Source organism: Streptomyces sp. NPDC048196 (assembly GCF_040652715.1).
Lineage (GTDB): Bacteria > Actinomycetota > Actinomycetes > Streptomycetales > Streptomycetaceae > Streptomyces > Streptomyces siderophoricus.
On sequence record NZ_JBEZMM010000028.1, the window covers coordinates 1 to 55,050 of the forward strand.

Consider the following 55,050-nt stretch of genomic DNA (forward strand, 5'->3'; position numbering starts at 1 on the left):
CCGCCGCAGGCGCAACGGCGAACAACACCCGCGGCGCAGCAGACAGCAACGTGCGGCGGCGCCGCAAAGCGCAACGACGAGACGCCCCGCGACGGGACAGACAGGTACGTGGGAGGCGCCGCAAACGCAACGGCGAGACCACCCGCGGCGGGAGAGACGGGTACGTGCGGGGCGCCGCAAAGCGGCAACGGCGAGCGAGCCCCGCGGCGGGCCGGCCAGCTACGTGGGGCAGGGGGAGACAATGGTTTCGTGACGGACGACCAGGCCCTCGATGACTTCGCTGCTCTCCTGGCCCCGGAGGGGCAGGCCCTGCTGTGGGAGCTGCGGGACCACGATCCCGCCGACGAGCTGGCGGCAGCCACCCGGCTGCGGCGGGACCACGCCGCACCGCTCGTTTCCGCCGCGCTCACCCAGGCGCGGCTCCGGCAGCGGGCGGCCGTGAAGTTCGGGGCCGACGCACAGCGGATGTACTTCACGCCGAACGGGGTCGAGCAGTCCACCCGCGCCTCGGTCGCCGCGCACCGCGCGGCACGGCTGGCCGGGCTCGGCGTGCGGACGCTGGCCGATCTGTGCTGCGGGATCGGCGGGGACGCGCTGGCGCTGGCGCGGGCCGGGATCCGGGTGCTGGCCGTCGACCGGGACCCGCTGGCCTGCGCGGCGGCACGGGCGAACGCCGAGGCACTGGGGCTCGCGGAACTGATCGAGGTGCGCTGCGCGGACGTGACGGAGGTGGACACCACCGGGTACGACGCGGTGTTCGTCGACCCGGCGCGCCGCACCAAGGCCCGCGGAGGCCGGATCTTCGATCCGGAGGCGTACTCGCCGCCGCTGTCATGGGCCGTCGAGGCCGCCCGTACCGCCCCGTTCGCGGCGCTGAAGATCGCTCCAGGGGTGCCGCACGAGGCGCTGCCCGAGGACGCCGAGACGGAGTGGATCTCCTACGGGGGCGAGGTGAAGGAGGCGGTGGTGTGGTTCGCCCGGCCCGGCGGGGGCGGGGAGCCGGTGCCCGACGGGAGCGAGAAGCCGGCGCCCGGCGGGAGCGAGAAGCCGGTACCCAGCAGGAGCGAGAAGCCAGTGCCCGGCGGGAGCGACGAGTCGGTGCCCGCCCGCGAGGACGCGCCGGTGGTCGGTCAGGAGGACGCGCCGGTGGTCGGTGGGCGGCGGGCGACGCTGCTGCCCGGTGGGGACTCGCTGCTCGGGGCCGGTCTGCCGGATCCGGAGCCGGGGCCGGTGGGCCGCTATCTGTACGAGCCGGACGGTGCCGTCATCCGTGCCCATCTCGTCGCGGAGGTCGCCGCCGGGCTCGGCGGGCGGCTGATCGACCCGACGATCGCGTACGTCACCGCCGACGCGCTGCGCCCGACCCCCTTCGCGACCGCCTACGCGATCACCGATGTGCTGCCGTTCAACGTCAAACGGCTCAAGGCGCTGCTGCGGGAGCGCGGGGTCGGTGTCGCGGTGATCAAGAAGCGGGGTTCCGCGGTGGAGCCGGAGGAGCTGCGCAAGAAGCTGAAGCTGGGTGGCGGCGGCACTTCCTGCACGATCTTCCTCACCCGGGTGGCAGGGGCGCCGACGATGCTGCTGGGGCAGCCGGCGAACGGGGTCTGACCGGTGGTCAGGCCAGGTCGGTGAGGTCCTCGGCGTAGATCTGGGAGAGCGGCTGCGGGCCGACGTACTGCTGGCAGGTGCACTGGCCGGCCTCGTACTGGACCGGCTTGTGGTCGGCGTCCCAGGCGACCGGGATCTCCACCCGCTCATGACACTTGCCCTTTTTGTCATGCTTCGCGAGGTGGTGGGTGCAGCCGCACACCGGCTCCGGCGGCTTCTGGGAGGCCTCCAGCGCCTGCCGTTCCCGACGGGCGGACGCCAGCCGCTCCATCTTGCGCTCGTGGCGGGTGCGCAGCGCCGTACGGGCGGTGTCCGCGACCTTCGCGAAGCCGCCCGCCATGAAGAAGATGAACACCCACCAGAACCAGTCCACAGCCTGCCGCCTCCCCACACGCCCGGTGCTGCACCAGGGTAAGACCTCGCGGCGGTCGCGGAGTCCGGGGAGGCGGCGGTTGTCACCGATCCTCAGATGTCGCCGGTCCGGAGGCCGACATTCCGGACCGACGCCCCGTCACGAGGGGGAATCGAGGAGCAGTTACCAGGAGAGGACGAGCAGGCTCACGGGTAGAGGTTCTGCTTGCTCAGCTCGTGGACGTGGTCGTGGCTGTGACCGTCACCGTGGCTGTGACCATGGCCGTGGTCGTGACCGTGGTGGCCGTCGCCCTCGGGCGTCTCCGCCGGGACGTGCGGTTCGGTGACCGGGAGCGAGGAGTCCGCGGACAGGTCCCAGGCGGAGGCCGCGCGGCCGCGCGCCACCATCTCGGCGCCGAGGGCCGCGACCATCGCGCCGTTGTCCGTGCACAGCTTGGGCCGCGGCACCCGCAGCGTGATCCCGGCGTCCTCGCAGCGGCGCTGGGCCATCGCCCGCAGCCGGGAGTTGGCCGCGACCCCGCCGCCGATCATCAGGTGCTCGACGCCGTTGTCCTTGCAGGCGCGTACCGCCTTGCGGGTCAGCACATCCACCACGGCCTCCTGGAAGGACGCCGAGACGTCCGCCACCGGCACCTCCTCGCCGGCCGCCCGCTTGGCCTCGATCCAGCGGGCCACCGCCGTCTTCAGACCGGAGAAGGAGAAGTCGTAGGCGGGGTCGCGGGGGCCGGTGAGCCCGCGCGGGAAGCGGATCGCGTCCGGGTCGCCCTCGCGGGCGTAGCGGTCGATGACCGGGCCGCCGGGGAAGCCGAGGTTCAGCACCCGGGCGATCTTGTCGAACGCCTCGCCGGCCGCGTCGTCGATGGTCGAGCCCAGCGGGCGCACGTCGGAGGTGATGTCCGGGGCCAGCAGCAGCGAGGAGTGGCCGCCGCTCACCAGCAGCGCCATCGTCGGCTCCGGCAGCGGGCCGTGTTCGAGCTGGTCGACGCAGATGTGTGAGGCGAGGTGGTTGACGCCGTAGAGCGGCTTGCCGAGCGCGTAGGCGTACGCCTTGGCGGCCGAGACGCCGACCAGCAGGGCGCCGGCCAGGCCCGGGCCCGCGGTGACCGCGATGCCGTCGAGGTCGCTCGCCGCGACGCCGGCGTCCTTCAGGGCGCGCTGGATGGTGGGGACCATCGCCTCCAGATGGGCGCGGGAGGCCACCTCCGGCACCACGCCGCCGAAACGGGCGTGTTCGTCGACGCTGGAGGCGACCGCGTCGGCGAGGAGGGTGTGGCCGCGGACGATACCGACACCGGTCTCGTCGCAGGAGGTCTCGATGCCGAGGACGAGCGGTCCGCCGCGTGAGTCAGCCATGGTTGTCAGGTTCCTTGTACGGAGGGTGCTTCGGAGGAGGTCTGGGTGGTGCGGCGCATCACCAGGGCGTCGACGTTGCCGGGCTGGTAGTAGCCGCGCCGGAAGCCGATCGGCTCGAAGCCGAAGCGTTCGTAGAGGCGCTGGGCGCGGAGGTTGTCGACGCGCACCTCCAGCAGCACCTCGTGGCATTCGAAGTCCGTTGCGGCGCCGAGGAGTTCGGTCAGCAGCCGGGCGCCGAGGCCGGTGCCCCACTGGTCGCGGGCGGCGGCGATGGTCTGGACGTCGCCGGTGCCGTCGACGGCGGCGAGCCCGGCGTAGCCGACCAGCCGGCCCGCGAGTTCGGCGACCAGGTAGCGGCGGGTGGCCCGCGGGCCGCGGGCGTGTGCCAGCTCGGACCAGAACATGCCGCGCGACCAGGCGTCCTCGGGGAACAGCCGGTGCTCCAGCTCCAGCACCGGGGCTATGTCCCACCAGCGCATCTCGCGCAGCTCGGCGGCCGAACTCACTTCGGTGTGACCACCTTGTAGTTGGCGGGCACCTGGGCGTCCGGGCGGCGCAGGTACAGCGGCTGCGGCGGCAGCAGCTCCTCGCCCGCGGCCAGCTTGGCGGCGGCCAGTTCGGCGAGCGCGCCGGCGGACTGGTGCTCGGGGGCGTCGCGCCGTACGCCGGTGAAGACGGAGTCGTAGAGCAGCGCGCCCGCGCCGACGGCCGGGACGCCGGCCACCTGCTCGGCGATGTCGGCGGGGCGGTCCACGGCGGGCTCGGTCAGGCGCGTACGGGCGTCCGCATAGCGGGCCCAGTAGACCTCTTTGCGGCGGGCGTCGGTGGCGACCACGAACGGCTCGGTCAGGCCGGAGGCGTGGGCCAGGCCGTCGAGCGAGCACAGGCCGTGGACGGGGACGTCGAGCGCCGCACCGAACGTGGCGGCGGTCACCAGACCGACCCGCAGTCCGGTGTACGGCCCCGGGCCCACCCCGGCAACGATGGCGCTGACCTCGTCGAGCTTGCGGCCGGCCTCGGCCAGCACCCGGTCGACGGCGGGCAGCAGCAGCTCGCCGTGCCGGCGCGCGTCCACCTGGCGGGACTCGGCGAGGACCCGCTCACCGTCATGGAGCGCGACGGTGACGGCGGGGGTGGCGGTGTCAAGAGCTAGCAGCAGCACGTCTTTAAGACTACGGCGCGGCGGGTGGTGCCCGTCGCGGTGCTACCGTCGGCCCGTGGTCCAGGCCCGTACGGAAAGGTGGCACAGCGGTGCCCGCTAAGAGCAGCACGATCGTCACCGCACTGACCACGGCCGCCGTGGTCGTGGTCGGGGTGCTCGGCTACCAGGCCGCGGCCTCCGCCCCGGACTCCCTCGCGCCGGCCCGTAAGGGTCACCACGGCACCGCCAAGGGCCATGAGGACGGCTCCGGCAAGAAGCACCGCGCGCCCGCTCCGGCGCCGGTCCCGGCGGCCTCCGGCACGGGCAAGCGGGTGGTGTACTCGCTCGCCGCCAAGCGGGTCTGGCTGGTCGGCGCGAACGGCAAGGCGCTGCGGACGTACCAGGTCGCGCCCAGCACGGTGAGCCCGCCGCCCGGCGCGTACGCGGTGACCTCGCGGTCGGTGAGCATCACCGGCTCGGACGGGGTCGCGATCGAGCACGTGGTGCTGTTCGGCGGCGTCGGCGGCGTCCCGGTCGGCTTCAGCGCGGCCGTCGACGGTTCCCGGCCCGACCCCGCCGCCAAGAAGAAGACCGGCGGCATCCGGGAGTCCCGGGCCGACGGCAAGGCGATGTGGGATTTCGCACTCCAGGGCACCAAGGTCGTGGTGGTGGCCTAGTGGTGGCCTAGCGGCTTCCCCTGGGTGGACCCCAGCGGATTCTTAGCCCGTACGGGCTATGCCGCGGTGCGGCCCGGAGTGGACGCCGGATTGTCCTCGCCGTCCGCCGGCGACTCCTCCGCGGCGGCGGGCCGGTCCGCCGGCCGGTCCTTACGGGCTTTCGGGCGTTCCTTCCGGGACTCCTCGGGGGCGTCGGGGGGCGTGGAAACGGCGCTGGCCGCGGCGCACGCCGCCAGCAGTTCGTTCATCGTCGGCGTCTCGCGCGCGTCGTGCTGGTGGGCCGGCATGGACGCCTCCCGGGGCTCCTGGGGCAAGCGACAGAAGCTAGGCCGCCTCCGAACTCGGCGAGCTCGATACTTAGGCTGACCTAACTGGGGTCACATCCCATGTGACCACGCCCGGTACCGGGTACGCAACATCTTGCCGACGGCTTGTCGGAAACTACGGGACCCACGGCCGGATATCCGCCCGCCCAAGGGGACCACCGGCCCGATCGGGCCGGCCGGGATCGTCAGCCGGGCCGGAGCCCCAGGTCGGCCGGATCCTCAGCCGGGTCAGACCCCAGACCGGCCCGATCCTCAGCCGGGTCAGAGCCCCAGGTCGGCCAGGCCGGCGTCCGCCCAGCGCGCGCCGAAACCGCTGACCGTCACCTCACGGACGTCGTCGACGTCGTCCTCCGGGTGCCCGTGGGCGCCACCCGGGGCATCGGCACCCACGGCCCGCCCGATGACGACGTGCAGCCGGTCCTCGGAGAGCTCCTCGACCTTGCCCTCGCCCCACTCGACGACCACCACCGACTCCGGCAGCGAGACGTCGAGGTCCAGGTCCTCCATCTCGTCCAGCCCGCCGCCGAGCCGGTAGGCGTCGACGTGCACCAGCGCGGGCCCGCCGGTCAGGGAGGGGTGCACCCGGGCGATGACGAAGGTGGGCGAGGTCACGGCGCCGCGCACGCCCAGGCCCTCGCCCAGCCCGCGGGTCAGCGTGGTCTTGCCGGCGCCCAGCTCACCGGTGAGCAGCACCAGGTCGCCGGGGCGCAGCAGCGGGGCCAGTCTGCGGCCCAACTCCTGCATCTGATCGGGGGACTTGACAGTGACATGCGCAACGGGGGCGGTGGTGCTCATGCCGCAAATGGTACGGCCCGCCCGCCACCCGACCACCACCCCTGACCGACACCGCTGCGCCGCGGAAGCCTCTCGCGTCACCCGACCACCACCCCTGACCGACACCGCTGCGCCGCGGAAGCCTCTCGCGTCGCCCGGCCACCACGCCTGGCCGACACCGCCACGCCGTGGCAGGGACCCCCGCCGCCCCGGCCGGCACCGCTACGCCCCGGCAGGGCCTCGCCTCACGCCCGTGCGTGGCCGGAACTGCGGGCCGCTGCCGCCGCGCGTTCCACCAGCGCCACCAGATGCTCGTTGACCAGCTCGGGCCGCTCCAGCATCACCAGGTGGCCGGCGCCGGGCACGCACACCAGCTCCGCGTCCGGCAGCACCTCCGCGATCGTCCGGCTGTGGTCGGCGGGCGTGATCAGATCGCTCTCACCGGCCAGCACCAGCGCGGGCACCGCGTCGTACGCCACCAGCGCCTCGGTCTTGTCGTGCACCGCGAACGCCGGGAAGAACTCGGCGACCACATCGATCGGGGTGCCCTCGATCAGCCGCTCGCCGAACCGCGCGATACCCGGGTCGACGTCCTCCGGCGTGCCGAACGAATACCGCTTGACCAGCCCGGCGAACAGATCGGCGGTGGCCCGCCGGCCGCGTTCGACCAGGTCGGGCTGCCAACCCAGTGCCTTGAGCACGCCCGGGGCGAGCGCGTGGAACGCCTTCATCCCCATCGACGGCAGCCCGTAGGTGACCTCGCTGAGCCGGCCCGCGGACGTGCCGATCAGGGCCACGCCGATCACCCGTTCCGCGACGTACTCGGGGAACTGGTCGGCCAGCGCCATCACCGTCATCCCGCCCATCGAGTGCCCGACCAGCACGATCGGCCCCTCGGGCACCGCGGCGTCCAGCACCGCCTTCAGATCCCGGCCGAGCAGGTCGATGGTGACGTTCTCGGTGCCGTCGATCTGGCCGTGGCCGCGGGCCGAGCGGCCGTGGCTGCGCTGGTCCCAGTGGACGGTGCGCACGGTGCCGCGCAGCGCGGCCCGCTGGAAGTGCCAGGAGTCCTGGTTCAGGCAGTAACCGTGGCTGAAGACGACCGTCGGGGCGGCCGACGGGCGCCGGCCCAGCGCCGCCGTCAGCCGCTTGCGCAGTCCGCCCTGGGCCTCCTGGGCGGCACGGGCCTGCTTGCCGCGGACCGGCCGGGCCGACGGGTCGTTGCGGGCGTGTTTGCCGCCCCGGCGGTCGCCCCTCTCCAGGCGGGCGGGCTCCGCACCCACCTCGTCGATCTCGAAGTACAGCTCCGTGCCGTCCTCGGAGATCGCCGCGCCGGGCGTGCCGCGCAGCGTGCCGTACGGGCCGGCCGCGTCCAGGGCGAGCCGGGCCCGGCGGCGCATCCCGCGGCCGACCGTCAGCCGCTCTATGGCCACACCGGCCGCCGCCCCGGCCGCGACCACACCGATCGCGGCACCGGCGATGCCGGCGTGGCGGCCCGCCTTGGCCCAGTTGTTCGCGGCCTCGGCCGCCACCTCGGCGGCCGTCTCGACCGCCTGCACGGCGGCTTCAGTGCCGTCGGTCATGCCGTACCCCCCGTGAGCGCGGTGTCTCCATCGGCCGTTCCAGCTGTCGCGGTGTCGGTTGCGTGGGTCGGTGCGGTGGTCGGTGCGTTGTGTGCTGCGGTGGCCGGTGCGGTGGTCGTTACGGTGCTGGTTGCACTGTTCCCTGCGAGGTCCGTTGCACTGTTCGCTGCGCTCTCCGTTCCAGCTCGCGTGGCGGCTCCCGTTCCGACTGCCGTTCCGGCTGCCGTTCCGGCTGCCGTTCCGTTCCCGTCGTGTGGCGCCTGTGCCTCGTGTTCCTCTTCTGCCCCGTCTGCCCCGAACACCCCGCCATCCACCTCGCTGTCCACATAGACGCGCGGGACGCGGGTTCCGATCCGGGTGACGATTTCGTACCCGATGGTTCCGGCCGCCCGGCCCCAGTCCTCCGCGGTCGGTTCGCCGCGGTCGCCGGGGCCGAAGAGCACCGCGAGATCGCCCACGTCGGCGCTGTCGCCGCCCAGGTCGACGACGAACTGGTCCATGGCGATCCGCCCGGCCACCGTCCGCCACTTCCCGGCGACCAGCACCGGGCCGGTGCCGGAGGCGTGCCGCGGGATGCCGTCGGCGTAGCCGAGCGGGACCAGCGCGAGCGTCGTCTCGCCGGGGGTGAGGTATCGGTGCCCGTACGACACGCCGTGGCCGCCCGGGACCCGCTTGACCGACGCGAGCGCGGCCTCCAGGGTCATCGCGGGCCGCAGCCCGAAGTCCTCGGAGGTGCCGACTTCCGGGCTCGGCGAGATGCCGTAGATGCCGATACCGGTACGGACCAGGTCGAAGTGGGCTTCGGGGAGGGTGAGCGTCGCCGGGGTGTTGGCGATGTGCCGCACCTCGGGGCGCAGCCCGGCCGACTCCGCCGTCCCGAGCGCCTGGTGGAAGACGTCGAGCTGAGCGGCGATGGAGGGGTGGCCGGGCTCGTCGGCGCAGGCGAAGTGCGACCAGACACCGGTGACCCGCAGGGCGCCCGCGGCCTCGGCGGCGCGGGCCGCGGTGGTCAGCTCCGGCCAGTCGGCGGGCTGGCAGCCGTTGCGGCCGAGCCCTGTGTCGATCTTGAGCTGGACACGGGCGGTACGGCCGGCCGCCCGCGCCGCCTCGGTCACCTCGCGCAACGCCCACAGGCCGCTCACCGAGACATCGATGTCCTGCTCCACCGCTCGCCGCCAGGGCCCGCCCGGCGTCCACAGCCAGCACATCAGCCGCCCGGTGTCACCGGCCGCGCGCAGGGCGAGCGCCTCCTCGGGGAGCGCGGTGCCCAGCCAGGTCGCGCCGGCCGCCCGGGCCGCCCGGGCACACGGCACCGCGCCGTGTCCGTAGCCGTCGGACTTGACCACGGCCATCAGCTCTGCCCCGGGGGCGCGTTCCCGCAGGGCACGGACGTTCGCCCGCACGGCGGCGAGGTCGACGACGGCACGGGCACGGTTCGCTGTCTCGTTCATCCCCCTCAGTGTCGCAGGCGATCGCGCGGCGCCCCGGGGGACCGGCACGAAAAACGTGCTCACCCGCTGGGTTTCCGCCCCCAGACGTGCACGAGGTCGTGCTTCTTGAGCACGTACCACAGGTTGCGCGCGTCCGACCAGGTCAGATTGATGCACCCGTGCGAGCCGGGCCCCTCGTAGATGTCGTCCTCGACGCCGTGGAACGCCTCCCCGCGGTCGAAGAACTGCGCGAACGGCATCGGCGTGTGGTACAGGTTCGAAATGTGGTTCCTGCGCCGCAGATAGATCCGGTACGTCCCGGTACGGGTCTCCATCGTCGGCTGACCGGAACGGATCGGCACCGGATCGAAGATCACCCGTCCGGCCTGCTGCACCCACATCAGCTGCCGGTCCAGGTCGACGCACGCGGTCCGCTCCGCACGGACCGGGCAATGGCCGGCCCGGTTGGGGTCCTTCCTGGCCCGCAGCAGCCGCACCACGGCGCCGGTGACCGGCCCCGCGTAACCGGTCGCCGGGGCGATCCGGTGCGCCTGCTGGAACCGCCGGATCGCCCGGCAGTCCCCCGCGCTCTGCCGCCCGTCCGGCTTCCGCCGCAGATAGCGCTCGGCCTGCCGCTGGAACGGCCCGGTGAAGCGGGTGCAGCGCGCCGACCGGGCGGCGTGCCCCGCCTCGGGCCGGGGGACGTACTCGATGTGCAGCCGCCCACCGGGCGCCGGGCGCTGGGGACCGCGCGGGATCCCGGGGACGAGGTCGGCGGCCGCGGTCCGGGTGAGGGCCGGGTACCCGGGTGCGTATCCGGCGGAGGGCGCGTAACCGGCGGCGGAGTGCGCGTACCGGGCAGGGGCCGCGGGCCGGGCGGCTGACGGGGCGACGGCCACCGCGGGCGGCCCGGCGAGCGGGAACAGCGAGGCGCCGGCCAGCAGCGCCACAAGCGTGCGTTTCATGCCCTCACGCATGCCGTGACCGAACCCCCGTCCCGCTCGCCCGGCCACGAGGTTCGCCCTGCTGCCCGCGGCATTCCCCCGCGGGGCGTAACGCGTAACGGCGTAACGCGGGGCGGGAGGTGGGCGGCGACGGGAGACGGCTGGCGCGGGGCCACCGGGAGCGGGACGCGGGGGCGGGTGCCGGTGGCGGGTGCGGGGTAACGCTGGGCGGGGGTGGGCGGCTTGGGGCCCGGGGGGGCGCGGGGCGGCTTGGGCCCCTAGGGGGTGGTCGAACAGATCCCGTAAGGGTCACGAGCGCCCCCTGCGGGGCCACAACGCTGCGCGGAGTCGAGGTATTCCCGACAACCGCCCCGGACCGGACCACTCCGGACCGGACCGCCCCGGCCCCCCGGGCCGCCCCGCACCGAACCGGCCCGGTACCTGTTACCCCGTCACATCCCGCCAAGCCGCCCCCAGATGGTCCGCCACCTCCGTGGCGAGGATGGGGGCGCCCTCGGGGCCCGCGGCCCGGCGGGCCGCCAGGCCGTGGAGGTACGCGCCGACGGATGCCGCGTCGCGGGCGGGCAGGCCGGCGGCGAGGAGTGAGCCGGTGACGCCCGACAGGACGTCACCGCTGCCGGCCGTGGCCAGCCAGCCGGTGCCCGTGGGGTTCACCCGCACCGGCCCGCTCTCCCGCGCGACCAGCGTCGTCGAGCCCTTCAGCAGCACCGTTGCGGCATAGCGCGCCGCCAGTTCCCGTACGGACGCGAGCCGTTCCGCCTCGACCTCGTCGCGGCCGCGGCCCAGCAGCGCCGCCGCCTCCCCGGCGTGCGGCGTCAGCAGCGTCTCGGCGGTGCGCGCCCGGACCCGTTCCGGCGTCAGGAAGCGCAGCCCGTCGGCGTCCACCAGGACCGGTACGTCGGAGGCCAGCACGTCCTCCAGGGCGTCCGACTCGTCGCCGATGCCGGGGCCGATCACCCAGGACTGCACCCGGCCGGCCTTGTGCGGCGGTCCGGCGTGCACCAACGTCTCGGGGAAGCGGGCCAGCACCGCGTCCGCGGCCGGGCCGACGTACCGGACCGCCCCCGCGCCGCCGCGCAGCGCACCGGCCACCGCCAGCACCGCCGCCCCCGGATAGCGCGCCGACCCGGCGACCACACCGACCACGCCCCGCCGGTACTTGTCGCTCTCCGCCGCCGGGCGTGGCAGCAGTTCCGCCACGTCCGCGTGCTGCAGCGCCTCGAACTCGGCCTCCCCGGGCAGCGTCAGGCCGATGTCCACCAGCCGCAGCGCCCCCGCCCGCTCCCGGGCCGGATCGATCAGCAGGCCCGGCTTGTACGCCCCGAACGTCACCGTCGCATCGGCCCGTACCGCCTCGCCGGACACCTCGCCGCTGTCCGCATCCACCCCGCTGGGCAGGTCGACCGCCACGACGGGCGCCGACTCCCAGGCCGCGCGGGCGAGTTCGGCGGCATCCGGCCGCAGTCCGCCGCGGCCGCCGATGCCCACGATCCCGTCCACGACCAGATCGCACCGGGCGAGGTCCCGCAGCGCGTCGTCCGACACCCGGCCGCCGGCCGCCCGCAGGGCGCCGAGGCCGCCCGGGTGGGCCCGTTCCGGCGAGAGCAGGACGGCCACCACGCCGGCCCCGCGCCGGGCCAGCCGGGCCCCGGCGTACAGCGCGTCCCCGCCGTTGTCCCCGCTGCCCACCAGCAGCACGACCCGGCTGCCGTAGACCCGGCCCAGCAACTCCCGGCAGGCGGCGGCCAGTCCGGCCGCCGCCCGCTGCATCAGGGCCCCTTCCGGCAGACGGGCCATCAGGTCCCGCTCGGCGGCACGCACGGTCGACACGCTGTAGGCAGTCCTCATGGCCCCAGTGTCACCCCTCGGCGATCACCACGGCCGAAGCGACCCCCGCGTCATGGCTCAGCGAGAGGTGCCACGACCGTACGCCGAGCCGGGCCGCGCACGCCTCGACCGTGCCGCGCACCCGCAGCCGGGGCCGCCCGCTGTCCTCGACGTACACCTCGGCGTCGGTCCAGTGCAGCCCGGCCGGCGCGCCCAGCGCCTTGGCCACCGCCTCCTTGGCGGCGAACCGGGCCGCGAGCGACGCCGTGCCGCGCCGCTCCCCGCTCGGCAGCAGCAGTTCCGACGCGACGAACAACCGGTCGGCCAGCTCGGGCGTGCGGTCCAGCGCCGCGGCGAACCGGTCGATCTCGGCGACGTCGATCCCCACCCCGATGATCACTCCACCGTCACCGACTTGGCGAGGTTGCGCGGCTGGTCGACCTCGTTGCCGCGGGCGGTGGCAAGCTCGCAGGCGAAGACCTGCAGCGGGACGGTGGAGACCAGCGGCTGCAGCAGCACCGGTGTGTGCGGGATGCGCACCAGGTGGTCGGCGTACGGCACCACGGCCTCGTCGCCCTCCTCGGCGATCACGATCGTGCGGGCGCCGCGGGCCCGGATCTCCTGGATGTTGGAGACGATCTTGTCGTGCAGCACGGACCGGCCGCGCGGCGACGGGACCACGACGACGACCGGCAGATCGTCCTCGATCAGCGCGATCGGGCCGTGCTTGAGCTCACCGGCGGCGAAACCCTCGGCGTGCATGTACGCCAGCTCCTTGAGCTTGAGCGCGCCCTCCAGCGCCACCGGGTAGCCGACGTGCCGGCCGAGGAACAGCACGGTGTCCTTGTCGGCGAGGCTGCGGGCCAGCTCCCGTACCGGCTCCATCGTGGAGAGCACCTGATCGACCTGGGTGCCGATGGCGGCCAGTTCGCGCACCACCGCCCGGATCTCGTCGCCCCACTTCGTGCCCCGTACCTGCGCGACGTACAGCGCGACCAGGTAGCAGGCGACCAGCTGGGTCAGGAACGCCTTCGTGGACGCCACCGCGACCTCGGGACCGGCGTGCGTGTAGAGCACCGCGTCCGACTCGCGGGGGATCGTCGAGCCGTTGGTGTTGCAGATGGCGAGCACCTTCGCGCCCTGTTCGCGGGCGTGCCTGAGGGCCATCAGGGTGTCCATGGTCTCGCCGGACTGGCTGATCGCGATGACCAGCGTGCGCCGGTCCAGGATCGGGTCGCGGTAGCGGAACTCGCTGGCCAGCTCGGTCTCGCAGGGGATGCGGGTCCAGTGCTCGATCGCGTACTTGGCGATCATGCCGGCGTGGTACGCCGTCCCGCACGCCACGATGACGACCTTGTCGACCTCCCGCAGCACCTCCGGCGGGATCCGCACCTCGTCCAGGGACAGCACCCCGGAACCGTCGATCCGGCCCAGCAGGGTGTCCGCGACGGCCTTGGGCTGCTCGGCGATCTCCTTGAGCATGAAGTAGTCGTAGCCGCCCTTCTCGGCGGCCGAGGCGTCCCAGTCGACGTGGTACTCGCGGACGTCCGCGGGCGCCCCGTCGAAGTCGGTGACCGTCACCCCGTCCCGGCGGGCCTCGACGACCTGGTCCTGGCCCAGCTCGATCGCCTCGCGGGTGTGCGCGATGAACGCCGCGACGTCCGAGGCCAGGAAGGCCTCGCCGTCGCCAATGCCCACCACCAGCGGGGAGTTGCGGCGCGCGCCGACGACCACGTCGGGCTCGTCGGCGTGCACGGCGACCAGCGTGAACGCGCCCTCCAGCCGCCGGCACACCTGCCGCATCGCCTCGGCCAGCTCACCGCACGAGGAGTAGCACTCGGCGAGCAGATGCGCCACGACCTCGGTGTCCGTCTCGGACGTCAAGGTGTGGCCGCGCTCGGCGAGTTCGGTGCGCAGCGCGGCGAAGTTCTCGATGATGCCGTTGTGCACCACCGAGACGCGCCCGGCGTTGTCCAGGTGCGGATGGGCGTTCTCGTCGGTGGGCCCGCCGTGGGTGGCCCACCGGGTGTGCCCGATGGCGGTGGAGCCGGCCGGCAGCGGACGGTCCGCCAGCTCCTTCTCCAGGTTGGCGAGTTTGCCGGCCTTCTTGGCCGCGGCCAGCCCGCCGTCGGCCAGCACGGCGACGCCCGCCGAGTCGTAGCCGCGGTACTCCAGCCGCTTCAGCCCGGCCAGGACGACGTCCAGGGCGCTCTGCCCGCCCACATAACCCACGATTCCGCACATGGGGGCAGCCTACGACGCGGCCCCTCAATACCCGCGCGCTATCCGGTGGTGCGCCTCCCGCACCGTCTCCAGGAACTCCTCGTCGGCCTCCGCGTCGGCTCCGGGTCCGTCGGCCGGCTCGTACCGTTCCAGGAAGTCGGCGAGGTCCTCGCCCAGGTCCTCGTCCGGGAGTTCCTCGGCGAGTTCGGCGTGCACCCGGGCGACGAAGAGGTCCGTCGCCGTGCCGTCCGGTCCGTTCTTCCTGCGCCGGTACCGCAGTCCCGGCAATGCTGGCTTGCGCGTGCGCACAGCCACCCCCTGTGTCTTCTTCGCGGCCCGGATCGCGGGCCGCCCCCGCGCCGACCGTACCGGGCCGAATCCGTCCGGTACAGAGGTGCAGGTGGCGAAGGCCACATGCCGGGCCGGGGTGGCGTATGACACCCCGGCATGAACGGCGTGTGACGGCTGCGCACAATGGGCGCGTGGCCCTGACGACCGATCCGCCCGCGCGCCGCCGCGCCGACAGCTCCCCCTACGTCGATCTGACGCGCGCCCAGTGGAGCGCCCTCAGGGAGAAGACCCCGCTGCCGCTGACCGCCGACGAGGTGGAGCGGCTGCGCGGCCTGGGCGACGTCATCGACCTGGACGAGGTCCGCGACGTCTACCTGCCGCTGTCCCGGCTGCTGAACCTCTACGTCGGCGCGACCAGCAATCTGCGCGGCGCGCTGAACACCTTCCTGGGCGACGCCGGCGACGGCCACGGCTCGCAGCCCGGCACCCCGTTCGTCATAGGGGTCGCCGGCAGTGTGGCGGTCGGCAAGTCGACCACCGCCCGGCTGCTGCAGGCGCTGCTGGCCCGCTGGCCGGAGCACCCGCGCGTCGAGCTGGTCACCACCGACGGGTTCCTGTTCCCCAACGCCGAGCTGCACCGGCGCGGCCTGATGTCCCGCAAGGGCTTCCCGGAGTCCTACGACCGCCGCGCGCTGACCCGTTTCGTCGCGGACGTGAAGTCCGGGAAGGCGGAGGTGTCCGCGCCGGTCTACTCGCACCTGATCTACGACATCGTGCCCGGCGAGCGGCTCACCGTGCACCGCCCGGACATCCTCATCGTCGAGGGGCTCAACGTCCTGCAGCCGGCGCTGCCCGGCAAGGACGGCCGCACCCGCCTCGGTCTGGCCGACTTCTTCGACTTCTCCGTGTACGTCGACGCCCGCGCCGAGGACATCGAGCAGTGGTACCTCGGCCGGTTCCGCAAACTGCGCGAGACCGCCTTCCAGAACCCGTTCTCGTACTTCCGCAAGTACACCCAGGTCTCCGAGGACGAGGCCCTCGACTACGCCCGCATGATGTGGCGCACCATCAACAGGCCCAACCTGCAGCAGAACGTGGCCCCCACCCGCGGCCGCGCCAGCCTGGTGCTGCGCAAGGGGCCGGACCACAAGGTGCAGCGGTTGTCGCTGCGCAAGCTCTAGGAAGGGTGCGCGGACCGTGCTGCATCTGCGACTGATCGTGCCGGCGGACCGGACCGAAGCGGCCCTGGAGCTGCTGGAGACGACGGTCGGTACGGCCCATGTGGCGGTGCTGGCCGGGGCCGCCCGGGACCCGCGGGGCGACGTGGTGCTGTGCGACGTCGCCCGGGAGGCCGCCGACGGGCTGCTGGCCGGGCTGCGGGCGCTGGGCCTGCACAAGGAAGGCTCGATCGCGATCGAGAACATCGACCTGTCGCTGTCCGTACGGGCCGAACGGGCCGAGGACGAGGCGCCCGGCGAGGGGGCCGACGCGGTGCTGTGGGAGTCGCTGACCGACGCCACCCACGAGGAGTCCACGCTTTCCGCCACCTACCTGGCGTTCCTGACGGTCGCCACGATGATCGCGGCCTGCGGTGTGGTCCTCGACAACGCGATCCTGATCGTCGGCGCGATGGCGGTGGGTCCGGAGTTCGGCCCGCTGGCCGGTATCTGCACCGCGCTGGTGCAGCGGGCGCCGCGGCTGGCCTGGCGCTCGGTGACGGCGCTGGTCGTGGGCTTCGCCGCGGCCATGGTCCTGACGGTGGGCTTCAGCCTCTTCATGGACGCGATGGACCTGTTCCACGCCGGGGCGCTGGCGGCGGAGCGGCCCAACACCAACTTCATCTACCGGCCGGACTGGTTCTCGTTCGTCGTCGCCGTGCTGGCCGGGATCGCCGGAGTGCTCTCCTTGACGTCCGCGAAATCGGGCGCCCTGGTTGGTGTGGCGATCTCCGTGACGACCGTCCCGGCCGCCGCCAACGCCGCGGTCGCGCTCGCCTACGGGGCGTACGGCCAGGCCTGGCACTCCATGGAGCAGCTGCTGCTGAACCTGGCGGGCATCATCGTGGCCGGCACCCTGACCCTGGTCGCCCAGAAACTGCTGTGGGCCCGGCACGGAACAGGCCCCGCCCGCCGGCTGCGCCACTGACGGCGCGCCGGGCGGGCGGGGCCCAAGTGCCTTATCCCAGCGCGGACTTGACCACGTCCGCGAGCCGGCCGGCCACCGCCCGCGCCTGCTCCTCGTCCGCGGCCTCCACCATCACCCGGACCAGCGGCTCGGTGCCGGACGGCCGCAGCAGCACCCGCCCGGTGCCGCCGAGCTCCCGCTCGGCCTCGGCGACCGCCTGGGTCAGCTCCGGCGAGGTGGCCACCCGCGACCTGTCGACGTCGGGGACGTTGACCAGGACCTGCGGCAGCCGCTCCATGACGCCCGCCAGGTCCCCGAGCGGACGGCCGGTCGCCGCGACCCGGGCGGCCAGCATCAGCCCGGTCAGCGTGCCGTCGCCGGTGGTGGCGTGGTCCAGCACGATGACGTGCCCGGACTGCTCGCCGCCCAGCGCGAAGCCGTGCGCCTTCATCTCCTCCAGGACGTACCGGTCGCCGACCGCGGTCTGCACCAGGTCGATGCCCTCGCGCTCCATGGCCAGTTTGAAGCCCAGGTTGGACATGACGGTGGCGACCACGGTGTTCTTCCGCAGCGTCCCGGCCTCCCGCATGCCGAGCGCCAGCACGGACAGGATCTGGTCCCCGTCGACCTCGTTGCCCTCGCGGTCCACGGCCAGGCAGCGGTCCGCGTCCCCGTCGTGGGCGACGCCGAGGTCGGCGCCGTGCTCGACGACGGCCGTGCGCAGCTGCGCGAGGTGGGTGGAGCCGCAGCCGTCGTTGATGTTCAGGCCGTCGGGGTCGGTGCCGAGGGTGACGACCTCGGCACCGGCCCGGGCGAACGCCTCCGGCGAGACCCGCGCCGCCGCGCCGTGCGCACCGTCGATGACGACCTTCAGCCCGTCCAGGCGGTTCGGCAGGACGCCGACCAGGTGCGCGACGTAGTTGTCGAAGCCCGCGTCGTAGACGGTGACCCGGCCGACGCCGCCGCCGGTCGGCCGCTCCCACGGCTCGCCGGAGCTGTGCGCGCGGTAGGTCTCCTCGATCCGGTCCTCCAGCTCGTCGGCGAGCTTGTGACCGCCGCGGGCGAAGAACTTGATGCCGTTGTCGGGCATCGGGTTGTGGCTGGCGGAGAGCATCACACCCAGGCCCGCGCCCAGCGAGCCGGTCAGGTACGCCACCGCCGGGGTCGGCAGCACGCCCACCCGCAGCACGTCCACTCCGGCGCTGGCCAGCCCGGCCACCACCGCCGCCTCCAGGAACTCCCCCGACGCCCGCGGATCCCGCCCGACCACGGCCACCGGCCGGTGACCCTCGAATGTGCCGGCTTCCGCAAGCACATGCGCCGCAGCGACCGAGAGACCGAGCGCCAGCTCCGCCGTCAGGTCCGCATTGGCGACGCCGCGCACACCGTCCGTGCCGAAGAGTCGTCCCACTGGTGTCCTCCGAGTTTCTGAGCTTGGACCAGAGCGTCACGTCCAGGTATACGCCCCTGGACGTGGATCTACGCCGCCCGGTCCCGGATAGCCGAACGCCCCGGCAGCACGGGAAGTGCCACCGGGGCGTACGCCACGAGCTGCATGATGCAGCGCGTGATTAGCGCTTGCTGTACTGCGGCGCCTTGCGGGCCTTCTTCAGACCGGCCTTCTTGCGCTCGACCGCACGGTCGTCACGCTTGAGGAACCCGGCCTTCTTCAGCGCGGGGCGGTTGTTCTCGACGTCCGCCTCGTTCAGCGCACGGGCCACGCCCAGGCGCAGCGCACCGGCCTGGCCGGAGATGCCGCCGCCGGCGATGCGGGCGATGACGTCGTAGCGGTTGTCGAGCTCGAGCACCTTGAAGGGCTCGTTGACTTCCTGCTGGTGCACCTTGTTCGGGAAGTAGCCCTCAAGGGTGCGGCCGTTGATCTTCCACTGGCCGGAGCCCGGAACGATCCGGACGCGGGCGATGGCGTTCTTGCGACGGCCCAGGCCGGCTGCCGGCTGCGGGTCGCCGAAGCGGGACGCGAGGGACTCGGAGGTGTACTCCGACTCCACGACCTCGGTCTCGGTGGTGTACTCCTCGACCTCGTCCAGCGGGGTCTCGGGGGTGGTCTCAGCCACGATGCTCCTTAAGAATTCTCTGTCGTCTTAGGGGGTGGCCGGACTTACTGCGCGACCTGGGTGATCTCGAACGGCACCGGCTGCTGCGCAGCGTGCGGGTGCTCGGCGCCCGCGTAGACCTTCAGCTTCGAGAGCATCTGACGGCCGAGGGTGTTCTTGGGGAGCATGCCCTTGATGGCCTTCTCGACGGCCTTCTCGGGGTTCTTGTCGAGCAGCTCGTCGTAACGGACGGAGCGCAGACCACCCGGGAAGCCGGAGTGACGGTAGGCCATCTTCTGGGTCTTCTTGTTGCCGGACAGGTGCACCTTGTCGGCGTTGATGATGATGACGAAGTCACCGGTGTCAACGTGCGGTGCATACACCGGCTTGTGCTTACCCCGCAGGAGGGACGCGGCCTGGCTGGCCAGACGGCCCAGGACAACGTCCTGCGCGTCAATGATGTGCCACTGGCGCTGGACATCGCCGGGCTTGGGGCTGAACGTACGCACGGTCGTAGCCTTCGCTTCTTCAGTGATGGGACCCCCGGGCCGTGAGGACTCGGGGGTGGGTCCTGTACTGGTCACCACGATCGATCACGCAGCAGGGCGGCACTACGGGTGACGCAACCCGATCGTCTGCCGCTGGTGATCAGTCCGGTGGACCGGCGTAAGGGCCCCTCACGTGAGATAGAGCAAGCCAATACGCATAACGAACCAGCAGAATACCGGGCCGTCCCCGGCGGGGTCAAAACGCCCCCCGAACCGCCTCCCGGCGGCCCGCCCCGGCCCCGCTCCGGCTCCTCCCCCGGGCCTGCCGGCTACCGCTCCCGCTCCACCCTCCGCTCGTCCCACACCGGCTCCGCCGTCTCCCGCACCACCCCGTCCGACCCGAACACCAGGAACCGGTCGAAGGAGCGCGCGAACCACCGGTCGTGCGTCACCGCCAGCACCGTCCCCTCATACGCCTCCAGGCCCTCCTGCAGCGCCTCCGCCGACTCCAGGTCCAGGTTGTCGGTCGGCTCGTCCAGGAGGAGCGCCGTGGTGCCGGAGAGCTCCAGGAGGAGGATCTGGAAGCGGGCCTGCTGGCCGCCGGAGAGGCGGTCGAAGGGCTGCTCGGCCTGCTTCTCCAGTTCGTAGCGGCGCAGCGCGGACATCGCCTGGCCCTTGTCCTTGGCGTGTTCGGTCCACAGGATGTCGAGGAGGGGGCGGCCCACCAGCTCGGGGTGGGCGTGGGTCTGGGCGAAGTGGCCGGGCACGACACGGGCGCCCAGTTTCCAGCTGCCGGTGTGCGCCACCGGGTCGTCGGCGTCCCCGGCCAGCAGGCGCAGGAAGTGCGACTTGCCGGAGCCGTTGGAGCCCAGCACCGCGACCCGCTCGCCGTAGAAGACCTCCAGCGAGAACGGCTTCATCAGGCCGGTCAGCTCCAGGTTCTCGCAGGTCACCGCCCGGACGCCGGTACGGCCGCCGCGCAGCCGCATCGTGATGTCCTGCTCCCGCGGCGGCTCCGGCGGCGGCCCGGCCTCCTCGAACTTCCGCAGCCGGGTCTGCGCCGCCGCGTACCGCGAGGCCATCTCATGGCTCACCGCGGCCGCCTGCCGCAACGTGACCACCAGCTTCTTGAGCTGGGCGTGCTTCTCGTCCCAGCGCCGCCGCAGCTCCTCGAAGCGGGCGAAACGCTCCCGGCGCGCCTCGTGGTACGTGTCGAAGCCGCCGCCGTGCACCCAGACGTCCGAGCCCGCCGGGCCCGGCTCGACGCTGACGATCTTCTCCGCGGCGCGGGCCAGCAGCTCCCGGTCGTGCGAGACGAACAGCACCGTCTTACGGGTCTGCCGCAGCTGCTCCTCCAGCCAGCGCTTGCCCGGCACGTCCAGATAGTTGTCCGGCTCGTCCAGCAGCAGCACCTCGTCCGTGCCGCGCAGCAGCGACTCCAGCACCAGCCGCTTCTGCTCGCCCCCGCTGAGCGTGCGCGCCTGGCGCCACTGCGCCTTCTCGTACGGGACGCCGAGCGCGGCCGTGGTGCAGATGTCCCAGACCGTCTCGGCCTCGTAGCCCCGGGCCTCGGCCCAGTCGCTGAGCGCCTGCGCGTACGCCATCTGCGCGGCCTCGTCGTCCTCGGTCATCAGCGCCAGCTCCGCGGCGTCCACCGCCGCGGCCGCCTCCCGGATCCGCGGCTGGGCCACCGACACCAGCAGGTCCCGCACCGTCCGGTCGTCCCGCACCGAGCCGACGAACTGCGGCATCACGCCCAGCCCGCCGCTGACCGTCACCGCTCCGCCGTGCGGCGCCAGCTCACCGGCGAGCAGCCGCAGCAGCGTCGTCTTGCCCGCGCCGTTGGCCCCCACCAGCGCGACCGTCGCGCCCTCCGCCACCCGGAAGGACACGTCCCCCAGGAGGACCCTCCCGTCCGGCAGGTAGTACTCCAGGTGCCCGGCTTCCAGATGTCCCATGAGCGGGATTGTGACCGGCCTATAAGCGTTCCACCAACCGCATTAGGATGCGCGCCATGAGTTTTGGGCAAGGCGGGCCCTTCGACGGCCCCGGGGGATCTTTCTCGTCCACGCCGGACTGGGACGCGCTCGCGGAGGAAGGCGAGGCGCAGTCCCGCCGCAAGCGGTGGATGTGGATCGGCGGCGGAGCACTGGCGACCGTCGCGGTGGCCGGCATCGTCGCCGCCGCGGTGATGGCCGGCGGCGACTCCCCCGGCGGCAACCCGACCGCCGCGCCCACCTCGTCCGGCCAGGCCGCGGCCCCGGACGACAAGCCGTCCTTCCCGGACGTCTCCGTACCGCCGCCGCCGAACCCGCAGGACTACATCTCCGACCCCAAGAAGGACACCGCGCCGCTCACCCCGGCCACGCTCTTCCCTCAGAAGACCATGGTCATCGGCGAGCACAGCTACCCGCGCACCAGCACCGCCTCGACAAAGGACTGCACCGCCGCCGCCCAGGGGGCGTTGGTCTCCTCGCTGTCCCACAACGGCTGCAAGCAGCTGCTGCGCGCCACGTACGCCAAGGGCGGAGTGGCGGTCACCATCGGCATCGCGGTCTTCGACTCGCCCGCCAAGGCGGCCAAGGTCATGAACGAGAACCGGACCAACCTCATGCCGCTGCCCGGCGGCGGGGTCCCCTCGGACTTCTGCCAGGGCCACAAGTGCCGGATGGCCACCAACGCCACCGGCCGCTACGCCTACTTCACGATCGCCGGCTACCTCAACGGCAAGGACGTCGTCACCTCGGAGACCAAGGCCCGGCAGATCGCCCGGGACGGCGGCTCCTACGCGTTCACGCAGATCACCCAGCGGGGCAAGGACCAGGCCGCCAAGGCCGCCGAACGCCAGCTGGAGGAAGCCCGGAAGAAGGCCGGCCGGTCGTCCTGACCGGCCGGCTCCCCGGCGGGCGGCTCAGCAGCAGCCGCCCGCCGGCAGCGCCCGCTTGTTCCGGGCCTCCTTGTTGCGGGCCGCCAGCAGCTCGTCCGCCGGATACCCGACCTCTTCGAGCGTCAGCCCGTGCGGCCGGACCACGTGCACGGCCGAGTCGCGTATGCCGGCCGCGAGCACCTTCCCCGGCCAGTCGGCCGGCCGGTGCCCGTCCCCCACGAACAGCAGCGCCCCGATCAGCGAGCGCACCATGTTGTGGCAGAAGGCGTCGGCCCGCACCGTGGCGGTGACGATCCCGTCCTCGCCCCGCACCAGGCTCAGCTCCTGGAGCGTGCGGATGGTCGTCGCGCCCTCGCGCTTCTTGCAGTACGCCGCGAAGTCGTGCTCCCCGAGCAGCCGCCGGGCCGCCTCGTTCATGGCGTCCACGTCGAGCGGCCAGTCGTGCCACAGGACGTGCCCGCGCAGCAGCGGGTCGACCCCGCCGGGGTTGTCGGTGACGCGGTAGGCGTAGCGCCGCCAGATCGCCGAGAAACGCGCGTTGAAGCCCTCGGGGGCCTCGCTGAGGCGCCAGATCCGCACGTCCTTGGAAAGCCGCCCGGCGAGCCGCTTCAGCAGCTTCTCCCGGTGCTCAGCCCACAGCTCCCCGGGCAGGTCCACGTGCGCCACCTGGCCCCGCGCGTGCACCCCGGCGTCGGTCCGCCCGGCCACCGTCAGCTCGTACGTCGTCTCCCCCGACCGCGTCACGGTGCGCAGGGCGTCCTCGATCTCGGCCTGCACGGTGCGCCGGCCGCCGGCCTGCTTGGCCCAGCCGTGGAAGGCGGAGCCGTCGTACGACAGGTCCAGGCGGATCCGGACGTGTCCGGGCCGTACTTCGTCACTCACGGGGAGATCCTCTCCGGGCAGATCCCTTGGGAAAGACACGAAAGCGGGCCCGCCCTCTCGGACGGACCCGCTTCACGCGAGGTCAACCTCAGGCGTCCTTGGACTCCTCGGCGGGCGCCTCGGCCGGAGCCTCGGTCGCCGCGGCCTCATCGGCTTCCTTCACCGCGCGCTTGGTCGCGGCCTCGGCCTCGGCGACGGTCGCCTTCTTGGCGATCTCGCCCTCGACCAGCTCGATCACGGCCATCGGGGCGTTGTCGCCACGACGGTTGCCGATCTTGGTGATACGGGTGTAGCCACCCGGACGCTCCGCGAACCGCGGCGCGATCTCCGTGAAGAGCGTGTGCACGACGCCCTTGTCCGAGATCAGCTGCATGACCTGACGGCGGTTGTGAAGGTCGCCCTTCTTCGCCTTGGTCACCAGACGCTCCGCGTACGGACGCAGACGACGGGCCTTGGCCTCGGTCGTCGTGATGCGGCCGTGCTCGAAGAGCGCGGTGGCCAGGTTGCGCAGCATGAGACGCTCGTGCGCAGCGCTGCCGCCCAGACGGGCACCCTTGGTGGGCTTCGGCATGGTGTATCTCCTTCATTGCTGCACCGGCCGTATCAGGTACCGGTGTCAGTTCCCACGAGGCGGCCGCCCCGCGGAAGATGCACACGGCAAGGGCCCGGGAAAGGCTCCCGGACCCCTGCCGGTCGAATTCAGTACTGCTCGGTCTCCACGAACCCGGCGTCCGCGTCGTCGTCGGCGCCGAAGGCGTCGGCAGCGGCGGTCGGGTCGAATCCGGGCGGGCTGTCCTTGAGGGCCAGGCCCATGCCGGCCAGCTTCGCCTTGACCTCGTCGATGGACTTCGCACCGAAGTTGCGGATGTCCAGCAGGTCCGCCTCGGAGCGGGCGACGAGCTCACCCACGGAGTGGATGCCCTCGCGCTTGAGGCAGTTGTAGGAGCGGACGGTGAGCTCCAGCTCCTCGATCGGCAGCGCCAGGTCGGCGGCCAGGGCGGCGTCCGTGGGGGACGGGCCCATGTCGATGCCCTCGGCGTCGATGTTCAGCTCGCGGGCGAGACCGAACAGCTCGACCAGGGTCTTACCGGCGGAGGCCATGGCGTCACGCGGACGCATCGCCTGCTTGGTCTCGACGTCGACGATCAGCTTGTCGAAGTCGGTGCGCTGCTCGACACGGGTCGCCTCGACCTTGTACGTGACCTTGAGCACCGGCGAGTAGATGGAGTCGACCGGGATACGGCCGATCTCCTGGCCCACCTGCTTGTTCTGCACGGCGGAGACGTAGCCGCGACCGCGCTCGACGGTCAGCTCCATCTCCAGCTTGCCCTTGCCGTTGAGCGTGGCGAGGACCAGGTCGGGGTTGTGCACCTCGACACCGGCCGGCGGCGCGATGTCCGCGGCGGTCACGAGGCCCGGGCCCTGCTTGCGCAGGTACATCACGACCGGCTCGTCGTGCTCCGAGGAGACGACCAGCTGCTTGATGTTGAGGATGAGGTCGGTGACGTCCTCCTTGACGCCCGGCACGGTGGTGAACTCGTGCAGAACGCCGTCGATGCGGATGGACGTGACCGCCGCACCCGGGATCGAGGAGAGGAGCGTACGACGCAGGGAGTTGCCGAGGGTGTAGCCGAAGCCCGGCTCCAGCGGCTCGATCACGAACCGGGAGCGGTATTCGTCCACGACCTCTTCGGTCAGGGAGGGACGCTGAGCAATCAGCATGTTTTTCGGTCCTTCAGTCGTGGGCGCCCGCTATTTGACGCCCGCTGTACCGACAAGGGTACGGGCGGTACGACGCCGAAGCTCCGTACCGCCCACACCCACCGGCCCCCGACGTGCCGGGGGCCGACAAGCCTTACTTCGAGTAAAGCTCGACGATCAGCTGCTCCTGCACCTGGGTGTCGATCACCTGGCGCTCGGGCAGGCTGTGCACGAGGATCCGCAGCTGCGAGGGGATCGCCTCCAGCCACGCCGGAACGGTCTTCTCGCCGGCCTCGGCCTTGGCCACCTCGAAGGGGGTCAGGTTCCGAGAGCCCTCGCGGACCTCGACGATGTCGTTCACTGCCACACGAGCCGACGGGATGTCGGTCTTGCGGCCGTTCACGGTGATGTGTCCGTGACGGACCAGCTGACGGGCGTGGTCGCGGGACTTGGCAAAGCCGGCCCGGTAGACCACGTTGTCGAGGCGGGTCTCAAGGATGCGCAGAAGGTTCTCACCGGTCTTGCCGGTCTTCTGGTTCGCTTCCTTGTAGTAGTTCACGAACTGCTTCTCAAGGACACCGTAGATGCGGCTGCACTTCTGCTTCTCACGAAGCTGGAGCAGGTACTCGCTGTCCTTGGTGCGCCCGCGACCGTGCTCACCCGGGGGGTAAGGACGGATCTCGATCGGGCACTTCGCGCTCTCGCACTTGCTCCCCTTGAGGAAGAGCTTCTGCTTCTCCCGACGGCAACGCTTGCAGTCGGCCCCGGTGTAACGCGCCATTGTCTAGTTGTCTCCTACTTCAGATGGTCAGACGCGGCGGCGCTTGGGCGGGCGGCATCCGTTGTGCGGGGTGGGGGTGACGTCCTGGATCGAGCCGACCTCGAGGCCGGTGGCCTGGAGGGAGCGGATCGCGGTCTCACGGCCGGAGCCGGGACCCTTGACGAAGACGTCGACCTTGCGCATGCCGTGCTCCTGCGCGCGGCGGGCGGCCGACTCGGCGGCCATCTGCGCGGCGAAGGGGGTGGACTTGCGCGAGCCCTTGAAGCCGACGTGGCCGGCAGAGGCCCAAGAGATCACGTTCCCGGTCGGGTCGGTGATCGAGACGATCGTGTTGTTGAACGTGCTCTTGATGTGAGCGTGCCCGTGGGCGACGTTCTTCTTCTCCTTGCGGCGCACCTTCTTGGCGCCGGCCGTACGGCCCTTCGGAGGCATGAATTTCTCCCGTGGAGGTGGTCGGTCCTACAGCGAAGACCGCTGGTGAGCGTCCTGCTGAGGACTACTTCTTGCCCGGCTTCTTCTTGCCGGCGATCGCGCGACGCGGACCCTTGCGGGTACGGGCGTTCGTGCTGGTGCGCTGACCGTGCACCGGCAGACCGCGACGGTGACGCAGACCCTGGTAGCAGCCGATCTCGACCTTGCGGCGGATGTCGGCCTGGATCTCGCGACGGAGGTCACCCTCGGTCTTGAGGTTGTTGTCGACGTACTCGCGGATCTTGACGAGGTCTTCCTCGGCCAGGTCGCGGACCCGGGTGTTCGGGTTCACGCCGGTGGCGGCGAGGGTCTGCTGCGAGAGCGTCCGCCCGATACCGAAGACGTAGGTGAGGGCGACCTCCACACGCTTTTCGCGCGGGAGATCAACGCCTGCGAGGCGTGCCATTGATGTGGCTCCTGATGGCTATTCGGAGGTCTTCCGCAGCACCGTTCCCGTAAGACTCTGCAGAATTACGAGCCGGGTCCCCGGCCTCCGAGCCGGGGGTGTCGTCCCCACGCCGCTGGTGCGGGGGGGTCGGGTGACTGCGTATGAACGTGTGGTGCTTGCGTCGCGCGAACTGCGAAATGCAGGTGGTCGGCGTGCGTCAGCCCTGGCGCTGCTTGTGGCGCAGGTTGTCGCAGATGACCATGACCCGGCCGTGGCGGCGGATCACCTTGCACTTGTCGCAGATCTTCTTGACGCTCGGCTTGACCTTCATGGGATGTGAGGTTCTCCGGGTCAGTGCCGTCACCCCACGGGAGCGGGGTGCCGACAAGATCTACTTGTAGCGGTAGACGATCCGCCCACGCGTCAGGTCGTAGGGAGAGAGCTCCACGACGACCCGGTCATCCGGAAGGATACGGATGTAGTGCATCCGCATCTTGCCGCTGATGTGCGCGAGGACCTTGTGACCGTTCTGAAGCTCCACCTTGAACATCGCGTTCGGGAGGGACTCGATCACGGTGCCCTCGATCTCGATGGCACCTTGCTTCTTGGCCACGCTTCGCCCTTCGAATCGGCTACCTTTTGGCGGCTGTCATTCGCAGGTGAATCACCTGCGATGCGTCCGACCCTTTAACAGGCATACGGATGCACGAGAGCCGACGCGTCAGTCTACGTCAGGGTCCGGGAAAAGACGAATCCAGGATTATTGCCCATGGTGGGTGATCCTTACGCCAGCGGGTCCGGCGCCGCGGTGATCCCGAGCTCCGCGAGCCGGGCCTTGCCACCGTCCGGCGCGGTCAGCACCAGCGGGCCCTGCTCGGTCAGCGCGACCGAGTGTTCCCAGTGCGAGGACCAGCTGCCGTCGTTCGACTTCACGGTCCAGTCGTCCTCGAGCACATGGGTCTTCGGGGTGCCGAGGTTCACCATCGGCTCGATCGCGATGCAGAAACCGGGCACCAGCTTGGGGCCGCGGCCGCGCTTGCGGTCGACGTAGTTCAGCAGGTGCGGGTCCATGTGCATCTGCGAGCCGATGCCGTGGCCGCCGTAGTCCTCGACGATGCCGTACTTGCCGCTGGCCGGGCGGGGCTGGCGGCGGATGTAGCCCTCGATCGCCTTGGAGATGTCGACCAGTCGGTTGCCCTTGGCGACCGCGGCGATGCCCGCCCACATCGAGCCCTCGGTGACCCGGCTGAGCTCGACCAGCTCCGCGGAATGACCCGAGCCGACGAAGGCGGTGTACGCGGCGTCGCCGTGCCAGCCGTCGACGATCGCGCCGCAGTCGATGGAGATGATGTCGCCGTCCGCCAGCACGGTGTCGGTGTCCGGGATGCCGTGGACCACGACGTCGTTCACCGAGGTGCAGATCGTCGCGGGGAAGCCGCCGTAGCCGAGGAAGTTCGACTTCGCGCCGTGCTCGGCGAGCACCTTGCGCGCCGCGTCGTCCAGGTCCTTGGTCGTGGCGCCCGGCACCGCGACCTCCCGGGTCGCGGCGTGGATGGCGGCGACCACCAGCCCCGCCTCGCGCATCTTCGCGATCTGCTCGGGGGTCTTGATCTCCACCATCGCGGCTTACGCCCTTCCGTCCGTGCTGTCTGACGTCGTACCCGACCAACAGTACGGCCGCGGTGCCCGTGCTGGACACCGCGGCCGTACGGAGCTGTCCGCTACTTACCGCCCTGGAGCGCGGCCATCGCGCGCTCCGTGACCTCTTCGACCTTCCCGAGTGCCGGGATGGTCACGACCAGGTCCTGGGCCTTGTAGTAGTCGATGATCGGCTCGGTCTGCGTGTGGTAGACCTCCAGCCGCTTGCGGACGGTCTCCTCGCTGTCGTCGTCACGCTGGTACAGGTCGCCGCCGCAGACGTCACAGACGCCCTCCAGCTTCGGCGCGCTGTAGGTCACGTGGAAGACGTGGCTGGAGTCGTTGCGGCAGATGCGGCGGCCGGCGATGCGCTTGACCACCTCTTCCTCGGGGACCTCCAGGTCCAGGACCGCGTCGAGCGTGACGCCGTCCTCCTTGAGGGCCTCGTCGAGCGCCTCGGCCTGCGAGACGTTGCGGGGGAAGCCGTCCAGCAGGAAGCCGCCGGCGGCGTCCGGCTGGTTCATCCGGTCGCGGGCCATGCCGATGGTGACCTCGTCGGGAACGAGTTCACCGGCGTCCATGAACGCCTTGGCCTGCTTGCCGAGGTCGGTGCCCTGGCTGATGTTGGCCCGGAACAGGTCCCCCGTGGAGATGTGCGGGATCACGAGGTTCTTGGCAAGGTACGCAGCCTGCGTACCCTTGCCGGCCCCCGGGGGCCCGACGAGGACGATTCGCATCAGCGGAGGAACCCTTCGTAGTTGCGCTGCTGAAGCTGGCTCTCAATCTGCTTCACGGTCTCCAGACCCACACCCACGATGATGAGGATGCTCGTCCCGCCGAACGGGAAGTTCTGGTTCGCGTTGAACAGCACCAACGCCACTGTTGGTACGAGCGCGATCAGCCCCAGGTACAGCGAGCCCGGCCACGTGATCCGGTTGAGCACGTAGCTGAGGTACTCGGCCGTCGGGCGACCAGCCCGGATACCCGGGATGAAGCCACCATACTTCTTCATGTTGTCGGCAACTTCTTCGGGGTTGAAGCTGATGGCGACGTAGAAGAAGGCGAAGAAGACGATCAGCAGGAAGTACGTAACGATGTAAACCGGGTGATTTCCCTTGGTGAAGTTGGTGGCGATCCAGGTCGCCCATCCCGCCTTCGACCCGCTGAACTGTGCAACCAGGGCTGGAATGTAGAGCAACGACGACGCGAAGATGACCGGAATCACACCCGCCTGATTCACCTTGAGCGGGATGTACGTGGACGTACCGCCATAGGACCGGCGGCCGATCATCCGCTTCGCGTACTGCACCGGGATGCGCCGCTGGGCCTGCTCGACGAAGACCACCAGGGCGACCATCGCCAGACCCACCGCGATCACCGAGAAGAACTCGATCCAGCCGTCCGCGAGCTTGCCGGTGAGCTTGATCTGCCACAGGGCGCCCGGGAAGCCGGCGGCGATCGAGATGAACATCAGGATGGACATGCCGTTGCCGATGCCGCGGTCGGTGACGAGCTCACCGAGCCACATGATCAGGCAGGTGCCGGCGGTCATGCAGATGACCATCGTGATGGTGGTGAAGATCGAGTCGCTGGGCACGATCTCGCTGGCGACCGGGCAGCTCTGGAAGAGCGCGCCGCTGCGGGCGGTGGCCACCAGGCCGGTGCCCTGCAGGACCGCGAGCGCCACGGTCAGATAGCGGGTGTACTGGGTGATCTTCCCCTGGCCCGACTGCCCCTCTTTCTTGAGGGCCTCCAGCCGGGGGATGACCACGGTGAGCAGCTGGAGGATGATGCTCGCCGTGATGTACGGCATGATCCCCAGCGCGAAGATCGTGATCTGCAGCAGCGCACCACCGCTGAACATGTTCACCAGGGCGAACAACCCGCTGTTGCCGCCGGCCTGCTTCATGCAGGTCTCGACGTTCGCGTAGTTCACCCCAGGGACCGGGACGTGCGCTCCGATCCGGTAGAGCACGATGATGCCCAACGTGAACAGCAGCTTCTTGCGCAGGTCGGGCGTCTTGAACGCTCGGGCGAACGCGGTGAGCACGGTGCCTCCTGCGCCCCCCGCCCCGAGGGCGAGAGGTAACGGTCTTGAGGATCGACGAATACGTAACGGCCGGAAACCGCACGGGCGCGGCCCATGCGGCGGGGGCCCGGGGCATTGGCCCCGGAAAACAACAGTGCATGCCACCTTACCGGCGACCGTACCCCCGTGGAACGACCAACCGGGGATGCCCCAATCGATGGGCATCCCCGGTCAGTTGAACCAACGAACTCAGATGAGCTCGGTGACGGTGCCGCCGGCGGCGGCGATCTTCTCCTTGGCGGAGCCGGAGACGGCGTCAACCGAAACCTGCAGCGCCACGGAGACCTCGCCCTGGCCCAGGACCTTGACGAGCTCGTTCTTGCGCACCGCGCCCTTGGCAACCAGGTCGGCCACCGTGACCTCGCCACCCTGCGGGTAGAGCTCGGCCAGCTTGGCCAGGTTCACGACCTGGAACTGCTTGTGGGCGGGGTTCTTGAAGCCCTTCAGCTTCGGGAGGCGCATGTGGAGGGGCATCTGCCCACCCTCGAAGCGCTCCGGAACCTGGTAACGGGCCTTGGTGCCCTTGGTACCACGACCGGCGGTCTTACCCTTGGACGCCTCACCACGACCGACACGGGTCTTGGCGGTCTTGGCGCCCGGGGCGGGCCGGAGGTTGTGGACCTTCAGCGGGTTCTGCTCCGCCATGTCAGTCGACCTCCTTGACCGACACGAGGTGGCGGACGGTGTGCACCATGCCGCGGAACTCGGGGCGGTCCTCCTTGACAACCACGTCACCCAGCCGCTTCAGGCCGAGCGAACGCAGCGTGTCGCGGTGGTTCTGCTTGCTGCCGATGTAGGACTTGGTCTGCGTGATCTCCAGGCGAGCCATTACGCGCTCACCCCTGCACGCGCCCGCAGCAGAGCAGCGGGAGCCACGTCCTCCAGCGGCAGGCCACGACGGGCCGCGATCTCCTCGGGGCGCTGCAGGCCCTGAAGCGCGGTCACCGTGGCATGCACGATGTTGATCGGGTTCGACGAACCGAGCGACTTGCTCAGCACGTCGTGGATGCCCGCGCACTCCAGGACGGCGCGCACCGGGCCACCGGCGATCACACCGGTACCGGGGGAAGCCGGCTTGAGCAGGACGACGCCCGCAGCCTTCTCGCCCTGGATGGGGTGCGGGATGGTGCCCTGGATACGGGGGACCTTGAAGAAGTTCTTCTTGGCCTCTTCCACGCCCTTGGCGATGGCAGCCGGAACTTCCTTGGCCTTGCCGTAACCGACACCCACGGTGCCGTCACCGTCGCCCACCACGACCAGCGCGGTGAAGCTGAAACGACGACCACCCTTGACAACCTTGGCGACGCGGTTGATCGCGACTACGCGCTCAACGTACGCGGTCTTCTCGGCGGCAGCGCCACCGTCGCGACCCTTCCGGTCCCGCCGCTCGCCGCCACCGGCACCGCTGCCGCGGCGCTGGGGTCCAGCCATTGGATTTACCTCTCTCTGTTACGTCCGCTAGCTCCGGAACCGGGGCTTAGAACTTCAGCCCGGCTTCGCGGGCGGCGTCGGCCAGAGCGGCAATCCGCCCGGCGTACTGCTTGCCACCGCGGTCGAACACGACGGCCTCGACACCGGCGGCCTTGGCACGCTCGGCAACCAGGGCGCCGACCTTCTGGGCCTGGGCGCTCTTGTCGCCCTCGCCACCACGGATGGACGCGTCCAGGGTCGACGCCGAGGCCAGGGTGTGGCCCTGGATGTCGTCGATGACCTGAGCGGTGATGCCGCGGTTGGACCGCGTCACGACCAGACGCGGACGCTCCGGGGTACCCGAAATCCGCTTACGGATGCGGATGTGGCGACGCTTGGCAGCGGCGCGCTTGTACGCGTTGCCCTTAGCGATCTTCACACCGTATGCCATGGCTTACTTACCAGCCTTTCCGACCTTGCGGCGGATGACCTCGCCGGCGTACTTGACGCCCTTGGCCTTGTACGGGTCAGGCTTGCGCAGCTTGCGGATGTTCGCCGCCACCTCGCCGACCTTCTGCTTGTCGATGCCCTCGACGCTGAGCTTGGTCGGGGACTCGACCTTGAACGAGATGCCCTCGGGGGCCTCGATCAGGATCGGGTGGCTGTAGCCCAGGGAGAACTCCAGGTTGGAGCCCTTCGCCTGGACGCGGTAACCGACACCGCTGATCTCGAGCGCCTTGCTGTATCCCTGGGTCACGCCGGTGATCATGTTCGCCACCAGCGTGCGGGACAGGCCGTGCAGGGCCTTGTTCTGACGCTCGTCGTTCGGGCGGGTGACGTTGATGACGCCGTCCTCACCCTTGGCGACCTCGATGGGAGCCGCGACGGTGTGCGAAAGGGAGCCCTTGGGACCCTTCACGTTGACCGTGCGGCCCTCGATGGTGACGTCCACGCCAGCGGGAACCTGGATGGGCAGCTTGCCAATGCGCGACATTAGCTCTTCCTCCGTTCCCGGGTTACCAGACGTAGGCGAGGACTTCCCCACCCACGCCCTTCTTCTGCGCCTGCTGGCCGGTGAGGAGACCGTGCGACGTGGAGATGATCGCCACGCCCAGGCCGCCGAGCACCTTCGGCAGGTTGGTGGACTTTGCGTAGACCCGCAGGCCCGGCTTCGAGATCCGCTTGATGCCGGCGATCGAGCGCTCGCGGTTCGGGCCGAACTTCAGCTCGAGGACGAGGTTCTTGCCGACCTCGGCGTCCTCGACGCGCCAGCCGGTGATGTAACCCTCCTGCTGGAGGATTTCCGCGATGTGCGACTTGATCTTGCTGTGCGGCATCACGACGGTGTCGTGGTACGCCGAGTTCGCGTTCCGCAGACGGGTCAGCATGTCTGCGATGGGGTCAGTCATGGTCATGAATTGGCCTTCGGCCTCTCTCGCCGGGGTTTCCTATGTGCGCCATCCCTCTCCCCGATCAGAGTCGGGACGGGTGCGGCGCGGGGACCTACGGCGTAGTAAGCGACGTTATGCGGGCTCGGCCCGCGGTCGGTCTCGGGCGGCGGGACACCCAAACCCCTCCACCCTACGGGAAAAGGGGGCAGGTGCCCGCCGACCGACTGCTTACCGAGAGTCTCCGGGTTATCCCAACTGGGGGATTACCAGGAGCTCTTGGTCACGCCCGGCAGCTCGCCACGGTGAGCCATCTCACGAAGGCACACGCGGCACAGGCCGAACTTGCGGTACACGGAGTGCGGGCGGCCGCAGCGCTGGCAGCGGGTGTACGCACGCACACCGAACTTGGGCTTGCGAGCAGCCTTGGCAATCAGAGCCTTCTTCGCCATCTCGCTCACGCCTCCTTGAACGGGAAGCCGAGGTGACGAAGGAGAGCGCGGCCCTCATCGTCGTTGGTCGCCGTGGTGACCACGGTGATGTCCATACCCCGGGTACGGTCGATCTTGTCCTGGTCGATCTCGTGGAACATGACCTGCTCCGTGAGACCGAAGGTGTAGTTGCCCCGACCGTCGAACTGCTTCGGGGACAGACCACGGAAGTCGCGGATGCGCGGGAGCGCGAGCGACAGCAGACGGTCCAGGAACTCCCACATGCGGTCACCGCGGAGGGTGACGTGGGCACCGATCGGCTGGCCCTCACGCAGCTTGAACTGCGCGATGGACTTACGGGCCTTGGTGACGGCCGGCTTCTGGCCGGTGATCGTGGTGAGGTCGCGGATGGCGCCCTCGATCAGCTTGGAGTCGCGGGCGGCGTCGCCCACACCCATGTTGACCACGATCTTGGTCAGACCGGGGATCTGCATGACGTTCTCGAAGGAGAACTCGTCCTTCAGCTTCCCGGCGATCTCTTCGCGGTAGCGCGTCTTGAGACGCGGCGCGTTGGTGGTGGCAGTCATCAGATGTCCTCACCGGTCCGCTTGGCAACGCGGATCTTGTTGCCCTCGTCGTCGAAGCGGTATCCGACGCGGGTGACAACCTTCTGGCCGTCCTTCTCCACCACGAGCTGAACGTTGCTCACGTGGATCGGGGCCTCGGTCGTCACGATGCCGCCGGTCTTCGAACCACGAGCGGTCTGGCCGGCCTTGGTGTGCTTCTTGACCCGGTTGACACCCTCGACCAGGACGCGGTCCTCGCGGGGGAAGGCCTGGATGACCTTGCCCTGCTTGCCCTTGTCCTTACCGGTGATGACCTGGACCAGGTCGCCCTTCTTGATCTTCATCGGTTACAGCACCTCCGGCGCGAGCGAGATGATCTTCATGAACTTCTTCTCGCGCAGTTCCCGGCCCACGGGGCCGAAGATGCGGGTGCCGCGGGGGTCGCCATCGTTCTTGAGGATGACGGCCGCGTTCTCGTCGAAGCGGATGTACGAGCCGTCCGGACGGCGGCGCTCCTTGACGGTGCGAACGATGACGGCCTTGACGACGTCACCCTTCTTCACGTTGCCACCGGGGATCGCATCCTTGACGGTGGCGACGATGACGTCACCGATGCCCGCGTAGCGGCGACCGGAACCACCGAGAACACGGATGCAAAGGATCTCCTTCGCACCAGTGTTGTCGGCGACACGCAGTCGCGACTCCTGCTGGATCACGTCTATCTCCTGAATGTCTGCCGGTTCCCGGCGAGAAGCGCGAGTGCTTCGCGCTTCTCGCCGAGCCTGGCGGAACTGTTCCTAGGGGGTCCCCCTAGGAGGGATTACTTGGCCTTCTCGAGGATCTCGACGATGCGCCAGCGCTTGGTGGCGGACAGCGGCCGGGTCTCCATCAGGAGGACGCGGTCGCCGACACCGGCAGCGTTCTGCTCGTCGTGCGCCTTGAGCTTGTTGGTACGGCGGATGACCTTGCCGTACAGCGCGTGCTTGACACGGTCCTCGACGGCGACGACGACGGTCTTGTCCATCTTGTCGCTGACGACCAGACCCTCACGGGTCTTGCGGAAACCGCGCTCGTTCGTCTCAGTCACATTCTTCTCGCTCATCAGGCGCTCTCCACCGTCTCGATGCCGAGCTCGCGCTCCCGCATCAGGGTGTAGATCCGGGCGATGTCCTTACGGACGGACTTGAGCCGACCGTGGTTCTCAAGCTGTCCGGTCGCCGCCTGGAAGCGGAGGTTGAACAGCTCCTCCTTGGCCTCACGAAGCTTGGCAACGAGGTCCTCGTTGTTCAGCTCGCGCAGCTCGGTCGCCGTGGTACCGGCCGCCATCACGACTCACCTGCCTCGCGCCGCACGATGCGGCACTTCATCGGAAGCTTGTGGGCGGCGCGGGTCAGCGCCTCCTTGGCAACCTTTTCGTTCGGGAAGGACAGCTCGAACATCACCCGACCGGGCTTGACGTTCGCGACCCACCACTCCGGAGAACCCTTACCGGAACCCATGCGGGTCTCGGCCGGCTTCTTCGTCAGCGGACGGTCGGGGTAGATGTTGATCCACACCTTGCCGCCACGCTTGATGTGACGGGTCATGGCAATACGAGCGGACTCGATCTGCCGGTTCGTCACGTAGGCCGGGGTGACGGCCTGGATTCCGTACTCACCGAAGGCCAGCTCGGTGCCACCCTTGGCCATGCCGTTGCGCTTCGGGTGGTGCTGCTTGCGGTGCTTGACCCTGCGAGGGATCAGCATGTCGGTCAGGCCTCCGTTCCGGGGGTCTCCGCCGGAGCAGCGGCAGCAGCCTCGGCCTTGGGGGCCTCGGCAGCGGCGCTCTGCTGCTGCGGCTTGCGGCCGCGGCCGCCACGCTCGCCACCGCGGCGCGGACGGTCGTTGCCGCCACCGCGGGCCGGGCGGTTACCCGCACGGGCGGCGGCGTTCTCGGCACGCACCTCGGCGATGTTCTTGACGTCGCCCTTGTAGATCCAGACCTTCACGCCGATGCGGCCGAAGGTGGTCTTGGCCTCGAAGAAGCCGTAGTCGACGTTCGCGCGGAGCGTGTGCAGGGGCACACGGCCCTCACGGTAGAACTCCGAGCGGGACATCTCGGCGCCGCCGAGACGGCCACCACACTGGATCTTGATGCCCTTGGCGCCGGCCTTCATCGTCGACTGCATGCTCTTACGCATGGCGCGACGGAAGGAGACGCGGGAGGACAGCTGCTCGGCGACGGCCTGGGCCACCAGCTGAGCGTCGGTCTCGGGGTTCTTGACCTCGAGGATGTTCAGCTGGACCTGCTTGCCGGTCAGCTTCTCCAGCTCACCGCGGATGCGGTCCGCCTCGGCGCCGCGGCGGCCGATGACGATGCCCGGGCGAGCGGTGTGGATGTCAACGCGGACGCGCTCACGGGTGCGCTCGATCTCAACCTTCGAGATACCGGCGCGCTCCATGCCCTTCGTCATCATGCGACGAATGGCGACGTCTTCCTTGACGTAGTCCTTGTACAGCTTGTCGGCGTACCAGCGGGACTTGAAGTCCGTCGTCACGCCGAGGCGGAACCCGTGCGGGTTTACCTTCTGGCCCATTACCGGGTTCCTTCCTTGCTGCTGACGACCACGGTGATGTGGCTGGTCCGCTTGCGGATCCGGTAGGCACGGCCCTGGGCACGCGGACGGAACCGCTTCAGGGTCGGGCCCTCGTCGACGTACGCCTCGCTGATGACCAGCGTAGAGGCGTCCGTGTGGTCGTAGTTGTGCGCGGCGTTGGCAATGGCGCTGTCCAGCACCTTGCCCACCGGCACGCTCGCGGCCTGCGGGGCGAAACGCAGGACCGCCTGAGCCTCCGTGGCATCCATGCCACGGATAAGGTCCACCACGCGGCGGGCCTTCATGGGCGTGACGCGGATGTACCGCGCCTGGGCCCTGGCTTCCATGGTTGTCCCTTCGGTGTCAGTCATAGTCTTCGCACTCCGGTCGATCAGCGACGACGCGACTTGCGGTCGTCCTTCTCGTGGCCGCGGAAGGTGCGGGTCGGCGCAAACTCGCCGAGCTTGTGGCCGACCATCGACTCGGTGACGAACACCGGGACGTGCTTGCGGCCGTCATGCACCGCGATCGTGTGGCCGAGCATGGCCGGGACGATCATGGAGCGGCGGGACCAGGTCTTGATGACGTTCTTGGTGCCGGCTTCGTTCTGCGTGTCCACCTTCTTGGAGAGGTGGTCGTCGACGAAGGGCCCCTTCTTGAGACTGCGCGGCATCTAAACCCGCTCCTAGCGCTTCTTGTTCGTCTTGCGGCGGCGGACGATGTACTTGTTGCTGGCCTTCTTCGGCGAGCGAGTACGACCCTCCTTCTGGCCCCAGGGCGAGACCGGGTGGCGACCACCGGAGGTCTTGCCCTCACCACCACCGTGCGGGTGGTCGACCGGGTTCATCACGACACCACGCACGGTCGGGCGGACGCCCTTCCAGCGCATGCGGCCGGCCTTGCCCCAGTTGATGTTCGACTGCTCGGCGTTGCCGACCTCGCCGACGGTGGCGCGGCAGCGCACGTCGACCAGGCGGATCTCACCGGACGGCATACGAAGGTGGGCCATCGCGCCCTCCTTCGCCAGCAGCTGCACGGAGGCACCGGCCGAGCGGGCGAACTTCGCACCGCCGCCCGGACGCAGCTCGATCGCGTGGATCGTCGTACCCACGGGGATGTGACGCAGCGGCAGGTTGTTGCCCGGCTTGATGTCGGCGCCAGGGCCGTTCTCAATCCGAGCACCCTGGACCAGGCCACGGGGCGCGATGATGTAGCGCTTCTCGCCGTCTGCGTAGTGCAGCAGCGCGATGCGCGCGGTGCGGTTCGGGTCGTACTCGATGTGCGCGACCTTGGCCGGCACGCCGTCCTTGTCGTGACGACGGAAGTCGATCACGCGGTAGGCGCGCTTGTGGCCACCGCCCTGGTGGCGAACGGTCACACGACCGGCGTTGTTACGGCCGCCCTTGCTGTGCAGCGGGCGGACCAGCGACTTCTCCGGCGTGGACCGCGTGATCTCGACAAAGTCGGCGACGCTGGAGCCACGACGGCCCGGGGTCGTCGGCTTGTACTTGCGGATACCCATTTCTCAGTCCTCGTCCGATTCCGGACGACTCGGACTCCGTTAGGAGACCGGGCCGCCGAAGATGTCGATACGGTCGCCCTCGGCGAGGGTCACGATGGCGCGCTTGGTGTTGGCGCGCTTGCCGTAACCGGTGCGGGTGCGCTTGCGCTTGCCCTGCCGGTTGATCGTGTTGACCCCGGTGACCTTGACCGAGAAGACCGCCTCGACGGCCTGCTTGATCTGGGTCTTGTTGGCACGCGGGTCGACGACGAACGTGTACTTGTTCTCGTCCAGCAGCGCGTAGCTCTTCTCGGAAACCACCGGCTTGACGAGAATGTCACGCGGGTCCGTGAAGGTCTTGCTGGTGACGACGGCCTCAGTCATCAGGCGTCGCTCCCTTCGGTCTCAGCGTTGGCCTTGGGGCCGGACACGAAGGACTCGAAGGCGGCCTTGGTGAAGACCACGTCGTCGGAGACGAGCACGTCGTACGTGTTCAGCTGGCCCGGCTCCAGGATGTGAACCTGGGGCAGGTTGCGGGCGGACAGCCACGCGGCCTCGTCGCTGCGCTCGGCGACCAGGAGCACGTTCTTGCGCTCGCTGACCTTGCCGAGGAGAGCCTTGGCGGCCTTGGTGGAGATGTCGCCCTCGACCACGCCGGAAACGACGTGGATGCGGCTGTTGCGGGCCCGGTCGGTGAGGGCACCGCGCAGGGCGGCGGCCTTCATCTTCTTCGGGGTCCGCTGGCTGTAGTCACGCGGCACGGGGCCGTGGACGACGCCACCGCCGGCGAACTGCGGCGCACGGGTCGAACCCTGGCGCGCGCGGCCGGTGCCCTTCTGGCGGTAAGGCTTCTTGCCACCGCCGCGGACCTCGCCGCGGGTCTTGGTCTTGTGCGTGCCCTGACGGGCCGCGGCCAGCTGCGCAACAACGACCTGGTGGATCAGCGGGATGCTGACCTTGGCGTCGAAGATCTCCGCGGGGAGCTCGACGGACCCGGCCTTGTCGCCAGCAGGCGAAAGGATGTCAATGGTGCTCATCGGTTACCTCAGGCCCCCTTGGCCGCGGTACGGACCAGGACGAGGCCGCCGTTCGGACCAGGAACTGCGCCCTTGATGAGCAGCAGACCCTTCTCCGCGTCAACGGCGTGGACGGTCAGGTTCTGGGTGGTGACCCGCTCATTGCCCATACGGCCGGCCATCCGCATGCCCTTGAACACGCGGCCCGGGGTGGCACAGCCACCGATGGAGCCCGGCTTGCGGTGCACGCGGTGGGCACCGTGCGAGGCCTTGCCGCCGCCGAAGCCGTGACGCTTCATGACACCGGCGAAGCCCTTGCCCTTGCTCTTGCCGGTCACGTCCACCTTGACGCCGGACTCGAAGGTCTCAGCGGTCAGCTCCTGGCCGAGGGTGTACTCACCGGCGTCGGGAGTACGGACCTCGACGAGGTGACGGCGGGGGGTGACGTCGGCCTTCGCGAAGTGGCCCTTGAGGGGCTTGTTCACCTTGCGCGGGTCGATCTCGCCGAAGGCGATCTGGACGGAGTCGTAGCCGTCCTGGTCATTGGTGCGCACCTGGGTAACGACACAGGGCCCGGCCTTGACGACGGTGACCGGAACAACGCGGTTGTTCTCGTCCCACACCTGCGTCATACCGAGCTTCTCGCCCAGGATGCCCTTGATCTGCTTAGCCATCTCTCAGATCACCGACCCTCAGAGCTTGATCTCGATGTCGACACCGGCCGGGAGGTCGAGTCGCATCAGGGAGTCAACGGTCTTCGGCGTCGGGTCGAGGATGTCGATCAGGCGCTTGTGCGTGCGCATCTCGAAGTGCTCGCGCGAGTCCTTGTACTTGTGCGGCGACTTGATGACGCAGTACACGTTCTTTTCAGTGGGCAGCGGCACCGGGCCCGCGACCGACGCACCAGTCCGGGTCACCGTCTCGACGATCTTCTTCGCCGAAGAGTCGATGACCTCGTGGTCGTAGGCCTTGAGCCGGATGCGGATCTTCTGTCCCGCCATGGCTACTTCGTAGTCCTGTCTCTCGTAACGCTCTGGGACCCGGGAGGTTCGCGTCCTTCTCCGACCCACGCGGTCGGGCGTGTCGCACCCCTTCTCGTAAATCTCCGCACGGAAGATCCCTCAAGAAGGAGGAGGCGGGGGAAGGACACCCACCGGGCGCCTGGCCGAGGCACCCCGCTGACGCTTCCCGGAAGATTCCCGTACTTCCGCCCCTGAAGAGGGGCGACGAATACCTGGGACTCGCTTCCGGTCCTCCCGGCGGGAGGCGCGCAGCATCGGCACTCAACCGAGCAACCTGGACAGTGTGCCATACGCCCGGCACCCAAGGCCAATCGATCCCCAACTGTCAAGGAGCCCCGCCCACCTTGCGGTGTGCGGGGCTCCTTGGGGCGCTCCGGGGAGCTACCAGGTCGAGCGGACCGTCTTACTTGACGATCTTGGTGACCTGGCCGGCGCCGACGGTCCGGCCACCCTCACGGATGGCGAACTTCAGGCCCTCCTCCATGGCGACCGGCTGGATCAGGCTGACCGACATCTCGGTGTTGTCGCCCGGCATGACCATCTCGGTGCCCTCGGGAAGGGTCACAACGCCCGTCACGTCCGTGGTACGGAAGTAGAACTGCGGACGGTAGTTGTTGAAGAACGGCGTGTGGCGGCCACCCTCGTCCTTGGAGAGGATGTAGGCCTGCGCCTCGAACTCGGTGTGCGGGGTGACCGAGCCCGGCTTGATGATGACCTGGCCGCGCTCGACGTCCTCGCGCTTGATGCCGCGGAGCAGCAGACCGACGTTCTCACCGGCCTGGCCCTCGTCGAGCAGCTTGCGGAACATCTCGATACCGGTGACCGTGGTGGTGGTCTTCTCGGTCTTGATGCCGATGATGTCGACGGTCTCGTTGACCTTCAGGACACCGCGCTCGATACGACCGGTGACGACGGTGCCACGACCGGTGATCGTGAAGACGTCCTCGATCGGCATCAGGAACGGCTTGTCGACGTCACGCTCGGGCTGCGGGATCGACTCGTCGACGGCCTTCATCAGGTCGAGGACGGACTTGCCCCACTCGGCGTCGCCCTCGAGCGCCTTGAGCGCCGAGACCTTGACGACCGGAACGTCGTCGCCGGGGAACTCGTACTCGGAGAGGAGCTCACGGACCTCGAGCTCGACGAGCTCCAGGATCTCCTCGTCGTCCACCATGTCGGCCTTGTTCAGGGCGACAACGATGTACGGAACGCCGACCTGGCGGGCCAGGAGCACGTGCTCCTTGGTCTGCGGCATCGGGCCGTCGGTCGCGGCGACCACGAGGATGGCGCCGTCCATCTGCGCCGCACCGGTGATCATGTTCTTGATGTAGTCCGCGTGACCGGGGCAGTCGACGTGCGCGTAGTGACGCGACTCGGTCTGGTACTCGACGTGCGCGATGGAGATGGTGATACCGCGCTGGCGCTCCTCAGGAGCCTTGTCGATCTGGTCGAAGGCCGAGGCCTCGTTCAGGTCCGGGTACGCGTCGTGCAGCACCTTGGTAATGGCGGCCGTGAGGGTCGTCTTACCGTGGTCAATGTGACCGATGGTGCCGATGTTGACGTGCGGCTTAGTCCGCTCGAACTTCGCCTTCGCCACTGGGGTCCTCCTGTGGAGTGGTTCTGTACGCCTTACTCATCGGCGCCAGGTGATCTTTGCTGGGGTGCCGGCTGACGGGGGCAATCCTCACGGTTTGCGGGGATTACCCCCATCAGACGGTGTCAAGCCTAAAGCGTGTTGCGCTCCGGTTCTTACGGGACCGGAGTTACTCGCCCTTGGCCTTCGCGATGATCTCCTCGGCGACGTTCCGCGGAACCTCGGCGTAGGAGTCGAACTGCATCGAGTAGCTCGCGCGACCCGACGTCTTGCTGCGGAGGTCTCCGACGTAGCCGAACATCTCCGAGAGGGGAACCAGGCCCGTGACGAGCTTGGCCCCGCTGCGGTCCTCCATGGACTGGATCTGACCACGGCGGGAGTTGATGTCGCCGATCACATCGCCCATGTAGTCCTCGGGCGTGGTGACCTCGACCTTCATCATCGGCTCGAGCAGGGCCGGGGAGGCCTTGCGGGCGGCCTCCTTGAAGGCCATCGAACCGGCGATCTTGAAGGCCATCTCGGAGGAGTCGACCTCGTGGAACGCGCCGTCGAGCAGCGTGACCTTGACGCCGGTCAGCGGGTAGCCGGCGAGAACACCGAACTCCATGGCCTCCTGGCAGCCCGCGTCCACGGACGGGATGTACTCCCGCGGGATGCGGCCACCGGTGACCTTGTTCTCGAACTCGTACCCGTCGCCCTCGAGGGGCTCCAGCGCGATCTGGACCTTCGCGAACTGACCGGAACCACCGGTCTGCTTCTTGTGCGTGTAGTCCAGGCGCTCGACCGCCTTGCGCAGGGTCTCGCGGTAGGCGACCTGCGGCTTGCCGACGTTGGCCTCGACCCGGAACTCACGCTTCATACGGTCGACCAGCACGTCGAGGTGCAGCTCGCCCATACCCGCGATGATGGTCTGGCCGGTCTCCTCGTCGGTGTGCACCTGGAACGAGGGGTCCTCTTCGGCGAGACGCTGGATGGCGACACCCAGCTTCTCCTGGTCGCCCTTGGACTTGGGCTCGATGGCGACCTGGATGACCGGGGCCGGGAACTCCATCGACTCCAGGATGACCTGGTTGGCGGAGTCACAGAGGGTCTCACCGGTGGTGGTCTGCTTCAGACCCATGACGGCGACGATGTCACCGGCACCCACCGAGTCGATCTCCTCACGCTTGTTCGCGTGCATCCGGTAGATCTTGCCGATGCGCTCCTTCTTGCCCTTCACCGAGTTCTGCACCTGCGAGCCGGCCTCAAGGCGGCCCGAGTACACCCGGATGAAGGTGAGCTTGCCCAGGTGGGGGTCGCTCGCAATCTTGAACGCAAGGGCGGACAGCGGCTCGTCCTCGGACGGCTTGCGCTTGACGACCTCCTCCGGGTCGTTGACGGCGTGGCCCTCGATGGCCTCGACGTCAAGCGGGGAGGGGAGGTAGCGCACGACCGCGTCGAGCAGGGGCTGGACGCCCTTGTTCTTGAACGCGGTACCGCAGAACACCGGGGTGACGGTGGTGTTCTCCGCCTTGCCGGAGGCGATGGTGATCCGGCGGATCGCCGCGTAGAGCTGCTCCTCGGTGGGCTCCTGGCCCTCCAGGTAGAGCTCCATGATCTCTTCGTCGTTCTCGGCGACGACCTCGAGGAGCTTGCCGCGCCATTCGTCGGCGGCCTCGATGTGCGTGTCCGGGATGTCGACGGTGTCGTACATCTCGCCCTTGGCGGCCTCGGCCGACCAGACGAGAGCCTTCATCTTGACGAGGTCGACGACACCCTTGAAGTCCATCTCGGTACCGATGGGCAGCTGCATCACGATCGGGGTCGCGCCGAGGCGGTCCGTGATCATGTCGACGCAGCGGTGGAACTCGGCACCCGTACGGTCGAGCTTGTTGACGAAGCAGATGCGCGGAACGCCGTAGCGGTCCGCCTGACGCCAAACGGTCTCGGACTGGGGCTCCACACCGGCAACACCGTCGAACACCGTCACCGCACCGTCGAGCACGCGCAGCGAGCGCTCCACCTCGACGGTGAAGTCGACGTGGCCCGGGGTGTCGATGATGTTGATGGTGTTGTCGACGTTGTCCAGCGGCCAGTGGCAGGTCGTCGCGGCAGACGTGATCGTGATGCCGCGCTCCTGCTCCTGCTCCATCCAGTCCATCGTGGCAGCGCCGTCGTGGACCTCACCGATCTTGTAAGAAACACCGGTGTAGAACAGGATCCGCTCGGTGGTGGTCGTCTTGCCCGCGTCGATGTGGGCCATGATCCCGATGTTGCGGACCTTGGCCAGGTCAAGCGAAGTGGTAGCCATAGTGGCTCAATCTTCTCTCGGTCTCGATGTGGGTTGCGACTACCAGCGGTAGTGCGCGAAGGCCTTGTTGGACTCGGCCATCTTGTGCGTGTCCTCACGCTTCTTGACCGAAGCGCCGAGGCCGTTGGAGGCGTCGAGCAGTTCGTTCATGAGGCGCTCGGTCATGGTCTTCTCGCGACGGGCGCGCGAGTAGCCCACGAGCCAGCGGAGCGAGAGGGTGGCGGCACGGCCGGGCTTGACCTCGACCGGGACCTGGTAGGTCGCGCCACCGACGCGGCGGGACTTGACCTCGAGGGTCGGCTTGATGTTCTCGAGCGCGCGCTTGAGGGTGATGACCGGGTCGTTGCCGGTCTTCTCGCGCAGCCCCTCCATGGCGCCGTAAACGATGCGCTCAGCGGTGGAGCGCTTTCCGTTCAGCAGCACCTTGTTGATGAGGGAGGTCACCAGAGGAGAACCGTAGACCGGGTCGATGATGACCGGGCGCTTCGGGGCGGGGCCCTTACGAGGCATTCTTACTTCTCCTTCTTGGCGCCGTAGCGGCTGCGAGCCTGCTTGCGGTTCTTGACGCCCTGCGTGTCGAGGGAGCCGCGGATGATCTTGTACCGAACACCCGGCAGGTCCTTCACACGGCCGCCACGCACGAGCACGATCGAGTGCTCCTGGAGGTTGTGGCCCTCACCCGGAATGTAAGCGGTGACCTCGATCCCGCTGGTCAGACGCACACGCGCGACCTTACGCAGGGCCGAGTTCGGCTTCTTCGGGGTGGTGGTGAAAACACGCGTGCAGACGCCGCGGCGCTGGGGGGAACCCTCGAGTGCGGGCGTCTTGTTCTTCTCGACCTTGTCCTGCCGGCCCTTGCGGACCAGCTGCTGGATCGTAGGCACCGTTTCTCCGGTTTCTGTGTGCCAGTCTCGGTAAAGCTAACCTGGAACGCTCCCGACCCACGCGGTCGGGTGTGTCGAATACTGCAGTCCGGTCCCCGCTGGAACGAGAAGGCGGCAGATTGCGGTGTCGAGACCCGGCTTCCGTGCTGGTGGCCTCCCGGCCGGTGGCTTGGGGAGATTGCGCGCACGGCAGCCCAGGGACACCCCAGGCACAAGGTCAGAGCGTACCTACCGCATTGGCTGCGGTCAAAACAAATGCACACGCGAAGGACACGCCGGACTCGTCACGGCGCTGCGGCCACCGTAGTGCGCGAGCGGCCCGTACGGAAGAAGGCGCGGGCTCCCCCGCGGCACGGTCAGAGGTTGACCGCCGCGAGCAGGATCCACACCAGGAACATCAGCGCCCAGCCACCGATCGCCAGCCAGCCCAGGATCAGTCCGGTGAGCGCCTGCCCGTCCCCGCGCTCCCCGGTGCGGCGGATCTCGGCGCGCGCCTTGTGGCCCAGGATCACCGCCGGGATCGCGGTCAGCCCCCAGGTCACCGGCGTCATCAGCCCACAGACCAGCGCACCGGTCGCCGAGCCGTTGGTCGCCTGCGGCGGCGGCATCTGCATCGGCATGAACGTCGCCGGCACCGGCCGCTGCGGTACGAACTGGGCCTGCGGCACCGGCCCCATCGGCAGGTCCGAGACCAGCATCTGCAACTCGGCGTGGGTCTGCGCCTTGTACGCCCGGGTCAGCCGCTGCTCGTACTCCGGCTGCGACAGCCGCCCCTCGGCGAACCCCGCCTTGAGCACATCGACCGTCCGCTCACGATCGGCGTGCGAGGCACGCATGGCAGGCACCTGATTCCACGGCTGAGCGGGCTGCCCGCCCTGCCACGGCTGGAATGCCACGTCGCGACCCTCCCCCCGCTCGACAGTTCTCCCCATCTTCTCATCACAGACGCAGGGATGGGAGGACAAGTTCCCCCGCGCGGCCCCCAATGCCGCAGGGCGGCCACCCCGGAGGGTGGCCGCCCTGTGGACGGTGTACGGACCAGGGTTACTGGTTGTACGGGCCGTAGTCGTAGTCCTCCAGCGGGACCGCCTGGCCGGAGCCGGTGCCGAAGGGCGAGTAGTCGATGTCGTCGTAACCGACGGCCGAGTACATCGCGGCCTTGGCCTCCTCGGTGGGCTCGACCCGGATGTTGCGGTAGCGGGACAGGCCCGTACCGGCCGGGATGAGCTTACCGATGATGACGTTCTCCTTGAGGCCGATGAGGCTGTCGGACTTGGCGTTGATCGCCGCGTCCGTCAGGACTCGGGTCGTCTCCTGGAAGGAGGCGGCCGACAGCCAGGATTCCGTCGCCAGCGAAGCCTTGGTGATACCCATCAGCTGCGGACGGCCGGAGGCCGGGTGGCCGCCTTCCGCCACGACGCGACGGTTCTCGCTCTCGAACTTCGTGCGCTCCACCAGCTCGCCCGGCAGCAGCTCCGCGTCGCCGGACTCGATGATCGTCACGCGGCGCAGCATCTGCCGGATGATGATCTCGATGTGCTTGTCGTGGATCGCCACGCCCTGGCTGTTGTAGACCTTCTGGACCTCGCCGACCAGGTGGACCTGGACGGCACGCTGGCCGAGGATCCGCAGCACGTCGTGCGGGTTGATCGCACCCACGGTCAGCGGCTGGCCGACCTGGACGTGGTCGCCCTCGCCCACCAGCAGACGGGCGCGCTTGGAGACGCCGTAGGCCGTCTCGTCGCTGCCGTCGTCCGGCGTGACGATGACCTTCTTGGTCTTCTCGGTCTCCTCGATCCGGACGCGGCCGGCCGCCTCCGAGATCGGGGCGACACCCTTGGGCGTACGGGCCTCGAAGAGCTCGACGACACGCGGCAGACCCAGGGTGATGTCGTCACCGGCCACACCACCGGTGTGGAAGGTACGCATCGTCAGCTGGGTGCCGGGCTCACCGATGGACTGGGCGGCGATGATGCCGACCGCCTCACCGATGTCGACCAGCTTGCCGGTGGCCAGCGAACGGCCGTAGCAGAAGGCGCAGGTGCCGACCGCGGACTCACAGGTCAGGACCGAGCGGGTCTTGACCTCCTCGACGCCGGCGTTGACCAGCGCGTCGATGAGCACGTCACCGAGGTCGACGTTCGCCGGCGCGACGACCTTGCCGTCGACGACGACGTCCTCGGCCAGCATGCGGGCGTAGACGCTGGACTCGACGTCGTCCGCCTTGCGCAGGACACCGGCGGCGTCCTTCGAGGCGATCCGCAGCTTGAGGCCGCGCTCGGTGCCACAGTCCTCCTCGCGAATGATGACGTCCTGGGAGACGTCGACCAGACGACGGGTGAGGTAACCGGAGTCGGCGGTACGAAGGGCGGTGTCCGCCAGACCCTTACGGGCACCGTGCGTGGAGATGAAGTACTCCAGCACGGACAGACCCTCGCGGAACGACGCCTTGATCGGACGCGGGATGGTCTCGTTCTTCGCGTTCGACACCAGACCACGCATACCGGCGATCTGCCGCATCTGCATCATGTTTCCTCGGGCACCCGAGTCAACCATCATGAAGATGGGGTTCGTCTTGGGGAAGTTCTCGTTCATCGCCTCGGCGACCTCGTTGGTCGCCTTGGTCCAGATGTTGATCAGTTCCTGAGTGCGCTCGTCCTTGGTGATCAGACCGCGCTCGTACTGCTTCTGGACCTTCTCGTCCTGGGCCTCGTAGCCCGCGACGATGGCCTTCTTGGCCTCCGGCACGACGATGTCCGAAACGGCGACGGTGACGCCGGAACGGGTCGCCCAGTGGAAGCCGGCAGCCTTCAGGTTGTCGAGCGTCGCCGCCACGATGACCTTCGGGTAGCGCTCGGCCAGGTCGTTGACGATCGCGGAGAGCTGCTTCTTGCCCACCGAGTAGTCGACGAACGGGTAGTCCTCGGGCAGCAGCTCGTTGAAGAGCGCACGGCCCAGGGTCGTCCGCAGCCGGAAGCTGTCACCCTGCTGCCACTCGGGCTCGCCCTCCTCCGGAACCGGCGGGGTCCAGCCGCGGGGCGGAACCGTGCCGATCGGGAAGCGGATGTCGACCTTCGCCTGCAGCGAGAGCTCACGGGCGTCGAAGGCCATGATCGCCTCGGCGACCGAGCCGAAGGCCCGGCCCTCGCCCTTGACCTCGCGCTCCTCTTCATCCGTGGTGAGGAAGAAGAGGCCGAGCACCATGTCCTGGGTCGGCATGGTGACCGGACGGCCGTCGGCCGGCTTGAGGATGTTGTTCGAGGACAGCATCAGGATGCGGGCCTCGGCCTGCGCCTCCGCGGACAGCGGGAGGTGGACGGCCATCTGGTCACCGTCGAAGTCCGCGTTGAACGCGGTGCAGACGAGCGGGTGGATCTGAATGGCCTTGCCCTCGACCAGCTGCGGCTCGAAGGCCTGGATGCCGAGGCGGTGCAGGGTGGGCGCACGGTTCAGCAGCACCGGGTGCTCGGCGATGACCTCTTCGAGGACGTCGTACACGACGGTGCGGCCACGCTCGACCATGCGCTTGGCCGACTTGATGTTCTGCGCGTGGTTCAGGTCCACCAGGCGCTTCATCACGAACGGCTTGAAGAGCTCCAGCGCCATGGCCTTGGGCAGACCGCACTGGTGCAGCTTCAGCTGCGGGCCGACGACGATGACGGAACGGGCCGAGTAGTCGACGCGCTTACCGAGCAGGTTCTGACGGAAGCGGCCCTGCTTGCCCTTGAGCATGTCGGACAGCGACTTCAGCGGACGGTTGCCGGGGCCCGTGACCGGGCGACCACGACGGCCGTTGTCGAAGAGCGCGTCGACGGCCTCCTGGAGCATGCGCTTCTCGTTGTTCACGATGATCTCGGGCGCGCCGAGGTCGAGAAGCCGCTTCAGGCGGTTGTTGCGGTTGATGACACGGCGGTACAGGTCGTTCAGGTCGGAGGTCGCGAAGCGGCCACCGTCCAGCTGCACCATCGGACGCAGGTCCGGCGGGATCACCGGGATGCAGTCCAGCACCATGCCCTTGGGGCTGTTGCGGGTCTGCAGGAAGGCGGAGACGACCTTCAGGCGCTTGAGCGCACGGGTCTTCTTCTGGCCCTTGCCGGTCCGGATGATCTCGCGGAGGCGCTCGGCCTCCTCCTCCAGGTCGAAGGTCTCCAGGCGCTTCTGCAGCGCCGCGGCACCCATCGACCCGTCGAAGTACGTGCCGAAGCGGTCACGCAGCTCGCGGTAGAGCAGCTCGTCGCCCTCCAGGTCCTGGACCTTGAGGTTCTTGAAGCGGTTCCAGACCTCGTCGAGGCGGTCGATCTCGCGCTGCGCACGGTCGCGCAGCTGCTTCATCTCACGCTCGGCACCCTCGCGCACCTTGCGGCGCACGTCGGCCTTGGCGCCCTCGGCCTCCAGCTCGGCCAGGTCGGTCTCGAGCTTCTTGGCGCGGGCCTCCAGGTCGGAGTCGCGGCGCTGCTCGATCTGCTGGCGCTCGACGGAGACGTGGGCCTCCAGCGAGGGCAGATCGCGGGTGCGGCGCTCCTCGTCCACGAACGTGATCATGTACGCGGCGAAGTAGATGACCTTCTCGAGGTCCTTCGGGGCCAGGTCCAGCAGGTAGCCCAGCCGGCTCGGGACGCCCTTGAAGTACCAGATGTGGGTGACGGGAGCGGCCAGCTCGATGTGGCCCATCCGCTCACGGCGCACCTTGGCGCGAGTGACCTCGACGCCGCACCGCTCGCAGATGATGCCCTTGAAGCGGACGCGCTTGTACTTACCGCAGTAGCACTCCCAGTCCCGGGTCGGACCGAAGATCTTCTCGCAGAAGAGTCCGTCCTTTTCGGGCTTGAGGGTGCGGTAGTTGATGGTCTCCGGCTTCTTGACCTCACCGTGGGACCACTGACGGATGTCGTCAGCGGTGGCGAGGCCGATCCGCAGCTCGTCGAAGAAGTTGACGTCGAGCACTATGCGTCAATCCCTCTCAGGGTCGTATCTAGATGGTCTGAACGGGGTCCGGGGAGCGGCCGGGAGCTCCTGGGCAGAAGCTCCCGGCCAGACCCGTCAGACCTCTTCGACGCTGCTCGGCTCGCGCCGGGACAGGTCGATGCCGAGCTCCTCCGCAGCGCGGAAGACGTCCTCGTCGGTGTCGCGCATCTCGATGGACATGCCGTCCGAGGACAGCACCTCCACGTTGAGGCACAGGGACTGCATCTCCTTGATGAGGACCTTGAAGGACTCGGGGATGCCGGGCTCCGGGATGTTCTCGCCCTTGACGATGGCCTCGTAGACCTTCACGCGGCCGGTGACGTCGTCGGACTTGATCGTCAGCAGCTCCTGGAGGGCGTACGCGGCGCCGTAAGCCTCCAGCGCCCACACCTCCATCTCACCGAAGCGCTGGCCACCGAACTGGGCCTTACCACCCAGCGGCTGCTGGGTGATCATCGAGTACGGACCGGTCGAGCGGGCGTGCAGCTTGTCGTCGACCAGGTGGTGGAGCTTGAGGATGTACATGTACCCGACCGAGATCGGGTCCGGGAACGGCTCACCGGAGCGGCCGTCGAAGAGCTGGGCCTTGCCGGAGCTCTTGACCATCCGCTCGCCGTCGCGGTTGGGGAGCGTCGACTCGAAGAGGCCGGCGAGCTCGTCCTCGCGCGCACCGTCGAAGACCGGGGTCGCGACGTTGGTGCGCGGCGCGACGTCGTCGGCGCCGATCGCCTGGAGCCGCTGCTGCCACTCCTCGCCGCCCTCGACCTTCCAGCCCTGGCTGGCGAGCCAGCCGAGGTGGATCTCCAGGACCTGTCCCGGGTTCATTCGGGACGGGACACCCAGCGGGTTGAGGATGATGTCGACCGGGGTGCCGTCCTCCAGGAACGGCATGTCCTCGACCGGCAGGATCTTCGAGATGACGCCCTTGTTGCCGTGACGGCCGGCGAGCTTGTCACCGTCGGTGATCTTGCGCTTCTGCGCGACGTAGACGCGGACCAGCTGGTTCACGCCCGGGGGCAGCTCGTCGCCCTCCTCGCGGTCGAAGACGCGGACGCCGATGACCTTGCCGATCTCACCGTGCGGCACCTTCAGCGAGGTGTCGCGCACCTCGCGCGCCTTCTCACCGAAGATCGCGCGGAGCAGGCGCTCCTCGGGGGTCAGCTCGGTCTCACCCTTGGGCGTGACCTTGCCGACGAGGATGTCGCCGGCGACGACCTCGGCACCGATCCGGATGATGCCGCGCTCGTCGAGGTCGGAGAGGACCTCCTCGGAGACGTTCGGGATGTCCCGGGTGATCTCCTCGGGGCCGAGCTTGGTGTCACGGGCGTCGACCTCGTGCTCCTCGATGTGGATCGAGGAGAGGACGTCGTCCTGCACGAGGCGCTGCGACAGGATGATCGCGTCCTCGTAGTTGTGGCCCTCCCACGGCATGAACGCGACGAGCAGGTTCTTGCCGAGCGCCATCTCGCCCTGGTCCGTGGACGGACCGTCGGCGAGGACCTGGCCCTCGATGACCCGCGCGCCCTCGTCCACGACGACCTTCTGGTTGAAGGAGGTGCCCTGGTTGGAGCGGGTGAACTTGGCGACGCGGTACGTGGTGTACGTGCCGTCGTCGTTGGCGACGGTGATGTAGTCCGCGGAGACCTCCTGGACCACACCGTCCTTCTCCGCCTTGATGACGTCGCCGGCGTCGACCGCGCAGCGGTACTCCATGCCGGTGCCGACCAGCGGCGACTCCGCCTTGATCAGCGGAACGGCCTGGCGCATCATGTTCGATCCCATGAGCGCGCGGTTGGCGTCGTCGTGCTCGAGGAACGGGATCATGGCGGTCGCGGCCGACACCATCTGGCGCGGCGAGACGTCCATGAAGTGCACCTCGTCGGCGGGGACCAGGTCGACCTCGCCGCCGCGGCGGCGGACCAGGACACGCTGCTCGGCGAACCGCATGTCGTCGGTCAGCTTCGCGTTGGCCTGGGCGATGAGGAAGCGGTCCTCCTCGTCGGCGGTGAGGTAGTCCACCTCTTCGGTGACCTGACCGTCGACGACCTTGCGGTACGGGGTCTCGATGAAGCCGAAGACGTTGACCCGGCCGTACGAGGCGAGCGAGCCGATCAGACCGATGTTCGGGCCTTCCGGCGTCTCGATCGGGCACATGCGGCCGTAGTGCGACGGGTGGACGTCACGGACGTCCAGGCCAGCCCGCTCACGGGAGAGACCACCCGGGCCCAGCGCCGACAGACGGCGCTTGTGGGTCAGACCCGACAGCGGGTTGGTCTGGTCCATGAACTGGGACAGCTGGCTGGTGCCGAAGAACTCCTTGATGGAGGCGACGACCGGCCGGATGTTGATCAGCGTCTGCGGCGTGATCGCCTCGACGTCCTGGGTGGTCATGCGCTCGCGCACGACGCGCTCCATACGGGCCAGACCCGTGCGGACCTGGTTCTGGATGAGCTCGCCGACGTTGCGCAGACGACGGTTGCCGAAGTGGTCGATGTCGTCGGTCTCGACGACGATCGAGGTGCCGTTCTCGCCGATCGTCTCGGTCTCGCCGGCGTGCAGCTTGACCAGGTACTTGATCGTGGCGATGACGTCGTCGGTGGTGAGCACACCGGCGTCCAGCGGCTCGTCGCCACCGAGCTTCTTGTTGACCTTGTAGCGGCCGACCTTGGCGAGGTCGTAGCGCTTCGGGTTGAAGTAGAGGTTCTCCAGCAGCGTCTGCGCGGCCTCGCGGGTCGGCGGCTCGCCCGGACGCAGCTTGCGGTAGATGTCCAGCAGCGCGTCGTCCTGGCCCTGGGTGTGGTCCTTCTCCAGGGTGGCGCGCATGGACTCGTAGTCGCCGAACTCCTCGAGGATCTGCTCGGTGGTCCAGCCGAGCGCCTTGAGCAGGACGGTGACGGACTGCTTGCGCTTGCGGTCGATGCGCACACCGACCATGTCGCGCTTGTCGATCTCCATCTCCAGCCAGGCACCCCGGGACGGAATGATCTTGGCGGAGAAGATGTCCTTGTCGGACGTCTTGTCGATGGAGCTGTCGAAGTACACGCCCGGCGAGCGGACCAGCTGCGACACCACGACACGCTCGGTGCCGTTGATGACGAAGGTGCCCTTGTTCGTCATGAGCGGGAAGTCGCCCATGAAGACCGTCTGGGACTTGATCTCACCGGTCTCGTTGTTGGTGAACTCCGCCGTGACGAAGAGCGGGGCGGCGTACGTGAAGTCGCGCTCCTTGCACTCGTCGATGGAGTTCTTCGGGGGCTCGAAGCGGTGGTCGCGGAACGTCAGCGACATCGACCCGGAGAAGTCCTCGATCGGGGAGATCTCTTCGAAGATCTCTTCGAGACCGGACTTGGTGGGAACTTCCTGCCCACTCTCCAGCGCAGCCTCGACGCGACCCTTCCATGCGGCATTGCCGAGCAGCCAGTCGAAGCTTTCGGTCTGCAGCGCAAGGAGGTTCGGAACCCCGAGGGGCTCCTTGATCTTCGCAAAAGAGATGCGCAGCGGGGCGGTGCTGTCGCCGTTGTTCGTATTGGCAGTCGAGGCGTTGCGCGAGGCGGCCAAGAGGGGGTCCTTCCGAGGGCTCGGACTCACTACGCGCGTACCGGTCCCGAATCGAGCAGACTGAGGGAAAGCCCAGGTCAGGGCGGATCATCCAGCTTTGCTCGGGCTCGGATATGCCCCTGGTGACGGGCAGGGAGCAGCTAACAGGCAGCGCAAAGGGTCAGTGTAGCCACAAGGCCCACTGATGTCCAGGGCGAGTTTCCGGAGACCGGTTCAGCACCGTGATACCGATCTTCTCCCTCCGGGAAGTCGCGTCCTCCGTCGCGCCGGAGGAGCCCCTCGTTTGTTCTTCTCAATGCCCTGCGCCTGCCGAAAGCCCTGCGCCAGTGGCGCACACCGATGCTTCCCTCTTCGTCGGCGATCCATGCCTCGAACCCTGGATCGCTTCAGCGTCGCGTCCCGAGAATTGCGCGCCGCGTCCGGTTCGTCAAGGCCCCCCACCTCTGCGAGATCGTCACATGGGAGCACGTCCGGGCAACGAAGATCACCATACTCGCACTCCGGCCGGAGACAACGCAGCCCGGGCGAGCACGCCGAAGGGCGACCACCCGTATGGGTGATCGCCCTTGGCTGGGTGTCCGTTACACCTCAGGTGACACGGACGTGAGTCGGAGACTCAGTGGGGTCACTTGACCTCGACGGAGGCACCGGCGCCCTTGAGGGCCTCGGCGGCCTTCTCGGCGGCGTCCTTGGCGACCTTCTCGAGGACCGGCTTCGGGGTGCCGTCCACGAGGTCCTTGGCCTCCTTCAGGCCCAGGGAGGTCAGCTCACGCACGACCTTGATGACCTGGATCTTCTTGTCGCCGGCACCGGTGAGGATGACGTCGAACTCGTCCTTCTCCTCCTCGGCGGCGGCGGCCGGGGCACCCGGGGCACCGGCGGCGACGACGGCGGCCGGGGCGGCAGCGGTGACGTCGAACTTCTCCTCGAACGCCTTCACGAACTCGGAGAGCTCGATGAGGGTCATCTCCTCGAACTGCGCGAGCAGGTCTTCCTGGCTGAGCTTCGCCATGATGGGCGGTCCTTCCACTAATTCGGCTGGTGCCGGATGTACATGTGAGGCGGGCGTACGTTCGGGCCCGCTGTGGCCTCCCGGCCTAGGCGTACCTGGGCGCGGGGTGCCAATGTGCGAGCCGAATTACTCGGCACCGCCCTGCTCGGCCTGCTTGGCGCGAAGCGCTTCCGCGGTGCGGACGAACTTCGACGGCAGCGCCTGGAAGAGCGCGGCAGCCTGCGACTGCTTGCCCTTCATGGCACCGGCCAGCTTGCTGAGCAGAACCTCGCGGGACTCAAGGTCCGCAAGCTTCTTGATCTCGTCGGCGGACAGCGCCTTGCCTTCAAGGACACCGCCCTTGATGACGAGAGCGGGGTTGTCCTTGGCGAAGTCACGAAGACCCTTCGCCGCCTCGACCGGGTCACCGGTCACAAAGGCGACAGCCGTCGAGCCACTGAGGTGCTCGTCCAGCTGAATCCCGGCCTCATTGGCCGCGATCTTGGTCAGCGTGTTCTTCACCACACGGTACTGAGCGTTCTCGCCGAGAGAACGACGCAGCTGCTTGAGCTGCGCCACAGTCAGTCCGGTGTAAGAGGTCACAACAGCCGCGTTGGAGTTACGGAGCTTCTCCGTGATCTCCTCAACAGCTGCGATCTTGTCGGACGTCGCCATGAGCCTCGGCCTCCTTCCGGGTGATGAGGACCGCGCAGAAGGGGCTGGGCAAAACAAACGCCCCGGCGCAGGCGCACGGGGCGAGAACTCGACCAGGCTGACGCCCGGGAG

62 protein-coding genes and 1 pseudogene are annotated in these 55,050 nt (G+C 69.1%); 5 read left to right on the plus strand and 58 right to left on the minus strand.

The features are described from left to right. Positions 1-249: 249 nt before the first annotated feature. On the plus strand, positions 250-1,608 hold the full coding sequence (locus AB0E02_RS24540; RefSeq protein WP_362142649.1) for a class I SAM-dependent methyltransferase: 1,359 nt from the start codon (positions 250-252) through the stop codon (positions 1,606-1,608). Between the two features lie 7 nt (positions 1,609-1,615). On the opposite strand, the gene AB0E02_RS24545 is transcribed toward AB0E02_RS24540, so the two are convergent. The 4 genes from AB0E02_RS24545 to tsaB form a co-directional block, all read right to left on the minus strand. Further along, positions 1,616-1,981, minus strand: a complete 366-nt coding sequence (locus AB0E02_RS24545) for a hypothetical protein (RefSeq protein ID WP_362142651.1) — start codon at positions 1,979-1,981, stop codon at positions 1,616-1,618. Between the two features lie 185 nt (positions 1,982-2,166). Beyond that, the gene (gene tsaD / locus AB0E02_RS24550; RefSeq protein ID WP_362142653.1) at positions 2,167-3,333 is read right to left on the minus strand and encodes a tRNA (adenosine(37)-N6)-threonylcarbamoyltransferase complex transferase subunit TsaD; all 1,167 of its coding nucleotides are present in this window, start codon (positions 3,331-3,333) and stop codon (positions 2,167-2,169) included. Positions 3,334-3,338: 5 nt separating this feature from the next. Next, positions 3,339-3,812, minus strand: coding sequence for a ribosomal protein S18-alanine N-acetyltransferase (rimI, locus tag AB0E02_RS24555; RefSeq protein WP_051798184.1), 474 nt, complete (start codon positions 3,810-3,812; stop codon positions 3,339-3,341). A gap of 23 nt (positions 3,813-3,835) precedes the next feature. Further along, positions 3,836-4,495 (minus strand): tRNA (adenosine(37)-N6)-threonylcarbamoyltransferase complex dimerization subunit type 1 TsaB, encoded by a 660-nt coding sequence (gene tsaB, locus AB0E02_RS24560; protein ID WP_362142655.1) that lies wholly within the window; start codon positions 4,493-4,495, stop codon positions 3,836-3,838. A gap of 89 nt (positions 4,496-4,584) precedes the next feature. Here tsaB and AB0E02_RS24565 point away from each other — a divergent pair, with 89 nt between their 5' ends. Further along, positions 4,585-5,151, plus strand: a complete 567-nt coding sequence (locus AB0E02_RS24565; RefSeq protein WP_362142657.1) for a hypothetical protein — start codon at positions 4,585-4,587, stop codon at positions 5,149-5,151. Between the two features lie 56 nt (positions 5,152-5,207). Here AB0E02_RS24565 and AB0E02_RS24570 read toward each other — a convergent pair whose 3' ends face one another. The 9 genes and pseudogenes from AB0E02_RS24570 to AB0E02_RS24610 all read right to left on the minus strand — a co-directional run bounded on the left by AB0E02_RS24570 (position 5,208) and on the right by AB0E02_RS24610 (position 14,594). After that, positions 5,208-5,465 carry a hypothetical protein gene (locus tag AB0E02_RS24570; RefSeq protein ID WP_362142659.1) on the minus strand — a complete coding sequence of 86 codons (258 nt, stop codon included), beginning with the start codon at positions 5,463-5,465 and terminating at the stop codon, positions 5,208-5,210. Between the two features lie 273 nt (positions 5,466-5,738). Next, positions 5,739-6,272: a tRNA (adenosine(37)-N6)-threonylcarbamoyltransferase complex ATPase subunit type 1 TsaE gene (gene tsaE / locus AB0E02_RS24575; protein ID WP_362142661.1), complete on the minus strand. Its 534-nt coding sequence runs from the start codon at positions 6,270-6,272 to the stop codon at positions 5,739-5,741. 224 nt (positions 6,273-6,496) lie between these two features. Further along, on the minus strand, positions 6,497-7,834 hold the full coding sequence (locus AB0E02_RS24580) for an alpha/beta hydrolase (RefSeq protein ID WP_362142663.1): 1,338 nt from the start codon (positions 7,832-7,834) through the stop codon (positions 6,497-6,499). A 317-nt stretch (positions 7,835-8,151) separates the two neighbouring features. Continuing rightward, positions 8,152-9,285, minus strand: a pseudogene (alr, locus tag AB0E02_RS24585) (alanine racemase); the annotation flags it as partial. Between the two features lie 59 nt (positions 9,286-9,344). Then, positions 9,345-10,229: a L,D-transpeptidase family protein gene (locus AB0E02_RS24590; protein ID WP_362142665.1), complete on the minus strand. Its 885-nt coding sequence runs from the start codon at positions 10,227-10,229 to the stop codon at positions 9,345-9,347. A 423-nt stretch (positions 10,230-10,652) separates the two neighbouring features. Beyond that, positions 10,653-12,077, minus strand: coding sequence for an NAD(P)H-hydrate dehydratase (locus AB0E02_RS24595; RefSeq protein WP_362142667.1), 1,425 nt, complete (start codon positions 12,075-12,077; stop codon positions 10,653-10,655). A gap of 10 nt (positions 12,078-12,087) precedes the next feature. Continuing rightward, entirely contained in the window at positions 12,088-12,456 is a 369-nt protein-coding gene (locus AB0E02_RS24600) for a holo-ACP synthase (RefSeq protein ID WP_030413039.1), read from the minus strand. After that, positions 12,453-14,300 carry a glutamine--fructose-6-phosphate transaminase (isomerizing) gene (gene glmS, locus AB0E02_RS24605; protein WP_362142669.1) on the minus strand — a complete coding sequence of 616 codons (1,848 nt, stop codon included), beginning with the start codon at positions 14,298-14,300 and terminating at the stop codon, positions 12,453-12,455. Before glmS ends, AB0E02_RS24600 begins: the two co-directional genes overlap by 4 nt. A gap of 24 nt (positions 14,301-14,324) precedes the next feature. Next, positions 14,325-14,594, minus strand: a complete 270-nt coding sequence (locus tag AB0E02_RS24610) for a hypothetical protein (protein ID WP_362142671.1) — start codon at positions 14,592-14,594, stop codon at positions 14,325-14,327. Between the two features lie 167 nt (positions 14,595-14,761). On the opposite strand from AB0E02_RS24610, the gene coaA reads away from it, so the two are divergent. After that, entirely contained in the window at positions 14,762-15,751 is a 990-nt protein-coding gene (coaA, locus tag AB0E02_RS24615) for a type I pantothenate kinase (RefSeq protein WP_362142673.1), read from the plus strand. Positions 15,752-15,767: 16 nt separating this feature from the next. After that, positions 15,768-16,715 (plus strand): DUF389 domain-containing protein, encoded by a 948-nt coding sequence (locus AB0E02_RS24620; protein ID WP_362142675.1) that lies wholly within the window; start codon positions 15,768-15,770, stop codon positions 16,713-16,715. A gap of 31 nt (positions 16,716-16,746) precedes the next feature. Here the strand turns inward: AB0E02_RS24620 and glmM are convergent, their stop codons facing one another. The 4 genes from glmM to AB0E02_RS24640 all read right to left on the minus strand — a co-directional run bounded on the left by glmM (position 16,747) and on the right by AB0E02_RS24640 (position 21,194). After that, on the minus strand, positions 16,747-18,105 hold the full coding sequence (glmM, locus tag AB0E02_RS24625; protein ID WP_362142677.1) for a phosphoglucosamine mutase: 1,359 nt from the start codon (positions 18,103-18,105) through the stop codon (positions 16,747-16,749). Positions 18,106-18,265: 160 nt separating this feature from the next. Then, positions 18,266-18,769 carry a 30S ribosomal protein S9 gene (gene rpsI / locus AB0E02_RS24630; RefSeq protein WP_261957056.1) on the minus strand — a complete coding sequence of 168 codons (504 nt, stop codon included), beginning with the start codon at positions 18,767-18,769 and terminating at the stop codon, positions 18,266-18,268. A gap of 44 nt (positions 18,770-18,813) precedes the next feature. Then, positions 18,814-19,257: a 50S ribosomal protein L13 gene (rplM, locus tag AB0E02_RS24635; RefSeq protein WP_030413033.1), complete on the minus strand. Its 444-nt coding sequence runs from the start codon at positions 19,255-19,257 to the stop codon at positions 18,814-18,816. 308 nt (positions 19,258-19,565) lie between these two features. Then, positions 19,566-21,194, minus strand: coding sequence for an ATP-binding cassette domain-containing protein (locus AB0E02_RS24640; protein ID WP_362142680.1), 1,629 nt, complete (start codon positions 21,192-21,194; stop codon positions 19,566-19,568). 56 nt (positions 21,195-21,250) lie between these two features. Between AB0E02_RS24640 and AB0E02_RS24645 the strand changes: the two genes are divergently transcribed. Then, entirely contained in the window at positions 21,251-22,123 is an 873-nt protein-coding gene (locus AB0E02_RS24645) for a hypothetical protein (protein ID WP_362142682.1), read from the plus strand. Between the two features lie 24 nt (positions 22,124-22,147). Here the strand turns inward: AB0E02_RS24645 and truA are convergent, their stop codons facing one another. The 41 genes from truA to rplJ all read right to left on the minus strand — a co-directional run bounded on the left by truA (position 22,148) and on the right by rplJ (position 54,939). Further along, positions 22,148-23,005, minus strand: a complete 858-nt coding sequence (truA, locus tag AB0E02_RS24650) for a tRNA pseudouridine(38-40) synthase TruA (RefSeq protein WP_362142684.1) — start codon at positions 23,003-23,005, stop codon at positions 22,148-22,150. An 88-nt stretch (positions 23,006-23,093) separates the two neighbouring features. Then, positions 23,094-23,576, minus strand: coding sequence for a 50S ribosomal protein L17 (gene rplQ, locus AB0E02_RS24655; protein WP_362142686.1), 483 nt, complete (start codon positions 23,574-23,576; stop codon positions 23,094-23,096). 128 nt (positions 23,577-23,704) lie between these two features. After that, positions 23,705-24,727, minus strand: coding sequence for a DNA-directed RNA polymerase subunit alpha (locus AB0E02_RS24660; protein ID WP_003956430.1), 1,023 nt, complete (start codon positions 24,725-24,727; stop codon positions 23,705-23,707). Between the two features lie 133 nt (positions 24,728-24,860). Continuing rightward, positions 24,861-25,487, minus strand: coding sequence for a 30S ribosomal protein S4 (gene rpsD / locus AB0E02_RS24665; protein ID WP_362142688.1), 627 nt, complete (start codon positions 25,485-25,487; stop codon positions 24,861-24,863). Between the two features lie 27 nt (positions 25,488-25,514). Next, the gene (gene rpsK, locus AB0E02_RS24670; protein WP_004571845.1) at positions 25,515-25,919 is read right to left on the minus strand and encodes a 30S ribosomal protein S11; all 405 of its coding nucleotides are present in this window, start codon (positions 25,917-25,919) and stop codon (positions 25,515-25,517) included. Positions 25,920-25,983: 64 nt separating this feature from the next. Continuing rightward, entirely contained in the window at positions 25,984-26,364 is a 381-nt protein-coding gene (gene rpsM / locus AB0E02_RS24675) for a 30S ribosomal protein S13 (protein WP_018090888.1), read from the minus strand. 199 nt (positions 26,365-26,563) lie between these two features. Then, the gene (gene rpmJ / locus AB0E02_RS24680; RefSeq protein ID WP_003956441.1) at positions 26,564-26,677 is read right to left on the minus strand and encodes a 50S ribosomal protein L36; all 114 of its coding nucleotides are present in this window, start codon (positions 26,675-26,677) and stop codon (positions 26,564-26,566) included. 60 nt (positions 26,678-26,737) lie between these two features. Continuing rightward, positions 26,738-26,959, minus strand: coding sequence for a translation initiation factor IF-1 (gene infA, locus AB0E02_RS24685; protein WP_003956442.1), 222 nt, complete (start codon positions 26,957-26,959; stop codon positions 26,738-26,740). A 170-nt stretch (positions 26,960-27,129) separates the two neighbouring features. Continuing rightward, complete coding sequence (gene map, locus AB0E02_RS24690) at positions 27,130-27,966, minus strand: type I methionyl aminopeptidase (protein WP_362142691.1); 837 nt, start codon at positions 27,964-27,966, stop codon at positions 27,130-27,132. Positions 27,967-28,067: 101 nt separating this feature from the next. Further along, complete coding sequence (locus AB0E02_RS24695) at positions 28,068-28,721, minus strand: adenylate kinase (protein WP_362142692.1); 654 nt, start codon at positions 28,719-28,721, stop codon at positions 28,068-28,070. Then, positions 28,721-30,034: a preprotein translocase subunit SecY gene (secY, locus tag AB0E02_RS24700; RefSeq protein WP_265362225.1), complete on the minus strand. Its 1,314-nt coding sequence runs from the start codon at positions 30,032-30,034 to the stop codon at positions 28,721-28,723. Before secY ends, AB0E02_RS24695 begins: the two co-directional genes overlap by 1 nt. Positions 30,035-30,262: 228 nt before the next feature. Beyond that, complete coding sequence (gene rplO / locus AB0E02_RS24705) at positions 30,263-30,718, minus strand: 50S ribosomal protein L15 (protein ID WP_030413024.1); 456 nt, start codon at positions 30,716-30,718, stop codon at positions 30,263-30,265. Between the two features lies 1 nt (position 30,719). Next, entirely contained in the window at positions 30,720-30,902 is a 183-nt protein-coding gene (rpmD, locus tag AB0E02_RS24710; RefSeq protein WP_030413023.1) for a 50S ribosomal protein L30, read from the minus strand. After that, positions 30,902-31,504, minus strand: coding sequence for a 30S ribosomal protein S5 (rpsE, locus tag AB0E02_RS24715; RefSeq protein ID WP_030413022.1), 603 nt, complete (start codon positions 31,502-31,504; stop codon positions 30,902-30,904). Before rpsE ends, rpmD begins: the two co-directional genes overlap by 1 nt. A 46-nt stretch (positions 31,505-31,550) precedes the next feature. Continuing rightward, entirely contained in the window at positions 31,551-31,934 is a 384-nt protein-coding gene (gene rplR / locus AB0E02_RS24720; RefSeq protein WP_030413021.1) for a 50S ribosomal protein L18, read from the minus strand. Between the two features lie 3 nt (positions 31,935-31,937). Continuing rightward, positions 31,938-32,477, minus strand: coding sequence for a 50S ribosomal protein L6 (gene rplF, locus AB0E02_RS24725; protein WP_201803195.1), 540 nt, complete (start codon positions 32,475-32,477; stop codon positions 31,938-31,940). Between the two features lie 22 nt (positions 32,478-32,499). Beyond that, positions 32,500-32,898 carry a 30S ribosomal protein S8 gene (gene rpsH / locus AB0E02_RS24730; RefSeq protein ID WP_030413019.1) on the minus strand — a complete coding sequence of 133 codons (399 nt, stop codon included), beginning with the start codon at positions 32,896-32,898 and terminating at the stop codon, positions 32,500-32,502. A 239-nt stretch (positions 32,899-33,137) separates the two neighbouring features. Then, positions 33,138-33,323, minus strand: a complete 186-nt coding sequence (locus tag AB0E02_RS24735) for a type Z 30S ribosomal protein S14 (protein WP_003956452.1) — start codon at positions 33,321-33,323, stop codon at positions 33,138-33,140. Positions 33,324-33,328: 5 nt separating this feature from the next. Further along, positions 33,329-33,889 carry a 50S ribosomal protein L5 gene (rplE, locus tag AB0E02_RS24740; RefSeq protein WP_030413018.1) on the minus strand — a complete coding sequence of 187 codons (561 nt, stop codon included), beginning with the start codon at positions 33,887-33,889 and terminating at the stop codon, positions 33,329-33,331. Further along, positions 33,889-34,212 carry a 50S ribosomal protein L24 gene (rplX, locus tag AB0E02_RS24745; protein ID WP_030413017.1) on the minus strand — a complete coding sequence of 108 codons (324 nt, stop codon included), beginning with the start codon at positions 34,210-34,212 and terminating at the stop codon, positions 33,889-33,891. Before rplX ends, rplE begins: the two co-directional genes overlap by 1 nt. 3 nt (positions 34,213-34,215) lie before the next feature. Then, positions 34,216-34,584 (minus strand): 50S ribosomal protein L14, encoded by a 369-nt coding sequence (gene rplN / locus AB0E02_RS24750; protein WP_003998823.1) that lies wholly within the window; start codon positions 34,582-34,584, stop codon positions 34,216-34,218. Positions 34,585-34,688: 104 nt separating this feature from the next. Further along, positions 34,689-34,970, minus strand: coding sequence for a 30S ribosomal protein S17 (rpsQ, locus tag AB0E02_RS24755; protein ID WP_006604882.1), 282 nt, complete (start codon positions 34,968-34,970; stop codon positions 34,689-34,691). Then, positions 34,970-35,194, minus strand: coding sequence for a 50S ribosomal protein L29 (rpmC, locus tag AB0E02_RS24760; RefSeq protein WP_362142697.1), 225 nt, complete (start codon positions 35,192-35,194; stop codon positions 34,970-34,972). Before rpmC ends, rpsQ begins: the two co-directional genes overlap by 1 nt. After that, on the minus strand, positions 35,194-35,613 hold the full coding sequence (gene rplP / locus AB0E02_RS24765; protein WP_004571829.1) for a 50S ribosomal protein L16: 420 nt from the start codon (positions 35,611-35,613) through the stop codon (positions 35,194-35,196). The genes rpmC and rplP overlap by 1 nt, the downstream gene beginning before the upstream one ends. 5 nt (positions 35,614-35,618) lie before the next feature. Beyond that, on the minus strand, positions 35,619-36,443 hold the full coding sequence (gene rpsC, locus AB0E02_RS24770) for a 30S ribosomal protein S3 (RefSeq protein ID WP_030413016.1): 825 nt from the start codon (positions 36,441-36,443) through the stop codon (positions 35,619-35,621). Beyond that, positions 36,443-36,790 carry a 50S ribosomal protein L22 gene (gene rplV, locus AB0E02_RS24775; RefSeq protein WP_009997296.1) on the minus strand — a complete coding sequence of 116 codons (348 nt, stop codon included), beginning with the start codon at positions 36,788-36,790 and terminating at the stop codon, positions 36,443-36,445. Before rplV ends, rpsC begins: the two co-directional genes overlap by 1 nt. Positions 36,791-36,834: 44 nt before the next feature. Next, positions 36,835-37,116 (minus strand): 30S ribosomal protein S19, encoded by a 282-nt coding sequence (rpsS, locus tag AB0E02_RS24780; protein WP_030016988.1) that lies wholly within the window; start codon positions 37,114-37,116, stop codon positions 36,835-36,837. Between the two features lie 12 nt (positions 37,117-37,128). Continuing rightward, complete coding sequence (gene rplB / locus AB0E02_RS24785) at positions 37,129-37,965, minus strand: 50S ribosomal protein L2 (protein ID WP_030413014.1); 837 nt, start codon at positions 37,963-37,965, stop codon at positions 37,129-37,131. A 39-nt stretch (positions 37,966-38,004) separates the two neighbouring features. Continuing rightward, entirely contained in the window at positions 38,005-38,328 is a 324-nt protein-coding gene (gene rplW / locus AB0E02_RS24790; protein WP_030413013.1) for a 50S ribosomal protein L23, read from the minus strand. Beyond that, positions 38,328-38,981 (minus strand): 50S ribosomal protein L4, encoded by a 654-nt coding sequence (gene rplD, locus AB0E02_RS24795; protein ID WP_362142701.1) that lies wholly within the window; start codon positions 38,979-38,981, stop codon positions 38,328-38,330. The genes rplW and rplD overlap by 1 nt, the downstream gene beginning before the upstream one ends. A gap of 8 nt (positions 38,982-38,989) precedes the next feature. Next, the gene (gene rplC / locus AB0E02_RS24800) at positions 38,990-39,634 is read right to left on the minus strand and encodes a 50S ribosomal protein L3 (protein WP_030413011.1); all 645 of its coding nucleotides are present in this window, start codon (positions 39,632-39,634) and stop codon (positions 38,990-38,992) included. 18 nt (positions 39,635-39,652) lie between these two features. After that, positions 39,653-39,961 carry a 30S ribosomal protein S10 gene (gene rpsJ, locus AB0E02_RS24805; protein ID WP_003948644.1) on the minus strand — a complete coding sequence of 103 codons (309 nt, stop codon included), beginning with the start codon at positions 39,959-39,961 and terminating at the stop codon, positions 39,653-39,655. Between the two features lie 424 nt (positions 39,962-40,385). Next, a complete protein-coding gene (tuf, locus tag AB0E02_RS24810) occupies positions 40,386-41,579 on the minus strand; it encodes an elongation factor Tu (RefSeq protein WP_030803122.1) in 1,194 nt (397 codons plus the stop codon). A gap of 166 nt (positions 41,580-41,745) precedes the next feature. Continuing rightward, positions 41,746-43,866 carry an elongation factor G gene (gene fusA, locus AB0E02_RS24815; RefSeq protein WP_362142703.1) on the minus strand — a complete coding sequence of 707 codons (2,121 nt, stop codon included), beginning with the start codon at positions 43,864-43,866 and terminating at the stop codon, positions 41,746-41,748. Positions 43,867-43,905: 39 nt separating this feature from the next. Next, positions 43,906-44,376, minus strand: a complete 471-nt coding sequence (gene rpsG / locus AB0E02_RS24820) for a 30S ribosomal protein S7 (protein WP_004571813.1) — start codon at positions 44,374-44,376, stop codon at positions 43,906-43,908. A gap of 2 nt (positions 44,377-44,378) precedes the next feature. Beyond that, a complete protein-coding gene (gene rpsL / locus AB0E02_RS24825) occupies positions 44,379-44,750 on the minus strand; it encodes a 30S ribosomal protein S12 (protein WP_003948652.1) in 372 nt (123 codons plus the stop codon). Positions 44,751-45,106: 356 nt separating this feature from the next. Beyond that, on the minus strand, positions 45,107-45,586 hold the full coding sequence (locus AB0E02_RS24830) for a DUF1707 and DUF4190 domain-containing protein (RefSeq protein WP_362142706.1): 480 nt from the start codon (positions 45,584-45,586) through the stop codon (positions 45,107-45,109). 208 nt (positions 45,587-45,794) lie between these two features. Further along, a complete protein-coding gene (locus tag AB0E02_RS24835) occupies positions 45,795-49,694 on the minus strand; it encodes a DNA-directed RNA polymerase subunit beta' (protein ID WP_265362215.1) in 3,900 nt (1,299 codons plus the stop codon). Between the two features lie 96 nt (positions 49,695-49,790). Next, positions 49,791-53,273, minus strand: a complete 3,483-nt coding sequence (rpoB, locus tag AB0E02_RS24840) for a DNA-directed RNA polymerase subunit beta (protein ID WP_362142708.1) — start codon at positions 53,271-53,273, stop codon at positions 49,791-49,793. Positions 53,274-53,898: 625 nt separating this feature from the next. Further along, complete coding sequence (gene rplL, locus AB0E02_RS24845) at positions 53,899-54,285, minus strand: 50S ribosomal protein L7/L12 (RefSeq protein ID WP_030413004.1); 387 nt, start codon at positions 54,283-54,285, stop codon at positions 53,899-53,901. A 126-nt stretch (positions 54,286-54,411) separates the two neighbouring features. Further along, positions 54,412-54,939 carry a 50S ribosomal protein L10 gene (gene rplJ, locus AB0E02_RS24850; protein WP_030413003.1) on the minus strand — a complete coding sequence of 176 codons (528 nt, stop codon included), beginning with the start codon at positions 54,937-54,939 and terminating at the stop codon, positions 54,412-54,414. Between the last annotated feature and the right edge of the window lie 111 nt (positions 54,940-55,050).

Excerpts from the sequence above, each read along its gene's own strand:
- tsaD (WP_362142653.1), bottom strand. The coding sequence starts at position 3,333 with ATGGCTGACTCACGCGGCGGACCGCTCGTCCTCGGCATCGAGACCTCC.
- rimI (WP_051798184.1), bottom strand. The coding sequence starts at position 3,812 with ATGCGCTGGTGGGACATAGCCCCGGTGCTGGAGCTGGAGCACCGGCTG.
- tsaE (WP_362142661.1), bottom strand. The coding sequence starts at position 6,272 with ATGAGCACCACCGCCCCCGTTGCGCATGTCACTGTCAAGTCCCCCGAT.
- AB0E02_RS24580 (WP_362142663.1), bottom strand. The coding sequence starts at position 7,834 with ATGACCGACGGCACTGAAGCCGCCGTGCAGGCGGTCGAGACGGCCGCC.
- AB0E02_RS24590 (WP_362142665.1), bottom strand. The coding sequence starts at position 10,229 with ATGAAACGCACGCTTGTGGCGCTGCTGGCCGGCGCCTCGCTGTTCCCG.
- AB0E02_RS24595 (WP_362142667.1), bottom strand. The coding sequence starts at position 12,077 with ATGAGGACTGCCTACAGCGTGTCGACCGTGCGTGCCGCCGAGCGGGAC.
- glmS (WP_362142669.1), bottom strand. The coding sequence starts at position 14,300 with ATGTGCGGAATCGTGGGTTATGTGGGCGGGCAGAGCGCCCTGGACGTC.
- AB0E02_RS24640 (WP_362142680.1), bottom strand. The coding sequence starts at position 21,194 with ATGGGACATCTGGAAGCCGGGCACCTGGAGTACTACCTGCCGGACGGG.
- AB0E02_RS24645 (WP_362142682.1), top strand. The coding sequence starts at position 21,251 with ATGAGTTTTGGGCAAGGCGGGCCCTTCGACGGCCCCGGGGGATCTTTC.
- rplQ (WP_362142686.1), bottom strand. The coding sequence starts at position 23,576 with ATGCCGAAGCCCACCAAGGGTGCCCGTCTGGGCGGCAGCGCTGCGCAC.
- AB0E02_RS24660 (WP_003956430.1), bottom strand. The coding sequence starts at position 24,727 with ATGCTGATTGCTCAGCGTCCCTCCCTGACCGAAGAGGTCGTGGACGAA.
- rpsD (WP_362142688.1), bottom strand. The coding sequence starts at position 25,487 with ATGGCGCGTTACACCGGGGCCGACTGCAAGCGTTGCCGTCGGGAGAAG.
- rpsK (WP_004571845.1), bottom strand. The coding sequence starts at position 25,919 with ATGCCTCCGAAGGGCCGTACGGCCGGCGCCAAGAAGGTGCGCCGCAAG.
- rpsM (WP_018090888.1), bottom strand. The coding sequence starts at position 26,364 with ATGGCACGCCTCGCAGGCGTTGATCTCCCGCGCGAAAAGCGTGTGGAG.
- rpmJ (WP_003956441.1), bottom strand. The coding sequence starts at position 26,677 with ATGAAGGTCAAGCCGAGCGTCAAGAAGATCTGCGACAAGTGCAAGGTG.
- map (WP_362142691.1), bottom strand. The coding sequence starts at position 27,966 with ATGGTGGAGATCAAGACCCCCGAGCAGATCGCGAAGATGCGCGAGGCG.
- AB0E02_RS24695 (WP_362142692.1), bottom strand. The coding sequence starts at position 28,721 with ATGCGAATCGTCCTCGTCGGGCCCCCGGGGGCCGGCAAGGGTACGCAG.
- rplO (WP_030413024.1), bottom strand. The coding sequence starts at position 30,718 with ATGGCGGAGCAGAACCCGCTGAAGGTCCACAACCTCCGGCCCGCCCCG.
- rpmD (WP_030413023.1), bottom strand. The coding sequence starts at position 30,902 with ATGGCTCGCCTGGAGATCACGCAGACCAAGTCCTACATCGGCAGCAAG.
- rpsE (WP_030413022.1), bottom strand. The coding sequence starts at position 31,504 with ATGGCTGGACCCCAGCGCCGCGGCAGCGGTGCCGGTGGCGGCGAGCGG.
- rplR (WP_030413021.1), bottom strand. The coding sequence starts at position 31,934 with ATGGCATACGGTGTGAAGATCGCTAAGGGCAACGCGTACAAGCGCGCC.
- rplF (WP_201803195.1), bottom strand. The coding sequence starts at position 32,477 with ATGTCGCGCATTGGCAAGCTGCCCATCCAGGTTCCCGCTGGCGTGGAC.
- rpsH (WP_030413019.1), bottom strand. The coding sequence starts at position 32,898 with ATGACCATGACTGACCCCATCGCAGACATGCTGACCCGTCTGCGGAAC.
- AB0E02_RS24735 (WP_003956452.1), bottom strand. The coding sequence starts at position 33,323 with ATGGCGAAGAAGGCTCTGATTGCCAAGGCTGCTCGCAAGCCCAAGTTC.
- rplE (WP_030413018.1), bottom strand. The coding sequence starts at position 33,889 with ATGACTGCCACCACCAACGCGCCGCGTCTCAAGACGCGCTACCGCGAA.
- rplX (WP_030413017.1), bottom strand. The coding sequence starts at position 34,212 with ATGAAGATCAAGAAGGGCGACCTGGTCCAGGTCATCACCGGTAAGGAC.
- rpsQ (WP_006604882.1), bottom strand. The coding sequence starts at position 34,970 with ATGAGCGAGAAGAATGTGACTGAGACGAACGAGCGCGGTTTCCGCAAG.
- rpmC (WP_362142697.1), bottom strand. The coding sequence starts at position 35,194 with ATGGCGGCCGGTACCACGGCGACCGAGCTGCGCGAGCTGAACAACGAG.
- rplP (WP_004571829.1), bottom strand. The coding sequence starts at position 35,613 with ATGCTGATCCCTCGCAGGGTCAAGCACCGCAAGCAGCACCACCCGAAG.
- rpsC (WP_030413016.1), bottom strand. The coding sequence starts at position 36,443 with ATGGGCCAGAAGGTAAACCCGCACGGGTTCCGCCTCGGCGTGACGACG.
- rplV (WP_009997296.1), bottom strand. The coding sequence starts at position 36,790 with ATGGAAGCCAGGGCCCAGGCGCGGTACATCCGCGTCACGCCCATGAAG.
- rpsS (WP_030016988.1), bottom strand. The coding sequence starts at position 37,116 with ATGCCGCGCAGTCTCAAGAAGGGGCCCTTCGTCGACGACCACCTCTCC.
- rplB (WP_030413014.1), bottom strand. The coding sequence starts at position 37,965 with ATGGGTATCCGCAAGTACAAGCCGACGACCCCGGGCCGTCGTGGCTCC.
- rplW (WP_030413013.1), bottom strand. The coding sequence starts at position 38,328 with ATGACTGAGGCCGTCGTCACCAGCAAGACCTTCACGGACCCGCGTGAC.
- rplD (WP_362142701.1), bottom strand. The coding sequence starts at position 38,981 with ATGAGCACCATTGACATCCTTTCGCCTGCTGGCGACAAGGCCGGGTCC.
- rplC (WP_030413011.1), bottom strand. The coding sequence starts at position 39,634 with ATGGCTAAGCAGATCAAGGGCATCCTGGGCGAGAAGCTCGGTATGACG.
- rpsJ (WP_003948644.1), bottom strand. The coding sequence starts at position 39,961 with ATGGCGGGACAGAAGATCCGCATCCGGCTCAAGGCCTACGACCACGAG.
- fusA (WP_362142703.1), bottom strand. The coding sequence starts at position 43,866 with ATGGCTACCACTTCGCTTGACCTGGCCAAGGTCCGCAACATCGGGATC.
- rpsG (WP_004571813.1), bottom strand. The coding sequence starts at position 44,376 with ATGCCTCGTAAGGGCCCCGCCCCGAAGCGCCCGGTCATCATCGACCCG.
- AB0E02_RS24830 (WP_362142706.1), bottom strand. The coding sequence starts at position 45,586 with ATGCGTGCCTCGCACGCCGATCGTGAGCGGACGGTCGATGTGCTCAAG.
- rplL (WP_030413004.1), bottom strand. The coding sequence starts at position 54,285 with ATGGCGAAGCTCAGCCAGGAAGACCTGCTCGCGCAGTTCGAGGAGATG.
- rplJ (WP_030413003.1), bottom strand. The coding sequence starts at position 54,939 with ATGGCGACGTCCGACAAGATCGCAGCTGTTGAGGAGATCACGGAGAAG.